This window comes from Escherichia sp. WS1451, from assembly GCF_046487365.1.
GTDB classification, from domain to species: domain Bacteria; phylum Pseudomonadota; class Gammaproteobacteria; order Enterobacterales; family Enterobacteriaceae; genus Escherichia; species Escherichia coli.
Genome location: NZ_JBJQJP010000002.1, coordinates 402,689 through 460,359 on the forward strand (window position 1 = coordinate 402,689; position 57,671 = coordinate 460,359).

The 57,671-nt window shown below is 48.0% G+C and carries 54 protein-coding genes and 2 pseudogenes (1 of these 56 cut by a window edge); 30 read left to right on the plus strand and 26 right to left on the minus strand.

Annotated features, from left to right (window positions below; all coding sequences use genetic code 11):
- The 3 genes from ynfF to ACJHX7_RS04830 all read right to left on the minus strand — a co-directional run.
- Window positions 1–196, minus strand: partial view of a selenate/tellurate reductase subunit YnfF gene (gene ynfF / locus ACJHX7_RS04820; RefSeq protein ID WP_077773446.1) — the beginning only. Its footprint begins 2,228 nt before the window's first position; only the first 196 of its 2,424 coding nucleotides appear in the window; the start codon lies at window positions 194–196; its stop codon lies beyond the left edge, outside the window.
- 60 nt (window positions 197–256) lie between these two features.
- Entirely contained in the window at window positions 257–2,683 is a 2,427-nt protein-coding gene (gene ynfE / locus ACJHX7_RS04825; RefSeq protein WP_410231532.1) for a selenate/tellurate reductase subunit YnfE, read from the minus strand.
- Window positions 2,684–2,881: 198 nt separating this feature from the next.
- Window positions 2,882–3,187: a DUF1161 domain-containing protein gene (locus ACJHX7_RS04830; protein ID WP_001295396.1), complete on the minus strand. Its 306-nt coding sequence runs from the start codon at window positions 3,185–3,187 to the stop codon at window positions 2,882–2,884.
- Between the two features lie 107 nt (window positions 3,188–3,294).
- Here ACJHX7_RS04830 and ACJHX7_RS04835 point away from each other — a divergent pair, with 107 nt between their 5' ends.
- Entirely contained in the window at window positions 3,295–4,005 is a 711-nt protein-coding gene (locus ACJHX7_RS04835) for a YnfC family lipoprotein (protein ID WP_032142801.1), read from the plus strand.
- A gap of 2 nt (window positions 4,006–4,007) precedes the next feature.
- Here ACJHX7_RS04835 and speG read toward each other — a convergent pair whose 3' ends face one another.
- Window positions 4,008–4,568 (minus strand): spermidine N1-acetyltransferase, encoded by a 561-nt coding sequence (speG, locus tag ACJHX7_RS04840; RefSeq protein WP_001138584.1) that lies wholly within the window; start codon window positions 4,566–4,568, stop codon window positions 4,008–4,010.
- A gap of 34 nt (window positions 4,569–4,602) precedes the next feature.
- Window positions 4,603–4,944 carry a DUF1283 family protein gene (locus ACJHX7_RS04845; RefSeq protein ID WP_000705207.1) on the minus strand — a complete coding sequence of 114 codons (342 nt, stop codon included), beginning with the start codon at window positions 4,942–4,944 and terminating at the stop codon, window positions 4,603–4,605.
- Window positions 4,945–5,078: 134 nt separating this feature from the next.
- Here ACJHX7_RS04845 and ACJHX7_RS04850 point away from each other — a divergent pair, with 134 nt between their 5' ends.
- From ACJHX7_RS04850 to ACJHX7_RS04870, 5 genes are all read left to right on the plus strand, one after another.
- Window positions 5,079–5,405: a YnfA family protein gene (locus ACJHX7_RS04850; RefSeq protein WP_001304355.1), complete on the plus strand. Its 327-nt coding sequence runs from the start codon at window positions 5,079–5,081 to the stop codon at window positions 5,403–5,405.
- Between the two features lie 205 nt (window positions 5,406–5,610).
- Window positions 5,611–6,825 (plus strand): starvation-sensing protein RspA, encoded by a 1,215-nt coding sequence (gene rspA, locus ACJHX7_RS04855; RefSeq protein WP_001295394.1) that lies wholly within the window; start codon window positions 5,611–5,613, stop codon window positions 6,823–6,825.
- An 11-nt stretch (window positions 6,826–6,836) separates the two neighbouring features.
- On the plus strand, window positions 6,837–7,856 hold the full coding sequence (locus tag ACJHX7_RS04860; RefSeq protein WP_094029657.1) for a Zn-dependent oxidoreductase: 1,020 nt from the start codon (window positions 6,837–6,839) through the stop codon (window positions 7,854–7,856).
- Window positions 7,857–7,913: 57 nt separating this feature from the next.
- A complete protein-coding gene (ydfJ, locus tag ACJHX7_RS04865; protein WP_000151245.1) occupies window positions 7,914–9,281 on the plus strand; it encodes an MHS family MFS transporter YdfJ in 1,368 nt (455 codons plus the stop codon).
- Between the two features lie 88 nt (window positions 9,282–9,369).
- On the plus strand, window positions 9,370–10,830 hold the full coding sequence (locus tag ACJHX7_RS04870; protein WP_410231533.1) for a mannitol dehydrogenase family protein: 1,461 nt from the start codon (window positions 9,370–9,372) through the stop codon (window positions 10,828–10,830).
- Between the two features lie 35 nt (window positions 10,831–10,865).
- On the opposite strand, the gene ydfZ is transcribed toward ACJHX7_RS04870, so the two are convergent.
- The 3 genes from ydfZ to ydfG all read right to left on the minus strand — a co-directional run bounded on the left by ydfZ (window position 10,866) and on the right by ydfG (window position 12,767).
- The gene (gene ydfZ / locus ACJHX7_RS04875) at window positions 10,866–11,069 is read right to left on the minus strand and encodes a putative selenium delivery protein YdfZ (RefSeq protein ID WP_000214712.1); all 204 of its coding nucleotides are present in this window, start codon (window positions 11,067–11,069) and stop codon (window positions 10,866–10,868) included.
- Between the two features lie 176 nt (window positions 11,070–11,245).
- On the minus strand, window positions 11,246–11,932 hold the full coding sequence (gene rspR / locus ACJHX7_RS04880) for a DNA-binding transcriptional regulator rspR (protein ID WP_000215553.1): 687 nt from the start codon (window positions 11,930–11,932) through the stop codon (window positions 11,246–11,248).
- A gap of 88 nt (window positions 11,933–12,020) precedes the next feature.
- Window positions 12,021–12,767, minus strand: a complete 747-nt coding sequence (gene ydfG, locus ACJHX7_RS04885) for a bifunctional NADP-dependent 3-hydroxy acid dehydrogenase/3-hydroxypropionate dehydrogenase YdfG (RefSeq protein ID WP_000636571.1) — start codon at window positions 12,765–12,767, stop codon at window positions 12,021–12,023.
- Between the two features lie 136 nt (window positions 12,768–12,903).
- On the opposite strand from ydfG, the gene dcp reads away from it, so the two are divergent.
- Entirely contained in the window at window positions 12,904–14,949 is a 2,046-nt protein-coding gene (dcp, locus tag ACJHX7_RS04890; RefSeq protein WP_094030376.1) for a peptidyl-dipeptidase Dcp, read from the plus strand.
- A gap of 44 nt (window positions 14,950–14,993) precedes the next feature.
- Here dcp and ACJHX7_RS04895 read toward each other — a convergent pair.
- Window positions 14,994–15,074: pseudogene (locus ACJHX7_RS04895) on the minus strand (hypothetical protein); the annotation flags it as partial.
- Window positions 15,075–15,314: 240 nt separating this feature from the next.
- Here ACJHX7_RS04895 and ydeI point away from each other — a divergent pair.
- Together ydeI and dgcZ are read left to right on the plus strand one after the other, a co-directional pair.
- The gene (gene ydeI, locus ACJHX7_RS04900; protein WP_000671726.1) at window positions 15,315–15,707 is read left to right on the plus strand and encodes a YdeI family stress tolerance OB fold protein; all 393 of its coding nucleotides are present in this window, start codon (window positions 15,315–15,317) and stop codon (window positions 15,705–15,707) included.
- A 254-nt stretch (window positions 15,708–15,961) separates the two neighbouring features.
- Complete coding sequence (gene dgcZ, locus ACJHX7_RS04905; protein WP_094030361.1) at window positions 15,962–16,852, plus strand: diguanylate cyclase DgcZ; 891 nt, start codon at window positions 15,962–15,964, stop codon at window positions 16,850–16,852.
- A 114-nt stretch (window positions 16,853–16,966) separates the two neighbouring features.
- Here dgcZ and mgtT read toward each other — a convergent pair whose 3' ends face one another.
- The 3 genes from mgtT to ftrA form a co-directional block, all read right to left on the minus strand.
- The gene (gene mgtT / locus ACJHX7_RS04910) at window positions 16,967–17,071 is read right to left on the minus strand and encodes a protein MgtT (protein ID WP_211180496.1); all 105 of its coding nucleotides are present in this window, start codon (window positions 17,069–17,071) and stop codon (window positions 16,967–16,969) included.
- Window positions 17,071–17,166, minus strand: coding sequence for a protein MgtS (gene mgtS / locus ACJHX7_RS04915; protein ID WP_000901367.1), 96 nt, complete (start codon window positions 17,164–17,166; stop codon window positions 17,071–17,073). The genes mgtT and mgtS overlap by 1 nt, the downstream gene beginning before the upstream one ends.
- A gap of 107 nt (window positions 17,167–17,273) precedes the next feature.
- On the minus strand, window positions 17,274–18,245 hold the full coding sequence (gene ftrA / locus ACJHX7_RS04920; RefSeq protein WP_122990223.1) for a transcriptional regulator FtrA: 972 nt from the start codon (window positions 18,243–18,245) through the stop codon (window positions 17,274–17,276).
- 94 nt (window positions 18,246–18,339) lie between these two features.
- On the opposite strand from ftrA, the gene ACJHX7_RS04925 reads away from it, so the two are divergent.
- On the plus strand, window positions 18,340–18,738 hold the full coding sequence (locus ACJHX7_RS04925; RefSeq protein WP_000559548.1) for a rhodanese-like domain-containing protein: 399 nt from the start codon (window positions 18,340–18,342) through the stop codon (window positions 18,736–18,738).
- Between the two features lie 31 nt (window positions 18,739–18,769).
- Here the strand turns inward: ACJHX7_RS04925 and ydeE are convergent, their stop codons facing one another.
- Window positions 18,770–19,957 (minus strand): efflux MFS transporter YdeE, encoded by a 1,188-nt coding sequence (gene ydeE / locus ACJHX7_RS04930; RefSeq protein WP_032171293.1) that lies wholly within the window; start codon window positions 19,955–19,957, stop codon window positions 18,770–18,772.
- 194 nt (window positions 19,958–20,151) lie between these two features.
- On the opposite strand from ydeE, the gene eamA reads away from it, so the two are divergent.
- Window positions 20,152–21,051, plus strand: coding sequence for an O-acetylserine/cysteine exporter (gene eamA / locus ACJHX7_RS04935; RefSeq protein ID WP_032171292.1), 900 nt, complete (start codon window positions 20,152–20,154; stop codon window positions 21,049–21,051).
- Between the two features lie 30 nt (window positions 21,052–21,081).
- On the opposite strand, the gene marB is transcribed toward eamA, so the two are convergent.
- Genes marB through marR form a run of 3 tightly spaced genes read right to left on the minus strand, consistent with a single transcriptional unit; the run spans window position 21,082 to window position 22,170 of the window.
- A complete protein-coding gene (marB, locus tag ACJHX7_RS04940; protein ID WP_000803527.1) occupies window positions 21,082–21,300 on the minus strand; it encodes a multiple antibiotic resistance protein MarB in 219 nt (72 codons plus the stop codon).
- Between the two features lie 31 nt (window positions 21,301–21,331).
- Window positions 21,332–21,715 carry an MDR efflux pump AcrAB transcriptional activator MarA gene (gene marA / locus ACJHX7_RS04945; protein ID WP_000091199.1) on the minus strand — a complete coding sequence of 128 codons (384 nt, stop codon included), beginning with the start codon at window positions 21,713–21,715 and terminating at the stop codon, window positions 21,332–21,334.
- 20 nt (window positions 21,716–21,735) lie between these two features.
- Complete coding sequence (marR, locus tag ACJHX7_RS04950) at window positions 21,736–22,170, minus strand: multiple antibiotic resistance transcriptional regulator MarR (RefSeq protein ID WP_022645711.1); 435 nt, start codon at window positions 22,168–22,170, stop codon at window positions 21,736–21,738.
- Window positions 22,171–22,389: 219 nt separating this feature from the next.
- Here marR and ACJHX7_RS04955 point away from each other — a divergent pair, with 219 nt between their 5' ends.
- The 3 genes from ACJHX7_RS04955 (at window position 22,390) to marC (ending at window position 23,770) form a co-directional block, all read left to right on the plus strand.
- Window positions 22,390–22,710, plus strand: coding sequence for a type II toxin-antitoxin system RelE/ParE family toxin (locus tag ACJHX7_RS04955; protein WP_000273128.1), 321 nt, complete (start codon window positions 22,390–22,392; stop codon window positions 22,708–22,710).
- Window positions 22,700–22,984, plus strand: coding sequence for a helix-turn-helix domain-containing protein (locus ACJHX7_RS04960; protein WP_000268704.1), 285 nt, complete (start codon window positions 22,700–22,702; stop codon window positions 22,982–22,984). The genes ACJHX7_RS04955 and ACJHX7_RS04960 overlap by 11 nt, the downstream gene beginning before the upstream one ends.
- A gap of 120 nt (window positions 22,985–23,104) precedes the next feature.
- A complete protein-coding gene (gene marC / locus ACJHX7_RS04965; RefSeq protein WP_000885033.1) occupies window positions 23,105–23,770 on the plus strand; it encodes an NAAT family transporter MarC in 666 nt (221 codons plus the stop codon).
- Window positions 23,771–23,794: 24 nt separating this feature from the next.
- On the opposite strand, the gene ydeA is transcribed toward marC, so the two are convergent.
- The 3 genes from ydeA to ptrR all read right to left on the minus strand — a co-directional run bounded on the left by ydeA (window position 23,795) and on the right by ptrR (window position 27,209).
- Window positions 23,795–24,985 carry an L-arabinose MFS transporter gene (gene ydeA, locus ACJHX7_RS04970; protein WP_000210799.1) on the minus strand — a complete coding sequence of 397 codons (1,191 nt, stop codon included), beginning with the start codon at window positions 24,983–24,985 and terminating at the stop codon, window positions 23,795–23,797.
- A 149-nt stretch (window positions 24,986–25,134) separates the two neighbouring features.
- Window positions 25,135–26,250: a putative protein YneK gene (gene yneK / locus ACJHX7_RS04975; protein ID WP_094030362.1), complete on the minus strand. Its 1,116-nt coding sequence runs from the start codon at window positions 26,248–26,250 to the stop codon at window positions 25,135–25,137.
- Between the two features lie 83 nt (window positions 26,251–26,333).
- Window positions 26,334–27,209 (minus strand): putrescine utilization regulator PtrR, encoded by an 876-nt coding sequence (ptrR, locus tag ACJHX7_RS04980; protein ID WP_061092696.1) that lies wholly within the window; start codon window positions 27,207–27,209, stop codon window positions 26,334–26,336.
- Between the two features lie 100 nt (window positions 27,210–27,309).
- Between ptrR and sad the strand changes: the two genes are divergently transcribed.
- From sad to ACJHX7_RS05010, 6 genes are all read left to right on the plus strand, one after another.
- Entirely contained in the window at window positions 27,310–28,698 is a 1,389-nt protein-coding gene (sad, locus tag ACJHX7_RS04985) for a succinate-semialdehyde dehydrogenase (protein ID WP_000156617.1), read from the plus strand.
- Between the two features lie 63 nt (window positions 28,699–28,761).
- Window positions 28,762–29,688 carry a glutaminase B gene (glsB, locus tag ACJHX7_RS04990; protein ID WP_000257409.1) on the plus strand — a complete coding sequence of 309 codons (927 nt, stop codon included), beginning with the start codon at window positions 28,762–28,764 and terminating at the stop codon, window positions 29,686–29,688.
- The gene (locus tag ACJHX7_RS04995) at window positions 29,688–30,047 is read left to right on the plus strand and encodes a DUF4186 domain-containing protein (protein WP_001191032.1); all 360 of its coding nucleotides are present in this window, start codon (window positions 29,688–29,690) and stop codon (window positions 30,045–30,047) included. Before glsB ends, ACJHX7_RS04995 begins: the two co-directional genes overlap by 1 nt.
- A gap of 138 nt (window positions 30,048–30,185) precedes the next feature.
- Window positions 30,186–31,604 carry a diguanylate cyclase domain-containing protein gene (locus ACJHX7_RS05000; RefSeq protein ID WP_410231534.1) on the plus strand — a complete coding sequence of 473 codons (1,419 nt, stop codon included), beginning with the start codon at window positions 30,186–30,188 and terminating at the stop codon, window positions 31,602–31,604.
- A gap of 227 nt (window positions 31,605–31,831) precedes the next feature.
- Window positions 31,832–33,283, plus strand: a complete 1,452-nt coding sequence (uxaB, locus tag ACJHX7_RS05005) for a tagaturonate reductase (protein WP_000854633.1) — start codon at window positions 31,832–31,834, stop codon at window positions 33,281–33,283.
- 196 nt (window positions 33,284–33,479) lie between these two features.
- A complete protein-coding gene (locus ACJHX7_RS05010; RefSeq protein WP_001313828.1) occupies window positions 33,480–34,394 on the plus strand; it encodes a bestrophin family protein in 915 nt (304 codons plus the stop codon).
- A gap of 3 nt (window positions 34,395–34,397) precedes the next feature.
- Here the strand turns inward: ACJHX7_RS05010 and tam are convergent, their stop codons facing one another.
- The 7 genes from tam to lsrA are packed head-to-tail and all read right to left on the minus strand — an operon-like array spanning window position 34,398 to window position 41,011.
- On the minus strand, window positions 34,398–35,156 hold the full coding sequence (gene tam, locus ACJHX7_RS05015) for a trans-aconitate 2-methyltransferase (protein ID WP_410231535.1): 759 nt from the start codon (window positions 35,154–35,156) through the stop codon (window positions 34,398–34,400).
- A 56-nt stretch (window positions 35,157–35,212) separates the two neighbouring features.
- The gene (lsrG, locus tag ACJHX7_RS05020; RefSeq protein ID WP_000558527.1) at window positions 35,213–35,503 is read right to left on the minus strand and encodes a (4S)-4-hydroxy-5-phosphonooxypentane-2,3-dione isomerase; all 291 of its coding nucleotides are present in this window, start codon (window positions 35,501–35,503) and stop codon (window positions 35,213–35,215) included.
- Between the two features lie 22 nt (window positions 35,504–35,525).
- A complete protein-coding gene (gene lsrF / locus ACJHX7_RS05025) occupies window positions 35,526–36,401 on the minus strand; it encodes a 3-hydroxy-5-phosphonooxypentane-2,4-dione thiolase (RefSeq protein WP_410231536.1) in 876 nt (291 codons plus the stop codon).
- 26 nt (window positions 36,402–36,427) lie between these two features.
- Window positions 36,428–37,450, minus strand: coding sequence for an autoinducer 2 ABC transporter substrate-binding protein LsrB (lsrB, locus tag ACJHX7_RS05030; protein WP_000172466.1), 1,023 nt, complete (start codon window positions 37,448–37,450; stop codon window positions 36,428–36,430).
- An 11-nt stretch (window positions 37,451–37,461) separates the two neighbouring features.
- Window positions 37,462–38,454: an autoinducer 2 ABC transporter permease LsrD gene (gene lsrD / locus ACJHX7_RS05035; RefSeq protein ID WP_094030364.1), complete on the minus strand. Its 993-nt coding sequence runs from the start codon at window positions 38,452–38,454 to the stop codon at window positions 37,462–37,464.
- Complete coding sequence (gene lsrC, locus ACJHX7_RS05040) at window positions 38,454–39,482, minus strand: autoinducer 2 ABC transporter permease LsrC (protein WP_000911179.1); 1,029 nt, start codon at window positions 39,480–39,482, stop codon at window positions 38,454–38,456. Before lsrC ends, lsrD begins: the two co-directional genes overlap by 1 nt.
- A complete protein-coding gene (gene lsrA / locus ACJHX7_RS05045) occupies window positions 39,476–41,011 on the minus strand; it encodes an autoinducer 2 ABC transporter ATP-binding protein LsrA (protein ID WP_001194893.1) in 1,536 nt (511 codons plus the stop codon). The genes lsrC and lsrA overlap by 7 nt, the downstream gene beginning before the upstream one ends.
- Window positions 41,012–41,259: 248 nt before the next feature.
- Between lsrA and lsrR the strand changes: the two genes are divergently transcribed.
- From lsrR to ACJHX7_RS05095, 10 genes and pseudogenes are all read left to right on the plus strand, one after another.
- Window positions 41,260–42,213 carry a transcriptional regulator LsrR gene (gene lsrR, locus ACJHX7_RS05050; RefSeq protein ID WP_000154347.1) on the plus strand — a complete coding sequence of 318 codons (954 nt, stop codon included), beginning with the start codon at window positions 41,260–41,262 and terminating at the stop codon, window positions 42,211–42,213.
- A gap of 78 nt (window positions 42,214–42,291) precedes the next feature.
- Window positions 42,292–43,884: an autoinducer-2 kinase gene (gene lsrK, locus ACJHX7_RS05055; protein ID WP_410231537.1), complete on the plus strand. Its 1,593-nt coding sequence runs from the start codon at window positions 42,292–42,294 to the stop codon at window positions 43,882–43,884.
- A 523-nt stretch (window positions 43,885–44,407) separates the two neighbouring features.
- Window positions 44,408–49,828: an ECSE_1600 family autotransporter gene (locus tag ACJHX7_RS05060; protein WP_094030367.1), complete on the plus strand. Its 5,421-nt coding sequence runs from the start codon at window positions 44,408–44,410 to the stop codon at window positions 49,826–49,828.
- 457 nt (window positions 49,829–50,285) lie between these two features.
- Window positions 50,286–50,552, plus strand: a pseudogene (locus ACJHX7_RS05065) (helix-turn-helix transcriptional regulator); the annotation flags it as partial.
- Between the two features lie 433 nt (window positions 50,553–50,985).
- Window positions 50,986–51,549 carry a type 1 fimbrial major subunit FimA gene (gene fimA / locus ACJHX7_RS05070; RefSeq protein WP_001296758.1) on the plus strand — a complete coding sequence of 188 codons (564 nt, stop codon included), beginning with the start codon at window positions 50,986–50,988 and terminating at the stop codon, window positions 51,547–51,549.
- Window positions 51,550–51,911: 362 nt separating this feature from the next.
- Window positions 51,912–52,622: a fimbria/pilus periplasmic chaperone gene (locus tag ACJHX7_RS05075; protein WP_158660471.1), complete on the plus strand. Its 711-nt coding sequence runs from the start codon at window positions 51,912–51,914 to the stop codon at window positions 52,620–52,622.
- A gap of 41 nt (window positions 52,623–52,663) precedes the next feature.
- Entirely contained in the window at window positions 52,664–55,315 is a 2,652-nt protein-coding gene (locus ACJHX7_RS05080; RefSeq protein ID WP_104888928.1) for a fimbria/pilus outer membrane usher protein, read from the plus strand.
- Between the two features lie 13 nt (window positions 55,316–55,328).
- On the plus strand, window positions 55,329–55,859 hold the full coding sequence (locus tag ACJHX7_RS05085) for a fimbrial protein (RefSeq protein WP_001682889.1): 531 nt from the start codon (window positions 55,329–55,331) through the stop codon (window positions 55,857–55,859).
- Window positions 55,860–55,871: 12 nt separating this feature from the next.
- A complete protein-coding gene (locus tag ACJHX7_RS05090) occupies window positions 55,872–56,375 on the plus strand; it encodes a fimbrial protein (RefSeq protein ID WP_094030369.1) in 504 nt (167 codons plus the stop codon).
- Between the two features lie 58 nt (window positions 56,376–56,433).
- Entirely contained in the window at window positions 56,434–57,348 is a 915-nt protein-coding gene (locus ACJHX7_RS05095) for a fimbrial protein (RefSeq protein WP_032171277.1), read from the plus strand.
- The last annotated feature ends 323 nt before the right edge of the window (window positions 57,349–57,671 follow it).

Consider the following 57,671-nt stretch of genomic DNA (forward strand, 5'->3'; position numbering starts at 1 on the left):
GGCTCCCGCAGTTAACGGTGCAGGAACTCCAGACCGCTTTCTCTTCTACCGGTGCCTGTGCCGCTCGGACCATTTGGGAAAACGGCAAAGTGAAAGCACTGCTTGCCAGCGCGAGACTGCCAAGTGCGGAGGTTTTCATCAGACTTCTACGACTGATTTCAGCCTTCATGAGCGCCTCTGTGGTATGGATTTTCATCATTACTCACTTATTGCTTTTCAAACAAAATGCCATGTCAAAATTTATGGTCGTAGTGGGTTATATTTTTTCGATCTCGACCAGATTAGTGTGCTGCGGGTTTCCCTTCGCCAGTGGTGAAGGGCGCAGAGTGGTTAGCGTATTCACACAGCCGCCGTGGTCGATTTTATCGCCAGACATATTGGCCTCGTGCCAGGCTCCCTGGCCCATAGCACTAACTCCAGGGAGAATGCGTGGTGTCACTTTGGCTGGTAGCCGAACTTCGCCACGATGGTTAAACACCCGCACCATATCGCCGTTGGCAATCCCACGTTTCTGTGCGTCTATAGGGTTGATCCACACCTCCTGACGGCAGGCAGCCTTCAGGACATCAATGTTGCCGTAGGTCGAGTGAGTACGGGATTTGTAATGGAAACCAAACAGTTGCAGTGGAAAGGTACTCCGTTCAGGGGAGTCCCAGCCTTCAAAGGTTGAGGCATAAACCGGCAGTGGGCTTATCACTTCATCTTTTTCCAGTTCCCAGGTACGGGCAATTTCCGCCAGCTTGCTGGAATAAATTTCAATCTTACCGGAAGGCGTTTTAAGTGGATTTGCCTCGGGGTCGTCACGAAATGCTTTGTAGGCGACAAAATGACCATTGGGATCTTTACGCTTGTAGATACCCATTTTTTTTAATTCGTCGTATGACGGTAACGCCGGATCTTTGGCAAGCATTTTGGCGTACAGATGTTGTAACCATTGTTCCTGAGTGCGACCTTCAGTGAACTTTTGATAGACGTCAGGTCCAAGACGTTTCGCGACTTCACTCAGGATCCAGTAAATCGGTTTGCGTTCGAATTTTTCGCTGGTGACAGGCTGGAGGAAAATGAGATATCCCATGTTACCGGCGTAGTCGTTAGGAATAATATCTTCCTGCTCAACGGTCATCAGGTCTGGCAGCAGAATGTCGGCATATTTTGCCGATGAGGTCATAAAGTTTTCGATGACTACAATCATTTCGCATTTCGATTCGTCCTGCAGAATTTCATGCGTTTTGTTGATGTCAGAATGCTGATTAACGAGGGTATTTCCCGCGTAGTTCCAGATGAACATAATGGGCACATCCAGTTTATCTTTGCCCCGGACGCCGTCGCGGATTGCCGTCATTTGCGGGCCATGATCGATAGCATCCGTCCAGCTGAAGCAGGAGATTGACGTTTTGACCGGATTATCCAGCACCGGCAGGCGTTCTATGGTAATGGTATAGGTCGATTCACGCGCGCCACTATTTCCGCCGCTGATGCCGACATTGCCCGTCAAAATAGGCAACATAGCAATAGCGCGTGCGGTCAGCTCACCGTTTGCCTGGCGTTGCGGCCCCCAGCCCTGGCAGATATAAGCGGGTTTTGCTGTGCCAATTTCACGCGCCAGTTTGATGATACGGTCTACCGGGATACCTGTAATTTGCGAAGCCCACTGCGGCGTTTTCGCTGTTTTATCATCACCTTCACCAAGAATATAGGCTTTATAGTGACCATTTTTGGGTGCATCTGCGGGTAAGGTTTTTTCGTCATAGCCGACGCAGTATTTATCGAGAAAAGGTTGATCAACGAGATTTTCGTTAATCAATACCCAGGCAATACCCGCAACCAGCGCGGCATCGGTGCCCGGGCGAATAGGAAGCCATTCGTCTTCACGACCGGCAGCCGTATCGGTATATCGCGGATCGATAACAATCATTTTTGCGTTCGATTTTTCGCGCGCTTTTTCAAGAAGATAAGTGATGCCACCACCGCTCATGCGGGTTTCTGCCGGGTTGTTACCAAACATCACGACCAGCTTGCTGTTTTCAATATCCGTGGTGCTGTTGCCATCATTACTGCCGTAGGTGTAGGGCATGGCACAGGAAATTTGCGCGGTGCTGTAGGAGCCATACTGATTGAGTGAACCGCCGTAGCAGTTCATCAGGCGTTTGACCGCCGAGGCTGATGGTGAAGAGCGGGTCATATTGCCGCCAACAATCCCCGAAGAGTACTGAATATATACAGCCTCATTGCCATATTGTTCGACGGTTTTTTTCAGGCTACTGGCGATAGTATCCAGGGCTTCATCCCAGCTAATCCGTTCGAATTTGCCTTCGCCACGTTTGCCCACGCGTTTCATTGGGTAATTCAAGCGATCGGGATGATTAATACGTCGACGGATGGACCGACCGCGCAAACAGGCGCGTACTTGATGATTGCCATACTCGTCGTTGCCGGTGTTGTCAGTTTCCACCCAAGTGACTTCATTATCTTTAACATGTAGACGAAGTGCACAGCGGCTACCACAGTTGACGGAACAGGCACCCCAGACCACTTTCTCGCTGGCCTGTTGTACCGCTGCCGCTGCACTGCGCAGGGTGAACGGTAAAGAAAAACCGCCTGCAGCCAGCGCCAGAGAACCTATCGCGGTAGATTTAACGAGTGTTCTGCGGCTGATGCCCACCATTTGTTCATTTTTGGACATAACTCACTCCCTGTTCTTTATCGTTATATAAAAGTTTATATATTGAATATTTAGCGCGCTAACAATAGAGGGAGTCTACCTATTTTGGGTTAAGAATTATTAATCCATATCAATAGAAGGGTATGAGTAATAAGGTGGGATTATGTTGTATGTTCAAATCGCCGGATGTGTCGTATCCGGCGTTCAGTCGATAATGTGTTACTGCGGTTCGGCAGGCGCGCCATCCTGGGTAGACTGCGCGGGAGCAGAGACGTTACCGCTGGTGGTACGGGTGTAGAGAATTTTATGCGTATCATTAGCGCAATGCCCGACGACCTGGGAATCAGGCTGATCAACCTGGTCATTGGGTACAATACTTAACGTGAAGCTGCTTTCGGGTACGCCATTATTGATAATGCGCTGTGATATATCGCTCTGTATGCGCTCGCAGGATCCCGGCGCGGCGAGTACCGCGGGTGAGGCGAGGGCGAGCAGAAGCGCGGCACAGCAGGTTGAGAGTTTCATCATAAGCTCCTTACGCGAAGATAACTTCTTTAAGCATAGCATTTAACGTGTAAAGTACTGTATTTGCTACTATGATTGAGAATCATCTCTACTCTCAGGTGACTGTTGTGAAATACAAATTACTGCCATGCTTACTCGCGATATTCCTCACAGGATGTGACCGCACAGAGGTAACACTTTCATTTACCCCGGAGATGGCCAGTTTCTCTAATGAATTCGATTTTGATCCGCTGCGTGGTCCCGTAAAAGATTTCACTCAGACATTAATGGATGAGCAAGGTGAAGTGACGAAACGTGTTTCGGGGACTTTGTCGGAAGAAGGCTGTTTTGATTCTCTCGAATTACTGGATCTGGAAAATAATACCGTGGTTGCCCTGGTACTGGACGCCAATTATTACCGTGATGCCCAGACACTGGAGAAAAGAGTTCGTTTGCAGGGAAAATGCCAGCTAGCAGAATTACCTTCTGCCGGGGTGAGTTGGGAAACCGATGATAATGGCTTTGTGATTAAAGCCAGCAGCAAACAGATGCAGATGGAATATCGCTATGATGATCAGGGTTATCCGCTGGGTAAAACCACGAAAAGTAACGACAAAACATTATCTGTTAGCGCTACGCCATCAACGGATCCGATCAAAAAATTAGATTACACAGCGGTTACTTTACTGAATAATCAACGGGTTGGTAATGTAAAACAGAGCTGTGAATATGACAGTTACGCCAATCCGGTAGACTGTCAGCTAATCATTGTTGATGAAGGAGTAAAACCCGCCGTCGAACGGGTTTACACCATCAAAAATACTATCGATTATTATTAATGCTATTGTGCGGTCGGCTTCAGGAGAGTCTGACCCGGTGTTTTGTGCTCTGCCAGATACTGATGCTGGAATATGCACATGCGAATGGCATTCCGATATTGACCATTAATAAAGAACTCATGCATCAATTCACCTTCAACCGTAAAGCCAAGCTTGCGGTAAATGTGAATCGCTTTTTCATTCTCTTTATCGACGATCAGATACAGCTTATAGAGATTGAGAACGGTGAAGCCATAGTCCATTGCTAATTTTGCGGCACGCGTTGCCAGACCTTTCCCCTGATATTCCGGGGAGATAATTATCTGAAATTCTGCGCGGCGATGAACATGGTTAATTTCCACCAGTTCCACCAGACCGGCTTTTTCGCCGTCACATTCCACCACAAAGCGCCGTTCGCTCTGATCGTGAATATGCTTATCGTACAGATCAGAGAGTTCAACAAAGGCTTCGTAGGGTTCCTCAAACCAGTAACGCATCACACTGGCGTTATTGTCGAGTTGATGTACATAGCGTAAATCTTCACGCTCCAGCGGGCGTAGCTTAACACTGTGGGCGCTTGGCATAACGTGTCCTTACATTCCTTAAATCAATAACAGGTTAGGGGGTAATAACGCGGCCAGTTCGACGGTCCAGGCAGCGCAAAGTATTTGGCTCCCAGTAGGCATTGATGTTGGCGCTTTGCTCACATTTATCGCGGTTATCAAAAGCGGCGTCGGCTTTATCCCACTCTTTTTCAGTGCGTTTATTCACTTTCTGGCGCAGATTGCGCGTGTCATTCCATTGCTCTTTTTCCATAGCGGCGTGCTGGCGGCTTTGTGCACTGTCGCCAGACTCAATCACCAGTTTGTTAGTTTCGGCATGAACAGTTGTGCTCAATGCCAGTGTGCAAGGCAGCAGAAAAGCGAGCAGGCCGATTCGTTTGCTGAGAGTGATTTTCATAATTCATTCCCTGTATGAATGATTAAAGCTGATTCTACACCATCCACTGCGAACGCAAAACGTTCAAGGAGGGTGTTTATATTGATGATATTATGTCGTCCTATAACTATACATGATGTCAATAAGTGACAAAGATGATTAAAACAACGTTACTATTTTTTGCTACTGCGCTGTGTGAAATTATTGGGTGCTTTTTGCCCTGGCTGTGGTTGAAGCGAAACGCCAGTATCTGGCTGTTGCTTCCGGCAGGGATTTCACTGGCGCTGTTTGTCTGGTTGTTAACGTTGCATCCTGCGGCGAGTGGGCGTGTTTACGCGGCTTATGGTGGCGTTTATGTCTGCACGGCGTTGATTTGGCTGCGCGTTGTGGATGGCGTGAAACTGACTCTTTATGACTGGACGGGGGCGTTGATTGCGCTATGCGGCATGTTGATCATTGTTGCGGGCTGGGGGCGCACGTAGGAACATAAATCCATTTTATCAATAAGATACGAGGAAGTGTCAGCTGACAAAAGGTATTCTATTTCATCTTTTGTCAACCATTCACGGCGCAAATATACGCCTTTTTTTGTGATCACTCCGGCTTTTTTTGATCTTCATACTTGTATGGTAGTAGCTCGGTTGCGTAAATTTCATGCATCACGACAAGCGATGCAAGGAATCGAACATGAAGATCGTAAAGGCTGAAGTTTTTGTTACCTGTCCGGGGCGTAATTTCGTCACATTAAAAATCACCACTGAGGACGGTATTACGGGCCTTGGGGATGCCACCCTAAATGGACGTGAGCTTTCCGTGGCCTCTTATTTGCAGGATCACCTTTGTCCGCAGCTTATTGGTCGCGATGCACACCGTATCGAAGATATCTGGCAGTTTTTCTATAAAGGTGCTTACTGGCGTCGCGGTCCGGTTACGATGTCGGCCATTTCAGCGGTTGATATGGCGCTGTGGGATATTAAAGCCAAAGCAGCCAACATGCCGCTTTACCAGTTACTCGGCGGCGCGTCTCGTGAAGGGGTGATGGTTTATTGCCATACCACCGGTCACAGTATTGATGAAGCTCTGGATGATTATGCCCGTCATCAGGAGCTGGGATTCAAAGCCATCCGCGTGCAGTGCGGAATCCCTGGTATGAAAACCACCTATGGCATGTCGAAAGGTAAAGGTCTGGCTTATGAACCCGCAACCAAAGGACAGTGGCCGGAAGAGCAGCTGTGGTCGACGGAGAAATACCTCGATTTCATGCCGAAATTGTTTGACGCGGTACGTAACAAGTTTGGTTTTAATGAACATTTGCTGCATGACATGCACCATCGCTTAACGCCTATTGAAGCGGCGCGCTTTGGTAAAAGCATTGAAGATTATCGCATGTTCTGGATGGAAGACCCGACGCCTGCGGAAAACCAGGAGTGTTTCCGCCTGATTCGCCAACACACCGTCACGCCAATTGCAGTGGGTGAAGTCTTCAACAGCATCTGGGACTGCAAACAGCTGATTGAAGAACAACTTATCGACTATATCCGCACCACGCTGACTCACGCGGGGGGGATTACCGGTATGCGCCGGATTGCCGATTTTGCTTCGTTGTATCAGGTACGTACTGGCTCACACGGTCCTTCCGATTTGTCACCAGTCTGCATGGCTGCGGCGCTGCACTTTGATCTGTGGGTCCCCAATTTCGGTGTCCAGGAGTACATGGGTTATTCCGAACAAATGCTTGAAGTCTTCCCGCACAACTGGACTTTCGATAACGGCTATATGCATCCGGGAGACAAACCGGGTCTTGGCATCGAATTCGATGAAAAGCTGGCGGCGAAATATCCCTATGAACCTGCTTATCTGCCAGTCGCACGTCTGGAAGATGGCACGCTGTGGAACTGGTAAGGAGTAAGATAATGAAAAGCATTTTAATTGAAAAACCGAATCAACTGGCAATTATCGAACGCGAAATACCCACCCCGTCAGCGGGTGAAGTACGAGTAAAAGTGAAACTTGCCGGAATTTGTGGTTCAGATAGCCATATTTATCGTGGGCATAATCCTTTTGCGAAATATCCGCGCGTCATTGGTCATGAATTCTTTGGCGTCATTGATGCAGTGGGTGAAGGCGTGGAAAGCGCCAGAGTCGGTGAACGCGTTGCTGTCGATCCGGTGGTCAGCTGTGGGCATTGCTATCCGTGCTCTATAGGTAAGCCGAACGTTTGTACGACACTGGCTGTATTAGGTGTGCACGCTGACGGTGGTTTCAGTGAATATGCCGTGGTGCCGGCAAAAAATGCGTGGAAAATTCCTGAAGCAGTGGCCGATCAATATGCGGTGATGATTGAACCTTTTACCATTGCGGCTAACGTTACCGGTCATGGTCAACCGACTGAAAATGATACCGTTCTGGTTTACGGTGCAGGTCCAATCGGCCTGACGATCGTTCAGGTATTAAAAGGCGTCTATAACGTTAAGAATGTGATTGTTGCCGATCGCATTGATGAACGACTGGAAAAAGCGAAAGAGAGCGGGGCAGACTGGGCGATTAATAACAGCCAGACACCGCTTAGCGAGAGTTTCGCTGAAAAAGGCATCAAGCCGACATTAATTATCGATGCGGCTTGTCATCCTTCAATCCTGAAAGAAGCCGTAACGCTGGCTTCTCCAGCGGCACGTATTGTATTGATGGGCTTCTCCAGTGAACCGTCTGAAGTGATTCAGCAAGGAATTACCGGAAAAGAACTCTCTATTTTCTCTTCACGCTTAAATGCAAATAAATTCCCGGTCGTTATCGACTGGTTAAGTAAAGGGTTAATTAAACCAGAAAAACTAATTACCCATACGTTTGATTTCCAGCATGTTGCTGATGCCATTAGTTTATTTGAACAGGATCAAAAGCATTGCTGCAAAGTCTTACTCACTTTTTCTGAATAATACCAATAACGGCGAGTAAGTAGTACGCATCTTACCTCTTTTTTAGAGATAACCATTATGACAATAGAAAAACACGAAAGAAGCACTAAGGATTTGGTGAAAGCAGCAGTATCGGGATGGCTGGGCACTGCGCTTGAATTTATGGATTTCCAGTTATATTCGCTCGGCGCAGCGTTAGTGTTTCATGAAATATTTTTTCCTGAATCATCAACGGCAATGGCGTTAATTCTGGCAATGGGAACCTACGGTGCAGGTTATGTGGCGCGTATTGTCGGAGCATTTATTTTCGGCAAAATGGGCGACAGAATCGGGCGTAAAAAAGTGCTCTTTATTACCATCACCATGATGGGGATCTGTACCACCTTAATTGGTGTGCTGCCGACCTATGCACAAATTGGTGTGTTTGCGCCAATTTTGCTGGTGACGCTGCGTATTATTCAGGGGCTGGGGGCAGGCGCGGAAATTTCCGGTGCTGGTACGATGCTGGCGGAATATGCGCCAAAAGGTAAGCGCGGAATTATCTCCTCATTTGTTGCTATGGGGACTAACTGCGGAACCTTGAGCGCAACGGCAATCTGGGCCTTTATGTTCTTCATTCTCAGTAAAGAGGAACTGCTGGCGTGGGGATGGCGTATACCGTTCCTGGCGAGCGTTGTCGTGATGGTCTTTGCTATCTGGTTGCGTATGAATCTGAAAGAAAGCCCGGTCTTTGAGAAGGTTAACGACAGCAACCAACCGACAGCAAAACCTGCACCTGCTGGTAGCATGTTCCAGAGCAAATCCTTCTGGCTGGCAACAGGGCTGCGTTTTGGTCAGGCTGGTAACTCCGGTTTAATTCAGACTTTCCTTGCAGGCTATTTAGTGCAGACGTTATTGTTTAACAAAGCAATTCCAACAGATGCATTGATGATCAGTTCGATTCTCGGCTTTATGACCATTCCGTTCCTTGGTTGGTTATCCGATAAAATAGGTCGCCGGATCCCGTATATTATTATGAATACCTCTGCGATTGTGCTGGCGTGGCCAATGCTTTCTATCATCGTAGATAAAAGCTATGCCCCGAGCACCATTATGGTTGCACTGATTGTGATTCATAACTGTGCGGTGCTGGGATTATTTGCTCTGGAAAACATTACCATGGCAGAAATGTTCGGCTGTAAAAACCGCTTTACCCGGATGGCTATTTCTAAAGAAATTGGTGGTCTTATCGCTTCCGGTTTTGGTCCTATCCTGGCGGGTATTTTCTGCACCATGACGGAATCCTGGTATCCGATCGCCATTATGATCATGGCATATTCAGTGATTGGTTTAATCTCTGCGCTGAAAATGCCAGAAGTGAAAGACCGTGATTTAAGTGCGCTGGAAGACGCTGCGGAAGATCAACCGCGTGTTGTAACAGCAGCGCAACCTTCCAGAAGTCTTTAAATCCTCAATCCCTTCTCTTACCGGAGAGGGGATTTTTATTCATATAACAAAACATGCAGCTTGCCATATTTAAATTTAAGGAATTGTTATGGGAAATAATTTGTTATCAGCAAAAGCGACGCTCCCTGTTTATGATCGTAATAACCTGGCCCCAAGAATTGTTCATTTAGGCTTTGGTGCATTTCACCGTGCGCATCAGGGTGTGTATGCCGATATTCTTGCTACGGAACATTTCAGTGACTGGGGATATTATGAGGTCAATTTAATCGGCGGCGAACAGCAAATTGCCGATTTACAACAGCAAGATAATCTTTATACCGTTGCGGAAATGTCGGCCGATGCGTGGACGGCTCGCGTCGTTGGCGTCGTTAAAAAAGCCTTGCACGTACAGATTGATGGCTTAGAAACCGTGTTGGCTGCGATGTGTGAACCGCAAATCGCGATTGTCTCTCTGACAATCACCGAAAAAGGGTATTTCCACTCTCCGGCGACCGGACAGTTAATGCCCGATCACCCGATGGTCGTTGCCGACGTACAAAATCCCCACCAGCCGAAAACTGCAATAGGGGTGATTGTCGAGGCGCTGGCTCGCCGTAAAGCGGCAGGACTTCCCGCATTTACCGTCATGTCATGTGACAACATGCCAGAAAACGGTCATGTTATGCGTGACGTTGTCACTTCCTACTCGCAAGCTGTTGATGTAAAACTGGCACAATGGATCGAAGAAAACGTGACTTTCCCATCAACAATGGTGGACCGTATTGTGCCCGCAGTGACAGAGGATACGCTGGCGAAAATCGAACAACTTACCGGTGTGCGCGATCCTGCTGGCGTTGCCTGTGAACCTTTCCGCCAGTGGGTAATAGAAGATAACTTTGTTGCCGGACGTCCGGAATGGGAAAAAGCGGGAGCCGAACTGGTTAGTGATGTGCTGCCTTATGAAGAGATGAAGTTGCGCATGCTCAACGGCAGTCATTCATTCCTGGCGTATCTGGGTTATCTTGCCGGATATCAGCACATTAATGACTGCATGGAAGATGAACATTATCGTCATGCAGCGTATGCCTTGATGTTGCAGGAACAAGCGCCGACGTTGAAAGTGCAGGGCGTTGATTTGCAAGATTACGCTAACCGATTAATTGAACGCTATAGCAACCCGGCGCTACGTCACCGAACCTGGCAGATTGCGATGGATGGCAGCCAGAAATTGCCACAGCGGATGTTGGATTCTGTTCGCTGGCATCTGGCGCATGACAGCAAGTTCGATCTGCTGGCGCTGGGCGTCGCGGGTTGGATGCGCTATGTCGGTGGTGTTGATGAACAGGGAAATCCGATTGAAATCAGTGATCCACTGTTACCTGTTATTCAGAAGGCTGTACAAAGTAGTGCCGAAGGGAAAGCGCGCGTCCAGTCATTGCTGGCGATTAAGGCGATCTTTGGTGATGATTTGCCAGACAATAGCTTGTTTACTGCAAAAGTGACGGAAGCGTACTTGTCTTTATTAGCGCATGGTGCGAAAGCGACCGTGGCGAAATATTCCGTGAAGTAAAAAAAGCAATGCCGCCATCGGCGGCATTCACACGCTTAGTTCATGCCGAGACGAATCAGGTCCAGAGGTGCCAGTTTCTCTTCACAACCTTCAACAACTACGGTTTTTCCGCGACGGATTTGCTCAGCGGTCAGACCTTCAGTATCAATCGACAGGATCTTGCCAGTGTGACCGGTGCCGCTAACCATAACACGGCTGCCAGTGGTGATTGCGTTACGGTTACGATCGTAGGTCGTCATAGGTGTTTTCTCCTTTCTGATTTACAGTCGAAGCCCACGTAACGGGCGCAATATAAATACTCCTGTCGAGTGAAATATTTTTTGTTTTTGATCAAGCTCACATCTTTTTTGATGCATGCATGAGCCATATGACGGAGGGAAAAACTCTCACCCCGGATGGGATGAGAGGAAATGAATTACTCTTCGCTAAACCAGTCGCTGTTTTCCTGACGGATCTGGCGCACGGATTCGCTGATTTCCTGCAAATGTTGCGTCATTGCACGTTCTACCGCATCGCCATCACGTTTTTGCAGGGCAGAGAAAATCTCAAGATGCTGGCGTAACAGCATTTCTGGTGGAGAAACGTGGTCGAAACTCATATAGCGCACGCGATCAACGGTCGCTTTCAGGTTCTCAATGGTATCCCACGCCAGTTGACAGTCGGCAATCTGGGTCAGGAGTTGATGGAAGTTGTCATCAAGTTCAAAAAAATCATCCAGTTGCTTGCGCTCAATGGCAATGCGTTGCTGGTGAAGATTTTGTTCCAGTTGGTAGCACTGGCTTTCGGTAATCATGCTCGCCGCCCGACGCGCCACCGCGCACTCAATGGCCTGACGGATAAAACTGCCGTTGCGCACCTGGGCCATGGAAATTTTGTTGACGTAGCTGCCACGCTGCGGACGAATTTGAATCAGGCCGTTTTCCGCCAGTTTAATAAAGGCTTCACGAACCGGCTGGCGTGACACATTGAAACGAACAGAAACTTCTTTTTCCGACAACGGTGTGCCTGGAGCAATCAGGCAATGGACAATGTCGCGACGAAGAATACGATAAATCTGCTGATTGACAGGCTGTGTGGGATTAAGTTGCGTTTCGACGGTCATTCGTTCTTGCTTGTGAGTGAGTTAACTGCATGAGTCTACCACTTTTTTGTGACAAGCAATAACCCGGCAGTTACGCCGGGTATAAAAATTACTGACGGTGGACATTCAGTCCGGCATAGCTTTGGGTAACCGGCATCATTTCCAGGGTATTGATATTGACGTGAGCAGGCAGCGTTGACACCCACCAGACGGCTTCGCTGACATCTTCTGGCGTCAATGCAACGGTATTTTGATAGGTTTTTTCCGCTTTACCGTCATCGCCTTTAAAGCGGACATTGGAAAACTCGGTGCCACCCACCAGACCCGGTTCGATGTCGGTGACGCGCACCGCCGTACCATGCAGGTCCGTACGCAGATTCAGGCTAAACTGACGAACAAACGCTTTCGTCGCACCGTAAACGTTACCACCGGCATACGGCCAGCTGCCTGCCGTTGAGCCAATGTTAATAATATGACCATGATTACGTTCAACCATACCCGGTAAGACGGCGCGCGTCATATATACCAGGCCTTTGTTGTTGGTATCAATCATCGTTTCCCAGTCTTCAACGCTGGCTTTATGCGCAGGCTCCATGCCCAACGCCAGACCGGCATTATTTACCAGGATATCAATATTGCACCACTCGGCAGGAAGCGATGCCAGCATCTCTTCAATAGCGGCGCGGTTGCGAACGTCCAGTTGGGCGATATACAGATTATCTCCCAGTTCGTCTTTTAACTCCTGCAACCGCTCCTGGCGACGGCCAGTGGCGATAACTTTATGCCCTTGTTGAATAAAACGACGAGTAATGCATTCACCAAAACCTGCCGTTGCTCCAGTTACTAAAACGATCATCTCACTGTTCCTCAACGCTTTTGTGTGTCAATAACATAGCACGTGATGCTTAAGAGCGGGTAATACTGGTTTGCAAGATTGCACTCCGTTATCAGTAAGCCTACGCTATGGAACACCTCGCGTTCAGGAGAAGAAAATGACAACAATGAATCCTTTCCTTGTGCAAAGCACACTGCCGTATCTGGCTCCCCATTTTGATCAAATTGCCAATCATCACTATCGCCCGGCATTCGATGAGGGAATGCAGCAAAAGCGGGCAGAAATTGCTGCCATCGCGCTTAACCCGCAAACACCTGATTTCAACAATACTATTCTGGCACTGGAACAAAGCGGAGAATTACTTACCCGCGTTACCAGCGTCTTTTTTGCGATGACTGCAGCGCATACCAATGATGAATTACAGCGTCTTGATGAACAGTTTTCCGCTGAACTGGCGGAACTTGCGAATGATATCTATCTGAACGGGGAATTATTCGCGCGGGTAGATGCTGTCTGGCAGCGCCGTGAATCCCTGGGGCTTGATAGTGAATCCATCCGCCTGGTGGAGGTGATTCATCAACGTTTTGTCCTTGCCGGAGCCAAACTTAAGCAAGCTGATAAAGCAAAATTAAAAGTACTGAATACAGAAGCTGCGACCCTGACCAGCCAGTTTAACCAGCGGTTACTGGCAGCAAATAAATCCGGCGGTCTGGTTGTGAACGATATCGCGCAGCTGGCAGGAATGAGTGAGCAAGAGATTGCGCTGGCGGCAGAGGCGGCTCGCGAGAAAGGTCTGTATAACAAATGGCTGATTCCGCTGCTGAATACCACCCAACAACCAGCGCTTGCTGAACTGTGCGATCGCGCGACGCGTGAAAAACTGTTTACTGCGGGCTGGATGCGAGCGGAAAAAAATGATGCCAATGACACCCGCGCTATCATTCAACGTCTGGTGGAGATCCGCGCGCAGCAGGCGAAACTGCTTGGTTTTCCTCATTATGCCGCATGGAAAATCGCCGATCAGATGGCAAAAACGCCAGAAGCAGCGCTCAACTTTATGCGGGAAATTGTTCCAGCGGCGCGTCAACGTGCGAGCGATGAGTTAGCCTCCATACAGGCGATTATTGATAAGCAGCAGGGCGGGTTTAGCGCGCAGCCGTGGGACTGGGCATTTTATGCCGAGCAGGTAAGACGTGAGAAATTCGATCTCGATGAAGCGCAGCTCAAGCCTTATTTCGAATTAAACACGGTGTTGAATGAAGGCGTATTCTGGACTGCGAATCAGCTCTTCGGTATTAAGTTTGTCGAACGTTTTGATATTCCTGTCTACCATCCTGACGTTCGTGTGTGGGAAATTTTTGATCATAATGGCGTGGGGCTGGCGTTATTTTACGGTGATTTCTTCGCCCGTGATTCAAAAAGCGGCGGCGCATGGATGGGCAATTTTGTTGAGCAATCAACGCTTAATGAAACGCATCCGGTAATTTATAACGTCTGCAATTATCAGAAACCCGCAGCTGGGGAGCCTGCGTTGTTACTCTGGGATGATGTAATAACCTTATTCCATGAATTTGGTCATACGCTGCACGGCCTTTTTGCCTGCCAGCGTTATGCCACGCTTTCCGGCACCAACACGCCGCGTGATTTTGTCGAATTTCCGTCGCAAATCAACGAACACTGGGCAACGCATCCGCAGGTATTCGCTCGCTACGCCCGGCATTATCAGAGCGGGGCAGCGATGCCTGACGAACTGCAACAGAAAATGCGTAATGCCAGCCTGTTCAATAAAGGGTATGAGATGAGCGAACTGCTTAGCGCCGCACTTCTCGATATGCGCTGGCATTGCCTGGAAGAAAACGAAGCAATGCAGGATGTCGATGATTTCGAATTGCGGGCGCTGGTGGCGGAAAATATGGATCTTCCCGCTATACCGCCACGCTATCGCAGCAGTTATTTCGCCCATATTTTTGGTGGCGGATATGCCGCGGGTTATTACGCTTATCTGTGGACGCAAATGTTGGCCGATGATGGTTATCAGTGGTTTGTTGAGCAGGGCGGATTAACGCGTGAAAATGGGCTGCGTTTTCGCGAGGCGATCCTTTCCAGAGGTAACAGCGAGGATCTGGAACGCCTGTATCGACAATGGCGCGGTAAGGCACCTCAGATTATGCCGATGCTGCAACATCGTGGCTTGAACGTATAAACACCACCAATGGCTGGCCTGGATTTATCGCCAGACCAGCCTCGTTATAGCAGTAATTGCAGCAGCTGGGCGAGGGCAAACTTCACCGCTAATGCGAATGCCGTTTCGCAGTCGCCAGCAAAATTACTTTTTTTGTATACCCTTCCGTTATAATAATTTTCAAATTTATAAATCTGATTATTCTGAAATATGTTTAAGACTCTTTAATCTTCTTCTTAACCTTAGTGAGTTAAATTCTCTGAATATTTGACAGCTAGTTACCTGATTTTAAATGCCTTATAACAATTGGCAGTAATCTTAATTGTCAATTATAAAAATAGCAACCAGACTTAATAAGTCAAACCAAACGCAATTAAGGAGTCAGTATGAAATTTCAGGCCATTGTATTAGCAAGTTTTCTTGTCATGCCTTATGCGTTGGCAGATGACCCGGGCGGTTTAAAACAGGATGCAGCGCCACCGCCGCCTCATGCAATAGAAGATGGCTATCGCGGAACCGACGATGCAAAAAAAATGACCGTTGATTTCGCAAAAACCATGCACGATGGCGCTTCGGTTTCACTACGCGGTAATTTGATTTCTCACAAAGGAGAGGACCGTTACGTTTTTCGCGATAAGAGCGGTGAAATTAATGTTGTTATTCCTGCGGCCGTCTTTGATGGACGAGAAGTTCAGCCGGACCAGATGATCAACATTAGCGGAAGTCTGGATAAGAAAAGCGCTCCGGCCGTCGTTCGGGTCACTCATTTGCAGAAATAAAAATAAATTAGCCTGATGGCCTGAACTACGGGGCCATTAGGTTATTGGGTTATGTTATTTGTCATCCTTTTAATTGCGATAATGCAGGGTTAATTTACAGAATTAAACACTTTTTTATCTGCTGATTTTGTTTCAAATCACAATGTTATCTCAGAGATGACTCATAACTTCGGATTTCTATGAAAATATTGACGTAATTTTGCTTTTCTCCCGTTAGAATAGCGCGCACAAGGAACTGTGAAAAAGGAGTGGCAATGATCAAGAAGACAACGGAAATTGATGCCATCTTGTTAAATCTCAATAAGGCTATCGATGCCCACTACCAGTGGCTGGTAAGTATGTTTCACAGCGTGGTCGCGAGAGATGCCAGTAAGCCAGAAATAACGGATAACCATTCTTATGGACTGTGCCAGTTTGGTCGGTGGATTGATCATCTGGGGCCACTCGATAACGATGAATTACCTTACGTTCGGCTAATGGATTCTGCCCATCAACATATGCATAACTGTGGTCGGGAATTAATGCTGGCTATTGTTGAAAATCACTGGCAGGACGCGCATTTCGACGCTTTTCAGGAAGGGTTGCTTTCTTTTACTGCGGCATTAACCGATTACAAAATTTATTTGCTGACGATCCGTAGCAATATGGATGTTCTGACGGGATTACCGGGTCGTCGGGTTCTTGATGAATCCTTCGATCATCAGTTACGCAATGCTGAACCTCTGAATCTTTATTTAATGTTGTTGGATATTGACCGATTTAAATTGGTTAATGATACCTACGGGCATTTAATCGGCGATGTAGTATTACGCACCCTGGCAACTTACTTAGCCAGTTGGACGCGTGATTACGAAACGGTTTATCGCTACGGTGGCGAAGAATTTATCATTATTGTCAAAGCGGTTAATGATGAAGAAGCATGTCGTGCAGGTGTCAGAATTTGCCAGTTAGTCGATAACCATGCCATCACACATTCTGAAGGGCATATCAACATTACCGTGACTGCTGGTGTGAGTCGCGCATTTCCTGAAGAGCCTCTGGATGTGGTCATTGGAAGAGCGGACCGGGCAATGTATGAGGGTAAGCAAACCGGAAGAAATCGCTGTATGTTTATTGACGAACAAAACGTGATTCACCGAGTTTAAGCTCCGTTTAACATTCATTGAGAAAACTGATGCTACTGTGTCAACGATCCGTTATCAGTGCAGGAAAATGCCTGTTAGCGTAAAAGCAAAACACAAATCTATCCATGCAAGCATTCACCGCCGGTTTACTGGCGGTTTTTTTTCGCCGTCATAAAAATCAGGCCCCTTGTACACAACTGTAACAAGGGGCCGGTTAGGTGAGGGATTATCTCCGTTCATTAGTCATCCCATTTGTGGCTGAAATACGCGGCCAGAAAACCAGAAAATAAAATTATTCCCAGTACGGCCATAAAAACATTCATATTACCCAGCATTATTTGCCTCCGTTTATGGTGTGGTGTGTTTCCTCGCTTACCTTAATTTTCATCTCAATGAGAAAGATATTAGCAGAGGTAACCTAAACGAAGGCTGAATTAGGTGATTAATGTGAAGGAGGACGGCTGTTTTTTCTGTATTGCGAAGGAGATAATAAAAAACGCTGTAGAAAATGATGCCTTAGTAAGGCTGAATTGCCAAACCCCGTCAGCTCGGCAATTTTATCGATGCTGAAAGCCGAATTTTGCAGATAATCCTGCACGCGAATTAACCGCTCATTAAGCAGCCAGCGGGCAGGTGTCATACCCGTTAAGGCGGCAAAACGTCTTAAAAAAGTGCGTTGGCTCATGTTCACTCGCCCGGCAAGAGAGGCAACGGTATGCGTTTGCGCCAGATTTTGCTGTAAAAAGTCGAATAATGCGCCAAACGTCTGGCTTTCTCGCGACGAAGCCATCGGACGCGTCATGTTTTGTGGTTGTTCTCCGTGGCGATGCGGCTGGATGACTAGCCGTTGGGCGACATTGTTTGCAATTTCGTGACCATAATCTTTACGCACGATATGTAAGCACAGATCGATCCCTGCAGCACTCCCTGCGGAAGTCATGACTTGTCCTTCATCCTGATATAAAACATTGTCACATACATGAATAGAAGGGTAACGATGTTGGAGTTGTTCAGTGTAGCGCCAGTGGGTGGTCGCTTTACGCTGGTGAAGAAGGCCTGCGGCGGCAAGAACAAATACACCAGAACATATCGATACCAGACGAGTTCCTCGCTGGTGAGTTTCGCGTAACGCCTCACATAGCATCTCTGGCACCGGTTCATCTACTCCACGCCAACCGGGAATAATAATCATATCGGCGTCGGCAAGTAACTCCAGCCCTCCATCCGCAACCACCCGGATCCCACCAGTGGCTTGCAACGCACCGGCTTCTACCGCAGCGACAGCAAACCGATACCAGTTATCACCCATTTCCGGGCGTGGAAGGCCGAATATTTCAACTGCGACGCCAAATTCAAAAGTACATAGCCCATCATAGGCCAAGACAACGACCAGGGGGCGTTGTGAAATTGTCATCATTTTGCGCTTTTCTGGCATATCGAGAGGCGGTAAGTGCAAGGTTTGTCGGTTACATTATTGTTAACACAATAAACCAATAGGAAAAAGCACTATGCATTATGTCACTGAATTTACAGCCGCGACGCCGGACATTGCCGAAGCGCATTTTCTCATACGCCTGAGTCTTGAAACAGATTGTGCCGATGTTCATGACTCTCTGGCGTACGTTGGTGATGACTTCGTTTTATTGCATGTGGTTGGGTGTGAAGAAAACTTCGCCCGCAGGCATATTCCCGGCGCGATTCATTTGCCCCATAAGCAAATGACCTCAGAGAGAATGGCTCAATGGTCGAAAGATACTCTGTTTGTGGTGTATTGCGCGGGACCACATTGTAATGGAGCAGACCGGGCGGCACTCAAACTGGCCCAGCTAGGAAGGCCAGTTAAAATCATGCTCGGCGGGATCACCGGCTGGGAAGATGAAGGCTACGCCTTTGCAACAGGAAAATAATGAGTAAAGTCGTGGCAGTGAGGCACGCCCATCAACATGCCACAGGCGGCCCCCAGGATTTTGCACGAATGCCTTTCAGCATTAACACCCACGCGGCAATGATTACCATCGCCAGGATGATAAACAACGTGGAAGGGGGCATGTTCGTGAGCACCACTCCGCTGACTAATGGATTAACTGCTGCGCCAAGCCAGCCCAGTGACTGGGCGGAAAAATAGCTGGCTTTCATTCCTGGCGGCGCAATATGGTCAATCAACATATACTCGCCCGGCGCATAAATGATTTCACCGACAGTAAATACCGCAGCTGACATACCCCACAATAGCAGGCTGTTGCCGGAAAAAATAAAACCGACCAGCCCAATGACGAAACAGAGGGTGCCTGCTGTCATCAGCGCGCGGATGTTAGCCGGGTTAAGGCGGCGGCCCACGGAATATTGCAACGTAACTACCATGGCAGCATTTACCGGAAGAACAACCGCGACCACCTTTTCGGCAAAATCACCATCAGCAATCACCATCACATATTGTGAAATGCACGAGGCAAATGCGCCGCTAACAAAGGAAGCCAGAAAACCAGAGCAGGTAAACCACAACAGTGCTTTATCTTGTAATAAAACTTTCGGCGACCAGGCACTGCCTGTTTCCGTGGCGATGATTTTCTCGCTGCGCTTTACCCAAATTTGAATGAAAAGCATGGGAAACGCGGAACAGATAGCTGCCAGCCAAAAGGGCAGATTGATGCTCTGCATCACAAACAGCGTGCCGAGCGGCGGACCGATGGTCCAGCCAATGTTGAGCATGGTGTAGTTGATTGAGAAGATTTTCGTTTTGCTGGTGGACGAAAGATTGTCGGCAAACCAGGCTTTCAACACGGTAGCAAAAACGGAATAGGCGCAGTTAATGAGGGCAAAAAAGAGCACCACCAGCGTCACGTTATTCACTAAAGGAATGGCAATAAAACCGCTGGCGAAGGCGGTAATTGCCAGTAACATATAGCGTTTCTTGTCGAACTTATCCGCCAGGATACCAAAACCGAGGCTAAAAACGACGCCAATAGTGAGCGCAATTGTCATCGCATAACCGATTAGATCGACACTCAGGCTGTACTGGCGACTCAAGTAAATGGTCATAAACGGCAGCGTAGCGCCGCGTCCGATGGTTAATAACAACGACGAGGCAAGAAGGGCGCTGGTAGAGCGTCGTAGGGATAAGTTCATTTGTCTGTCCGGCAGTGCGTTTCGTTATGTTTTGTTTTAGAGATGTAAAGAAATAGCATGGCAAAAATCCGAAGTATAGCGACTTATTTGCGCATTAATGCCGTCGTAATCGGCGACTAACGAATCAACTGTTAAAGAAAAGTAAATTCAGCTAAGTTGATTGCTTACAAAAGATGAAATTCAGAGGCGGTAGAATGTCGCGAAAAGATGGGGTGTTGGCGCTACTGGTAGTGGTCGTATGGGGGCTAAATTTTGTGGTCATCAAAGTGGGGCTTCATAACATGCCACCGCTGATGTTGGCCGGTTTGCGCTTTATGCTGGTTGCTTTTCCGGCTATCTTTTTTGTCGCACGACCGAAAGTACCACTGAATTTGCTGCTGGGGTATGGATTAACCATCAGTTTTGCGCAGTTTGCTTTTCTTTTTTGTGCCATTAACTTCGGTATGCCTGCTGGACTGGCTTCGCTGGTGTTACAGGCACAGGCGTTTTTTACTATCGTGCTTGGCGCGTTTACTTTCGGTGAGCGACTGCATGGCAAACAATTGGCGGGGATCGCCTTAGCGATTTTTGGCGTACTGGTGTTAATCGAAGATAGTCTGAACGGTCAGCATGTGGCGATGTTCGGCTTTATGTTGACCCTGGCGGCAGCATTTAGTTGGGCGTGTGGCAACATCTTCAATAAAAAGATCATGTCGCACGCAACGCGTCCGGCGGTGATGTCGCTGGTAATCTGGAGCGCATTAATCCCAATCATTCCCTTCTTTGTTGCCTCGCTGATTCTCGATGGTTCCGCAACCATGATTCACAGTCTGGTTACTATCGATATGACCACCATCTTGTCTCTGATGTATCTGGCGTTTGTGGCGACAATTGTTGGTTATGGGATCTGGGGGACGTTACTGGGACGCTATGAAACCTGGCGGGTTGCACCGTTATCGTTACTGGTGCCTGTAGTTGGACTGGCAAGTGCGGCACTATTGCTGGATGAACGCTTAACGGGTCTGCAATTTTTCGGTGCGGTGCTCATTATGACCGGGCTGTATATCAATGTATTTGGCTTGCGGTGGCGTAAAGCGGTAAAAGTGGGAAGTTAATAAGCCCCGATATGTCGGGGCCAGAACAAACTACATAGCGTGTTGATTATAATAGGGCACGCCGAGCGCATCCGACTTATCACTGCCAGTACCCATGTGATTTAAATCAAACGGTGGTTGTTCCTGCGATGGGGGAACAACCACGACATTGGCACAGGAAGTAACAAACTGCTGCGTGGTTTGTTCCGCAACGCCCTGCGCGGAAAAGAGAATAAGCGCAGCTGCTATTGCGGATAAAAGTGGTTTCATGATTGCCTCAGTGACGTTGTCACGTTTTCAACTAGCTGTTGTAATGATTTAATGGATGTAAAAAGCGCGATTCGCCCTGCATATTGGTCATCCGGTATTTATGCGGCGGAACATCAAAGTAATTTTTGAAGGTTCGGGTCAGAGTTTGTTGCGACTCGAAGCCATATCGTTCTGCCAGATAGAGTATCGGCTCGTTACTTTCCTTCAGCTTTTGCGCGATTTCCGTCATCTTACGGCTGCGGATGTATTGGCCTAATGAATGACCGGTTTCTTTTTTAAACATCCGTTGCAGGTGCCATTTGGAGTAACCCGAACGCTCTGACACTTTCTCCAGTGACAGTGGCGATTCCAGGTTGTCCTCGATCCAGTCCAAAATGCTATGAATGGTAATAGCGTCAGTATTGCGTCTGGACATCGTCATACCTCTTTTTTTGTTTACGGCAGGACTTTCTTAAGCAAATGCTCAAGTGTTGCCACTTCGTCCGCCGTCAGGTTTTTTGTTAATTCTTGATGCAGGTCCTGGCCAACTAATTGATGGCATTGTTCACATATTGCCGCGCCGCTGGTGGTAAGTTTTACCAGTACGCCGCGCTTGTCATTCGGGTTCGGCAACCTTTCCACCCAGCCTTTACAGACCAGGCGATCCAGCATACGGGTCAGCGCCCCCAGGTCGACCGACAATACCTTTTTCAGTTCAACCGGAGTAATACACTCCGCGCAGCGGATAGAGCAGAGCACCTTAAACTGTGCCGCGGTAATATCCAGCGGAGACAGATACTCGTTAAGCAGGCGATCTTTCTTCTGATTAACCATATGGATTAAGCGACCCAATGGAATAATTTCATTGAACAGATCGCTGGTACTTTTCACATTAGTTGCCCTGGCAAGTAATTAGTTGCAGGGGATAATATTGCCCAGGCAAGTATAAGTCAAATGAATGAATTGACCGATGCCACGTTTTGCTAAATCGGTTCAAGTTTTGGTCAGTGCGATGCAAGGTGATGATGCTGATCTGTATGGGAACGCAAAATATAACCTTTGCGTTATTATAACGGGTAAGTTATATTTAAGCGTAAACAGGGGGAAGCTATGTATGAGCTACTATTTCACCCCGAAGCGGAAAGCGAAATTTATGACCTCGAACCTATTATGCAAGCAAAGGTACTTAAGGGACTAGAAAAGCTGGAAGCGAAAGGGCCGGAACTCCGCTATCCAGATACAGGCATTATCCAGGATGGTTTGTTTGAGTTGCGCGTAGGAAGAAAAGACATTTCAAGAACATTTTTTGCTTACGCTAAAGGTCGAAAGATCTATATTTTAAGAACGTTTATTAAGAAGACCCCTAAGACTCCGAAGGCCGAAATTGCTCTGGCGACGTCAAGATGGGAGGAACTGAAAGATGGCTGTTAAAGGTATCAAGTTTTCTGAAGTCAAAGCAAAAGCACTTGCCAATCCTGACGTTAAAAAGGCTTACGATGAAGCCACGCAGGAAGAAGAACTCCGTGCAGTCCTCATTGAAATGAAGAAGAGAGCCGGATTAACCAGCACCGAGATTGCAGCACGCATGGGAGTTAGCCAACCAGCTGTCAGCCGTCTTGAGAGGAATGTATCAAGTGCCAGCCTTACAACGTTACAACGTTATGCTGCAGCTTGTGGTATGCACATTAAGTTGTCTCTTCAATAAAATCGACACACTCGGATAGCTACCAGCCACAGGTCTGGATTCGACTCTCAGCGAACCCAGACCTTTTCATTTCGAACAACACAATTGCCTTAGTTGAGGCATACAGGATAACAACCACCAATGTTAGATTTATTTAAAGCAATAGGCCTGGGGCTGGTGGTGTTACTACCGTTAGCTAACCCATTAACAACTGTCGCGTTATTTCTTGGCCTGGCAGGCAACATGAACAGTGCTGAACGTAATCGTCAGTCGTTGATGGCCTCGGTGTACGTATTTGCCATCATGATGGTGGCGTATTACGCCGGGCAACTGGTGATGGATACATTTGGCATTTCGATTCCCGGTCTGCGAATTGCAGGCGGCTTAATCGTCGCGTTTATCGGTTTTCGGATGCTCTTTCCGCAACAGAAAGCGATTGATTCACCGGAAGCGAAAAGCAAGTCGGAAGAGCTGGAAGATGAACCCAGCGCTAATATTGCTTTTGTACCACTGGCAATGCCAAGTACCGCCGGTCCGGGAACCATAGCGATGATTATTAGCTCGGCGTCCACAGTGCGTCAGAGTTCAACCTTTGCTGATTGGGTACTGATGGTTGCGCCGCCGCTGATCTTTTTCCTGGTGGCGGTTATTTTGTGGGGAAGTCTACGCAGCTCTGGCGCAATTATGCGGCTGGTGGGTAAGGGGGGCATTGAAGCGATCTCCCGTCTGATGGGATTCCTGCTGGTATGTATGGGGGTGCAGTTTATTATTAACGGCATCCTGGAAATCATTAAAACGTACCACTAAAAAAGGCCCAAATGGGCCTTTCAACTATTGCGTCTGTTCTTCGAGTGTCACTGGCCAGCGGCGGAAAATGATGATTGACCATATTAACGCGGCAAAGGCAGGCACCGCGCCCACATAACCAATCATCGACATTGACCAGTGCAGACTGACCTGATTACCTACCAACGCACCCGCGCCGATTCCAATATTAAATATCCCGGAGAATAGCGCCATCGCGACGTCGGTAGCATCTGGTGCCAGCGCCAGCACTTTAACCTGCATACCAAGCCCGATGATCATCATCGCGATCCCCCAGAAAATACTCAGCACCCCGAGGTGTATTTCACTGTTCGCCGCAGGTAGCAGCAGTGCCAGGCACACCAGCAACAACGCAATCGCCGTACTCACCAACGCAGACGCATACTGATTACCCAGTTTACCGAAAATCACGCTGCCAATAATGCCCGCACCACCGAGTAATAACAGTAATGCCGTGGCAAAGTTGGCGCTGAATCCCGCAATGTTTTGCACAAAAGGCTCGATATAGCTGTATGCCGTGTAATGGGCGGTGACAACCACCACAGTTAACAAATAAATGCTCATCAATGCCGGGCGGCGGAATAATAGCGGGAGGCTTTTCAGCGAACCGGAATGCTCACTGGGCAGTAAGGGAAGTAACTTAATCAGGCACAAAAGGGTGATAAGCGCCCCGATACCAATCGCGAAGAAGGTCATTCGCCAACCGAAATACTGCCCCACAATGCGCCCGAGAGGTAAACCTAATACCATTGCCAGTGCTGTACCGGTGGCTATTAAACTCAAAGCCTGCGCTCGCTTCCCGGCCGGAGCCATACGGATCGCCAGAGACGCCGTAATCGACCAGAAAATCGCATGTGCAAAAGCCACACCAATGCGACTGATCACCAGAACGGTAAAACTCCACGATAAAAACGACAGTACGTGGCTGGCAATAAACACCACAAACAGGCAGATCAGTAATTTGCGCCGTTCAACCTGGCTGGTCATTAACATAAAAGGCAATGACATTAGCGCTACTACCCATGCGTAAATGGTCAACATAATGCCGACCTGAGCGGTTTGCATGTGAAAACTTTGCGCAATGTCAGAGAGCAGGCCAACTGGGACAAATTCGGTGGTGTTGAAGATGAAGGCGGCGACTGCCAGCGTAACGACCCGTAGCCACGCCACTTTGCGGGAAACAGTGTTTGTTGTCATAACAGATTATCGGGTGAGTTGCGAAAAAGTGATGAAATGATCTTAAAACGGTTAATGATGTGAATACAATGCATTTGTGATCTGGATCGCGTTTTCCGTTTCTCTGACGCTGATTCTTTCACGCGTCAGAGAGTCGGTCACATCACGGTTTAATGACGTTCAGGGAGGTCTGGCGTTTTGGAGGTTGCGGGTATAGGTGGTCTGACAGGGGAGCGAGGCCTGTTTTTCACCAGGTCTTCATGAGTAACTTTTGGCGGCGTTTCATTTTTTACAAAAAGTTTGAGGGTCTTGCGCGCCATATGTTTGATAATTTTATCATCACTTAATGATGCTGGCATCAACACGTCAATCAAATCACTTTCATTGGGTTTCATAAATTGGTGATAGTGCAATAACATATTGGCGAAAAATAAAAACAACTCCTGAAAATGTGGAAAATCTTGTTCTGCTAAAAGGGATAAAAAGCAGATGCAGACTTCGGGTAGTACATGTTTGTTAGAACCTAGTGAATCCATCAGACTTTGCAATAAATCCTCTTTTAATTCGCTGTCCGTTATGTCGAGAATAGCGGTGAGCAAGTTAGGTTCTTTATTCCCGAACCATCTGTGAACCTCAGAGTTATTCCATAATCGGGGGAGTATGACAAAATTACCGCGAGAGATAAAATTCAGGACAAGCAAATCAAACTGGCGTAAGTAATCTGCAGCGGTATGGTGATCCGGATGCAGGGGTTCAATATGTGGCGTATGCGCTCTTTTGATAGGAACGCCAGGGTTGATTATTGGAAATTGTTCTATAAAGTCATTCAGAAACAGAAAGAGCACACGCTCGACGCCGGTCTGAAATACGCGCCCCATAGTGACAGGCTTTGGGTTGGGAGCGCAAAAAATATTAATTTCCCCATCATGGCGGAAATTATCTAAATAAATAGGGCTTAAATTTATTACTACCTGAAATTCAATATTTTCTTTGTGTCTTCCATTCTTGACGGGATAAGTGAGTTTAAACTGAACCTTTTCATTGTATAGCGTGTCGTTACCCCGAAAAGAAGTCCTCTGAATATATGATAAGTTGTCAAGGTTATTAAATATCTTTTTTGTGGCTGAGTTGATGTTTAAAGACGTGCGCCATTCCTCATCACATATTATTGTACTGAGTGCATCAATGAAATCCTTTAAAACTTCTTTTACCTGCGGTGCAATATTACGTACGGGAAAATCATCAGGAAGAGATATGTAATTGCTGATGCTTACTGGCGTAACCATATTTGCCCCATATAGTCATAAGTCATCGGAACATCACTATATAGAGCATATTAGCCGAAAGAACTATCAAAAATAGCTCATTGCTAACTCTGTTTTGCCGAGTCAGACACATCCAGTAGTTGAATAAATGCCTCAAGCGGACGCGTTTTTGCACCGCGACGCCAGACCAGCCAGGTTGTTAACCAACGCCATTGCTCAGCTAACGGCCACGCTTCAACCTGGTGATGCCCCGGCATACTTTCCAGCATAGAGCGCGGAATAAGCGCAATACCTGCTCCTGCGACCACACAGGCCAACATCCCGTGATACGACTCCATCTCGTGAATAGTTCCCGGAGCGGCACCATCAGCATGAAACCAGCTCTCGAAGTGGCGACGATACGAACAATTGGCGCGGAAGGCATAAATGTTACTGCCATTTACCTGACTGGCGCGGGTTACTGGCGCATGTCCTTGTGGCGTGACGATCATCAGCTCCTCGCGGTACACCGGTATCCCGTCAATGGCAGTATGGTTAATGGGCCCATCAATAAACGCTGCATTCAGTTTTCCCTCCAGCACACCTTCCAGCATAGTGCCGGAAGGGCCGGTGGAAAGTGAAAACTGAATTTTGGGATAACGACGGTTAAATTCCGCCAGCGTGGCCGGAATGCGCACCGCAGCGGTGCTTTCCAGCGAACCAAGAGAAAATAAACCTTGCGGCTCATCGCCAGCGACAACGCTCCGCGCTTCATCCACTAACGCGAGAATTTGTTGGCTATAGCGTAAAAAGTTATGCCCGGCAGGTGAGAGACGTAAACGCTGATTCTCGCGAATAAACAGATCAATCCCCAGTTCTGTTTCCAGCTGGCGTAGACGGGTAGTGAGATTCGACGGCACGCGATGCACTTTTGCTGCAGCCTGGGTAATGCTGCCAGCTTCGGCAACCGCGTTGAACATCTCCAGTTGGGTCAGATCCATAATATTCTCGATTCGTGAATAAGTGGCTTAATATTATTCATTTTAAAGCAAGAGTAAATCTGCGTATCTTTTTACCATAACTCATAAAGGAGATACCCCGATGACCATTACTCCGGCAACTCATGCAATTTCGATAAATCCTGCCACCGGTGAACAACTTTCTGTGCTGCCGTGGGCTGGCGCTGATGATATCGAAAACGCACTTCAGCTGGCGGCAGCAGGCTTTCGCGACTGGCGCGAGACAAATATAGATTATCGTGCTGAAAAACTGCGTGATATCGGTAAGGCTCTGCGCGCCCGTAGCGAAGAAATGGCGCAAATGATCACCCGTGAAATGGGCAAACCAATCAACCAGGCGCGTGCTGAAGTGGCGAAATCGGCGAATTTGTGTGACTGGTATGCAGAACATGGTCCGGCAATGCTGAAGGCGGAACCTACGCTGGTGGAAAATCAGCAGGCAGTTATTGAGTATCGACCGTTGGGGACAATTCTGGCGATTATGCCGTGGAATTTTCCGTTATGGCAGGTGATGCGTGGCGCGGTTCCCATCATTCTTGCAGGTAACGGCTACTTACTTAAACATGCGCCGAATGTGATGGGCTGTGCACAGCTCATTGCCCAGGTGTTTAAAGATGCGGGTATCCCACAAGGCGTATATGGCTGGCTGAATGCCGACAACGACGGCGTCAGTCAGATGATTAAAGACTCGCGCATTGCTGCTGTCACGGTGACCGGAAGTGTTCGTGCGGGAGCGGCTATTGGCGCACAGGCTGGAGCGGCACTGAAAAAATGCGTACTGGAACTGGGCGGTTCGGATCCATTTATTGTGCTTAACGATGCCGATCTGGAACTGGCGGTTAAAGCGGCGGTAGCCGGACGTTATCAGAATACCGGACAGGTTTGTGCAGCGGCAAAACGCTTTATCATCGAAGAGGGAATTGCTTCGGCATTTACCGAACGTTTTGTGGCAGCTGCGGCAGCCTTGAAAATGGGCGATCCCCGTGACGAAGAGAACACTCTCGGACCAATGGCTCGTTTTGATTTACGTGATGAGCTGCATCATCAGGTGGAGAAAACCCTGGCGCAGGGTGCGCGTTTGTTACTGGGCGGGGAAAAGATGGCTGGGGCAGGTAACTACTATCCGCCAACGGTTCTGGCGAATGTTACCCCAGAAATGACCGCGTTTCGGGAAGAAATGTTTGGCCCCGTTGCGGCAATCACCATTGCGAAAGATGCAGAACATGCACTGGAACTGGCTAATAATAGCGAGTTCGGCCTTTCAGCGACCATTTTCACCACCGACGAAACCCGGGCCAGACAGATGGCGGCACGTCTGGAATGCGGTGGGGTGTTTATCAATGGTTACTGTGCCAGCGACGCGCGAGTCGCCTTTGGTGGCGTGAAGAAGAGTGGCTTTGGTCGTGAGCTTTCCCATTTTGGCTTACACGAATTCTGTAATATCCAGACGGTGTGGAAAGACCGGGTCTGACGCTATATATTCAGCTCTGATATACTCGCAGGTCTTTTCAGACCTGCGGTCCAGGAGTAGAAAGTGGCAGTCGCCATGGATAATGCAATTTTAGAAAACATCTTGCGGCAAGTGCGGCCGCTCATTGGTCAGGGTAAAGTCGCGGATTATATTCCGGCGCTGGCTACGGTAGACGGTTCCCGATTGGGGATTGCTATCTGTACCGTTGACGGACAGCTTTTTCAGGCCGGAGACGCGCAAGAACGTTTTTCCATTCAGTCTATTTCCAAAGTGCTGAGTCTCGTTGTCGCCATGCGTCATTACTCCGAAGAGGAAATCTGGCAACGCGTCGGCAAAGATCCGTCTGGATCACCGTTCAATTCTTTAGTGCAACTGGAAATGGAGCAGGGTATTCCGCGTAATCCGTTTATTAATGCCGGTGCGCTGGTGGTCTGCGATATGTTGCAAGGGCGATTAAGCGCTCCTCGGCAACGTATGCTGGAAGTCGTGCGCGGCTTAAGCGGTGTGTCTGATATTTCCTACGATACGGTGGTAGCGCGTTCCGAATTTGAACACTCCGCGCGAAATGCGGCTATCGCCTGGCTGATGAAGTCGTTTGGCAATTTCCATCATGATGTGACAACTGTTCTGCAAAACTACTTTCATTACTGCGCTCTGAAAATGAGCTGTGTAGAGCTGGCCCGGACGTTTGTCTTTCTGGCTAATCAGGGGAAAGCTATTCATATTGATGAACCTGTGGTGACGCCAATGCAGGCGCGGCAAATTAACGCGCTGATGGCGACCAGTGGTATGTACCAGAACGCGGGGGAGTTTGCCTGGCGGGTGGGACTACCGGCGAAATCTGGCGTTGGTGGCGGTATTGTGGCGATTGTTCCGCATGAAATGGCCATCGCAGTCTGGAGTCCGGAACTGGATGATGCTGGTAACTCGCTTGCGGGCATTGCCGTTCTTGAACAATTAACGAAACAGTTAGGGCGTTCGGTTTATTAATGCAGTCTCTCGATCCACTCTTCGCGCGTTTATCCCGTTCAAAATTTCGCTCTCGCTTTCGTTTGGGTGTGAAAGAGCGTCAGTATTGTCTGGAGAAAGGCGCGCCAGTCATTGAACAACATGCGGCAGATTTTGTCGCTAAACGTCTTGCTCCGGCATTACCGGCTAATGACGGTAAGCAAACCCCCATGCGCGGGCATCCGGTGTTTATCGCTCAGCACGCCACTGCAACCTGTTGTCGCGGTTGTCTGGCTAAGTGGCATAACATTCCGCAGGGTGTTTCGTTAAGCGAAGAACAACAACGTTATATCGTGGCGGTAATCTATCACTGGTTGGTTATACAGATGAATCAGCCATGATAATTACGGAAATCGATAAAATGGCATTCATTAGGTATCTTTAGTTGCCGCCGTTGTCAGCGAACATGCTATCCTTTCTAAGAATTTACTTATTGCGTTGAGATAATTGCCACCCGCAATTGTATGGACAGATAATTAATGCATGTACAGCCCATTTCAACTTTCCGTTTGTTCCAGGAAGGTCATCTGCTACGTAATAGCATCGCTATTTTTGTGCTAACCACGCTGTTCTATTTTATTGGTGCAGAGTTACGGCTGGTTCACGAACTTTCTCTTTTCTGGCCGCTGAATGGCGTAATGGCGGGGGTGTTTGCCCGCTATGTCTGGCTTAATCGACTGCATTACTATGCGATCAGTTATGTGGCGATGCTGGTTTATGATGCCATAACCACCGAATGGGGGCTGGTTTCACTGGCTATCAATTTCTCCAATATGATGTTTATTGTTACCGTCGCCTTACTGGTCGCTCGGGATAAGCGTCTAGGGAAAAATAAGTATGAGCCAGTAAGTGCCTTACGGCTATTTAATTACTGTCTGATTGCCGCATTATTATGCGCTATTGTCGGGGCGATTGGTTCGGTCAGTATTGATAGTCTGGATTTCTGGCCTTTGCTTGCCGACTGGTTCAGTGAGCAATTCTCAACGGGCGTGTTGATCGTGCCTTGTATGCTGACGTTGGCAATTCCTGGAGTACTGCCGCGCTTTAAAGCAGAGCAGATGATGCCTGCTATCGCGCTTATTGTGTCGGTTATTGCCTCGGTAGTCATTGGCGGAGCGGGGAGTCTGGCGTTTCCGCTCCCTGCATTAATCTGGTGTGCAGTGCGCTATACGCCGCAGGTAACATGTCTGTTGACCTTTGTCACCGGTGCGGTGGAAATCGTACTGGTGGCAAATTCGGTGATTGATATCTCGGTCGGTTCGCCATTCTCCATTCCAGAAATGTTCTCCGCACGTCTCGGTATTGCCACGATGGCGATATGCCCAATTATGGTTTCTTTTAGCGTGGCAGCGATCAATTCGCTAATGAAGCAAGTTGCGCTGCGAGCCGACTTTGATTTTCTGACTCAGGTTTACTCACGGTCCGGTCTTTATGAGGCGCTGAAAAGTCCATCGCTGAAACAGACACAACATCTGACTGTCATGCTGCTTGATATCGACTATTTCAAAAGCATTAACGATAACTATGGACATGAATGTGGCGATAAAGTGTTAAGCGTGTTTGCCCAGCATCTTCAGAAGATTGTCGGTGATAAGGGGCTGGTGGCGCGAATGGGCGGCGAGGAATTTGCTGTTGCAGTGCCATCGGTGAATCCTGTCGATGGTCTGCTAATGGCGGAAAAAATCCGTAAAGGCGTTGAACTGCAACCGTTCACCTGGCAACAAAAAACGCTTTATCTCACGGTAAGTATTGGCGTCGGTAGTGGTTGCGCATCGTACCGAACGCTGACCGATGACTTTAATAAATTGATGGTCGAAGCCGATACATGTCTGTATCGCTCGAAGAAAGATGGGCGCAACCGTACCAGCACTATGCGTTACGGTGAGGAAGTTGTCTGACATCTTTATTCATTCACAGCGATTTAAATGGAATGTGTTCTACCACTTTATTGAGCGAATAAAAGGCGTAGTTCCTCGATTAAACCATGATCCGCGCCACACTTTTCTCATAAAACTGCTCATTAATCATCAGGAGTTGATCAAAACAGGGGTTCGGCGTATTAAAGTTTGCTAACCTGTCGTACCAATTCAAACAGGTTGTATGACTAATCAGAAGGGAACCCATTGTGAAAACACTAAATCGTCGCGATTTTCCCGGTGCACAGTATCCAGAACGTATCATTCAGTTTGGTGAAGGTAACTTCCTGCGCGCCTTTGTTGACTGGCAAATCGATCTCCTGAATGAGCACACCGATCTGAATTCTGGCGTGGTCGTTGTTCGTCCGATTGAAACTTCATTCCCGCCGTCACTGAGCACGCAGGATGGTCTGTACACCACCATTATCCGTGGTCTGAACGAGAAGGGGGAAGCGGTCAGCGACGCGCGTCTGATTCGCTCTGTTAATCGTGAAATCAGCGTCTACAGTGAATACGATGAATTCCTGAAACTGGCGCACAACCCGGAAATGCGCTTTGTTTTCTCTAACACCACCGAAGCGGGTATCAGCTACCATGCGGGCGATAAATTCGATGACGCGCCAGCGGTAAGTTATCCGGCAAAACTGACCCGTCTGCTGTTCGAACGTTTTAGCCATTTCAACGGTGCGCTGGATAAAGGTTGGATCATCATCCCGTGTGAGTTGATCGACTACAATGGCGACGCGTTGCGTGAACTGGTGCTGCGCTATGCGCAAGAGTGGGCACTGCCAGAAGCATTTATTCAATGGCTGGATCAGGCTAACAGCTTCTGTTCTACGCTGGTGGACCGTATCGTTACCGGCTATCCGCGTGATGAAGTGGCTAAACTGGAAGAAGAACTGGGTTATCACGATGGTTTCCTCGACACCGCTGAACACTTTTACCTGTTTGTGATTCAGGGGCCGAAATCCTTAGCGACTGAGCTGCGTCTGGACAAATATCCACTCAACGTGCTGATTGTTGACGATATTAAACCGTATAAAGAGCGCAAAGTGGCAATCCTCAACGGTGCACACACGGCGCTGGTGCCGGTGGCGTTCCAGGCAGGGCTGGATACTGTAGGTGAAGCGATGAACGATGCTGAAATTTGTGCATTCGTTGAAAAAGCCATCTACGAAGAGATTATTCCGGTACTGGATTTGCCTCGTGATGAACTGGAATCTTTCGCCAGTGCAGTCACCGGACGTTTCCGTAATCCGTACATCAAGCATCAGCTGCTGTCTATCGCGCTTAACGGTATGACCAAGTTCCGCACCCGTATCCTGCCGCAGCTGCTGGCAGGGCAGAAGGCAAACGGCACACTTCCGGCGCGCCTTACTTTCGCATTAGCGGCATTGATTGCGTTTTATCGCGGTGAGCGTAATGGAGAAACATATCCGGTACAGGACGATGCCCACTGGCTGGAACGTTATCAGCAACTCTGGAGCCAGCATCGTGACCGTGTTATCGGCACCCAGGAACTGGTTGCTATTGTGTTGGCTGAAAAAGACCACTGGGAGCAGGACCTGACGCAAGTGCCTGGTCTGGTCGAGCAGGTGGCTAATGACCTGGATGCGATTCTCGAAAAAGGAATGCGCGAAGCTGTACGTCCGTTGTGCTAATACTCTGAACCCGGTTTCGACCGGGTTTCTTATTTCACTATATTAGTTACAACATCCTATGTACCTTTATCATTAACGGGTGCCATATGCCACACCTGTAAATGTTGTAAGCTTGTAGGTAATTTGTAAGTAGTGTCTTGAGAATGTGATCGTAATCACGTTTAATAGGGCGACTTTTCCACGCCTGAAGATAACCATGATTGTTCGTCCACAACAACACTGGCTGCGCCGTATTTTTGTCTGGCACGGTTCAGTATTATCCAAGATATCCTCGCGCTTACTACTCAATTTTCTCTTTTCGATCGCTGTTATTTTCATGCTGCCCTGGTACACGCATTTGGGCATTAAATTCACCCTCGCACCGTTCAGCATTCTCGGTGTCGCCATCGCCATTTTTCTTGGTTTTCGTAATAATGCCGGTTACGCCCGTTACGTTGAAGCGCGAAAACTTTGGGGGCAGTTGATGATTGCCTCGCGGTCGTTACTGCGCGAGGTAAAAACGACATTACCGGATTCGGCAAGTGTAAGGGAGTTTGCCCGGCTGCAAATCGCCTTCGCCCACTGTTTACGCATGACATTACGCAAACAGCCACAGGCGGAAGTGCTGGCTCATTATCTCAAGACTGAAGATCTTCAGCGTGTACTGGCTTCGAACTCTCCAGCTAACCGCATCTTGTTAATAATGGGGGAGTGGTTGGCGGTTCAGCGCCGCAATGGGCAGCTTTCAGATATCCTGTTTATTAGCCTCAACGATCGGCTTAATGATATTTCAGCGGTTCTGGCAGGCTGCGAGCGCATTGCCTATACGCCAATTCCCTTTGCCTACACCCTGATTTTGCATCGTACCGTGTATCTGTTTTGTATCATGCTGCCGTTCGCGCTGGTCGTGGACCTGCATTACATGACGCCTTTTATCTCTGTGCTGATTTCCTACACTTTTATTTCGCTGGATTGTCTGGCGGAAGAACTGGAAGATCCCTTCGGTACTGAAAACAATGATTTACCGCTGGATGCCATCTGCAACGCTATTGAAATTGACCTGTTACAGATGAACGATGAAGCAGAAATTCCAGCGAAAATTCTTCCCGATCGCCATTACCAGCTGACGTGATAATTACTCCGTACGGCGGGCAACAATAAACAGACGCGGAAATGCCAGCAGTATCTCTCCGTTCTCTTGCAGTGGATACTGCTCTTCCAGCATCTGATGGTAGCGCGTAAGAAAATGCTGCTGTTCGCTCTCGGTCAGATCCTGTAACCACGGACGTAATCCAGTGGCGGTCACCCAATCGATAATCGCCTGGTGCGACGGCATCTGGTGATAGTAAGTGGTTCGCCAGATATCGACCTCACATCCGGCTTCGCACAAAAACTCGTAGTAAGCATGAACGCCAGCCAGCGGCTCACGCCCGCGATCCGGATAATTTTGTTCCCAGGCGACTTCGCGCATGAGCACATGGGTTGGCTCTAGCCAGTTATCTGGCATCTGTACTGCCAACACACCATGCGAATTAAGTAAAGAAACCAGATGAGGGAACAATTCGTAGTGGTCGGGCAGCCATTGCAGTGAGGCATTAGCAAAAATCAGATCGAGTGCCTGTTCCGGTTGCCAGTTGCGGATGTCTGCTTCCACGAACTGGCAGTCTGGCAAAGCACTGCGCGCTTCAGCAATCATCGCCGGAGATGAGTCGACGCCTGTTATCCTGGCCGCAGGCCAACGTTGATGCAGCAGGGCGGTGCTGTTACCTGGGCCACAGCCAAGATCGGCAACGTATTTGATATTCTCCAGCGGCACTCTGGCAAGCAGCTCCACCGCCGGACGCGATCGTTCAGCGGCAAAGTGCAGATATAAAGAGGGGTTCCAGTCAGACATTTTTTTACTCCCGTCAGCGCGTTACCCCAATTGTAGATAAAATTGATAAATTCGCCTCACGGCATCAACCCATTGAACAGACGTTTTTTACGCGGCCCGGTCATTAAAGATTCCAGTTTCGCGACACAGGTTTTGTAGTGGGGCGTGGTTTTATGGAACGCCACTGCGTCTTCATCTTTATAGGCTTCGTAGATATAAAAGCGCGAATTCACTTCCGGGTCCTGTAAGACATCGAAGCGCAAATTGCCTTCTTCCTGTACCGAGCCCAGGTGGTTCTGGCGAAAAACTTCGATAAACTCGTCAACCTTGTCTTCATGAACGTTAATTTCAACCAGTGTGACGTGCATGTTTCTTCTCCTTAATCCGCAGTTACTGTTTTTCACTCAGATAGAGTTCATATGCCCGATCAGCCGTTTCGTTATGGTGTACTACCGCCTGTACGGCTTTCATCATCGCCGCCGGATGGTCAGACTGGAAAATATTACGCCCCATATCCACACCAGAAGCGCCCTGATCGATAGCCTGCCAGCACATTTCCAGCGCCTCGCGCTCCGGTAATTTTTTACCGCCAGCAATAACAATGGGTACCGGACATCCGGCAACAATCCGTTCAAAACCTTTATCGACATAATAGGTTTTGATAATTTGCGCCCCCATTTCAGCGGCGATTCGAGTCGCGAGTGAGAAATAACGCTGATCGCGCACCATATCTTTGCCCACGCCTGTCACGGCCATGGTCGGCATTCCCACTTTCATTCCGGCATCGACCAGCTGAATAATATTTTTGATCGACTGATGTTCATATTCGCTGCCGATATAAACCTGCGCCGCCACCGCGCAACTGTTCAGGCGCACGGCGTCATCCATCGATAACGCCACGGCTTCATTACTTAATTCCGCCAGAATAGAGTTCGCACCTGACGCCCGCAGTACCACCGGCTTATTGGTCGCAGGGGGGACTACGCTGCGCAAAATACCGCGCGTACACATTAATACATCGGCATGTTCAAACAGCGGGGCGATATTTATATCAATGCGTTCAAGTCCGGTAGTCGGCCCCTGAAAATAACCATGATCAAAGGCCAGCATCACGGTTTTACCCGTTTTCGGATTAAATATCCGCGATAAGCGTGACTGCATTCCCCAATCCAGTGCACCGCAACCTTTCAGGGTAAAAGGGATATTTTTTTGCGGTTGATCGGTAAGAAAATCTTTACCATCTTTAATATCGTCTAAATCTGCCATAACGTACTCCGGTTAAGTAATGCACATCAGAAATCGTATTTGCCGATATTCTCTTTGTTGAATATCACGCGCTCCGGTAACAGTACGATGCCATTACCATCCGCTTCGTAGTCATAGCCCTGAACGCTGTTTGGCGAGACTTCCACCTGACCTACGCCCTGAATATCCAGCTTGTCGCCCGTTTTCATTGATCCTTTTTTCAATAATGCATCCGCGACATAAACTGATATTTTGCCTTGCTGAACCACATCCCACAGGCCAAATTCTTTCACCGTGCCGCGTTCCACATATGGACGCATCACGTTTGGCGTACTGAATCCGACAATCGCAACTTTGTCATTTTTCAGGTTTTCTGCGGCTTGTGCGGCAGCGGGCAGGGCATTGGCATCGGGGGCGATAATGGCGTCGAGATCGCTATAGGCTTTTAATATTCCTTCTGCGGTTTGTAACGATTTAGTGGCATCGTTATAGCCAAACTGCGTAGTGACAATTTCCCAGCCTGGATGCTCTTTGGCGATTTTCGCTTTCGCTTCTTTCACCCACTGGTTTTGGTCCGTAACGGTGGGGCTTGAGTAGAAAAACGCGACTTTGGCTTTGTCTTTATTCACCTGACGCGCCGCCATATCCACCAACATACCTCCCAACTGGGCGGGCGTTCCCTGATTAATGTAGTAAGAGCGGCACTCCGGTTTAGTATCAGAGTCCCAGGTCAGCACTCTCACACCACGTTGCATGGCGCGTTTCAGTGCCGGACACAAGCCATCAGGCGAAACCGCAGAAACGATAATGGCGTTATAACCCTGATTGACGAAGTTATTAATCAACTGTACCTGACCAGAAACACTGGGTTCTGTCGGCCCGTCGTAGGTCACATCAACGCCCAGCTCTTTACCCGCTTGTTGTGCACCGTTGCCACCGCTGGTAAAAAATCCCACGCCAACCAGTTTGGGAATAAATGCAATACGCTCTGCGGCCTGCACATTCATAGAGATTGCGGCAATGCCAAGAGCGCTAAGTAAGGCGATTTTCTTAAAGCGATGAAGTGTCATGAAGATATCCTTTATGGCAATGGGTTATTGGCCCGACGCGCCAGCCACTCTTTAATTTGCTGGCGATGCAGGCTAACGGAACGACCTACGACAACGACGATAAGTAGCGCACCGGAAAGGGCGCTGGACACCTGATTTGGCACTCCTGCCATTTGCAAACCTTGTTGCAAATATCCCACTAATAAAACCGCTATGGCGGTGCCGATAATGGAACCAGAACCACCATAAATATTGGCACCGCCGAGCACTACGGCGGTGATGGCGGGCATCAGAAACGACGCACCGAGATCGGAACGTGCTGAACCAAAATACGATACCAGCAGCACAGCGGCGACCGCAGACGCCAGCCCCGTCATGGCATAGAGCGCACACAAGGTGCGGTTTACCGGAATCGCGCTATAAACCGCCACACGCGGGCTTTGCCCAATTAAAAACACGTTACGTCCGGCATGGGTTTTATGCAGCCAGAGCCAGAAAACGAGGAGACATATCAGGAAGATAATCAGCGGAACGGGGAGTCCCAGCACATCCAGGTTAGCGAAATCTGTAAACGCCATCGGGAATCCACCAATACCTTCGTACCCCGTCGCTCCGGCCATCCCGGAAAGCAGCAGGGCGCTTCCGGCAAACAGATACAGCGTGCCAAGCGTAATCACCAGCGGGTTAACTTTGGTATAGATAATTAATCCGGCGTTGATCAACCCGCACAATGCGCCGAGCAGTAAGGTCAGAAGAATCGCCAGCGGCATCGGCACACCACTTTGAAACAGTACGCCCAATGCAATGGCGCAGAGGCCGATGGTCGAACCAAACGAAATATCGATCCCACCACTGACAATCACCATCGTCAGCGGTAGGGCGACAATGCCAATGCAGATAAAGTCACTGGTGCTGAACAGCAACATATTGAGATCTAACATCCGCGGGTTAATTGTACCAAATGCAACAATCTCAATAACGAGCAGTGCGGCAAGAGCCAGTTCCCAACCGTAGCGAATACGCATTACGCGGCCTCCCGTTTTTTACCTGACGAAGCGGGTTTAACGGATGGCGGTGGCATCATAAAGCGGGCATATTTTTGCCGCCGCAGATTACGTTCCAGCGCACAACGCAGGCGTCCATCAAACACCAGCACCGCCAGCAGAACCATGCCCGCGATAAAATCATTCCACCATGCCGGAATGCGCAACAGCACCAGTACACTATCGATCTGCGTCAGGAACCATGCGCCGAGTACCGCACCGATGATCGCGCCGGAACCGCCGAGCAAACTAATGCCGCCCAGCACGCAGGCTGCAATTGCTTTCATCTCCAGCCCGGTACCGGTCTGGTTGGGGATAAAACCAATCTGCGAAGCAAACACAATTCCCGCCAGTGCCGCCATGCAGCCGTTCAACGAAAATGCCACAATGCGAATGGCTTCCGTACGAACGCCCAGTTGACGAGCGCCCTGTAAATTATCGCCCGTGACATAAAAACTGCGTCCAAACGCCGTCTTTGCCAGCAGCCAGGCCATAAATGCCACCAGAATTATCGTCAACCAACCAATCGCGGAAACGCCAAATAGCAGCGGGGCGGAGAGTTGTTTCAGTTCGGCGGGTAATCCCTCAATCCATTTACCGCCAGTCCACAGCAACATGATGCCTCTGTACAACCCTAACGTGCCAAGGGTGGCGACAATGGCAGGGATCTTTAGCCACGCGACCAGGACACCATTGAAAAATCCCGCGAGCAAACCAAGCAGTAAAGTCGCGACACAAGCAACAGGTAGTGAATACCCCGCGTTCAGTAACATCCCCAACAGCACCGCGCACATTCCGGTAATCGAACCCACTGAAACATCAATATTGCGCGTAAGCATTACCAGCGTCGCGCCCATTGCCAGCAGGATCAGGATTTGCGCGCTGCTATAAACCATGGTCAGCGTTTGCACACTTAAATACTGACGGTCGAGAAAACCGGGTAATACAAACAGCAGCACCACCGCCAGCAGTGCCGTGATTTCACGGTTGTTCTGAATAAATTTCAGCATGACGCCTCCTGACGCTGACTATCTCCGAAGGCAACGCGCATAATGGTCTCGACATTAATATCGCGTCCGGTCAGTGCAGAGTGGGCAATTTCGCCCTGATGCATCACATACACGCGATCTGCCATCAGTTCGATCTCTTCCAGATCAGAGGAGATAAGCAGCACAGCCACATTCTGTGCGGCGATGCTGCGCAACAGTTGGTAGATATCATTACGCGCCGAGACATCCACGCCGCGCGTCGGCTCATCGACAATCAATACTTGCGGCGAGGCTTCCAGGCATTTGGCAATCAGGATTTTTTGCTGGTTGCCACCGGATAATGTCCGTGCAGCTTGTTCCGGTTGGTTAAATTTAATATTCAGCGCCCGACGATATCGTTCCAGGGTGGCATTATCTTTCGCAGTTTTCGCCCAGAATCCACGAAGGTTATGAGTAAGGGCGCAGACGTTCCACGCCAGTGAAGCATCGAGATTAAGTCCGGATGACTGGCGATCTTCCGGCAGATAAACCAGACCGCGCAGTAAACGTTCTCCGGTGGATAATCTATTGATCTCTTTACCATTCAGCATAATGCGTCCGCCACGCAAAGTACGCAGACCATAGAGCGTCTCGGCCAGTTCTGTGCGTCCGGCTCCCACCAGCCCAGCCAGGCCCAGAATTTCTCCGGCATTGAGCGTCAGGCTGACATTCCTGAAACCTTCGCCGGTCAGATTTTCCAGTGTCAGCACCGGCGTTCCGGCGGCATGTTGTGGGCGGTTGCCAGGTAATTCCAGCCATAATTTTTGGCTGGCAGAGAGCGATTTTTCCCGTAGCGCTGGCGTAATGGCCTGAATAATGTCGTCGGTAGACAGTTCGCTGGTTTTGCCGCTTAAGGCGATGGTTCCGTCGCGCATCACGCTAATTCGGTCGGCAATCTGGCGAATTTCCGGCAGCTTATGCGAGATAAAAACAATACCCACGCCAGTAGCAAGCAGCTCCCGCAAGCGAATAAACAAACGTTCGGTTTCGGCGGGAGTAAGCGAGGCGGTAGGTTCATCGAGGATCAGAATTCGCGAATCGCGCATCAGCCCGCGGAGGATTTCCACCATTTGGCGATCGGCGACATCCAGCGATCCTGCCAGACTATGCAGATCAAACTGGCAGCCCAGCGCCGCCAGCAAGTTATTCATTTTCTGTATGGAGAGTTGTTTTTTTGCCAGCCCAAACAGAATGTTTTCTTTTATCGACAGGCTTGGAAAAAGCAGCGGTTCCTGGGGAACGAGATAAATGCCCAACTGATGAGCATGAACTGGCGTTAATCTGGTGTAATTATTGCCCCCAATCTCCAGCGTACCGCTATCAGCAGGGGTAATACCGGCAATAATCTTCATTAACGTCGATTTACCGGCACCATTGCCGCCGAGCAGGGCGTGGACCTCCCCCTGATGCAACGTAAAATCGATGCCTTTCAGGACATTAACCCCTGAATACTGTTTATAAACCGAGCGGGCGCAAAGTAGCGGTAACGCACGGGTATCACTCGTTTGCATATTTCCCCCGTTCAGTTTTGCAGGTGAGTTTTGAACAAATGTATTTCTGCTTTTAATTTGTTCATAACCTTAGGTGGACATTGCACATATTTCCGACGAATAGATCACAATTTATGCTATTTTGATTTTCACGGTTGCGTTTGTTCATGCTCGAAGAGTCAAACTGTGGTTGCCATCACAGATATAAATGCGCAAGAACTGAACAATTGCATTAAAGATTTAAGTATGTTCAAAGTGAAGAATGAATTATGACAATCAACGATTCGGTAATTTCAGAACAGGGAATGTGTGAAGAAGAACAGGTCGCACGGATTGCGTGGTTTTACTACCACGACGGGCTGACCCAGAGTGAGATCAGCGATCGTCTCGGCCTGACCCGTTTGAAAGTGTCGCGATTACTGGAGAAAGGGCATCAATCCGGCATTATTCGCGTACAGATTAATTCACGCTTTGAAGGCTGTCTGGAATATGAAACACAATTATGTCGTCAGTTTTCGCTGCAACATGTCCGGGTGATCCCAGGGCTTGCGGATGCTGATGTCGGCGGGCGACTAGGGATAGGCGCGGCGCATATGTTGATGAGTTTACTTCAACCACAACAGATGCTGGCGATTGGTTTTGGCGAGGCAACCATGAATACGCTGCAACGCTTAAGTGGTTTTATTTCGTCACAGCAAATTCGCCTGGTCACGCTCTCCGGTGGAGTCGGTTCTTATATGACGGGTATCGGGCAGCTTAACGCGGCGTGCAGTGTGAATATTATTCCGGCTCCGTTGCGGGCATCCTCCGCTGACATTGCCCATACGCTAAAAAATGAAAATTGCGTCAAAGATGTTCTGTTAGCCGCACAAGCTGCGGATGTGGCGATTGTCGGCATTGGGGCCGTGAGTCAACAAGACGACGCGACGATCATTCGCTCCGGTTATATCAGCCAGGGCGAACAGTTAATGATTGGTCGAAAAGGGGCGGTTGGCGACATTTTAGGCTACTTTTTTGATGCAAAAGGTGACGTTGTCACGGATATTAAAATACATAACGAACTGATTGGCTTACCTTTAAGCGCGCTGAAGACCATACCCGTCCGGGTTGGCGTGGCAGGGGGAGAAAATAAAGCCGAAGCAATTGCCGCTGCAATGAAAGGCGGTTATATCAACGCACTGGTTACCGATCAGGATACAGCAGCGGCGATTTTACGTAGTTAAATTTGCATGACCTTATTACCGGGAATGATGGAGAACGTATAGAGGAACAGACAGAACGCATAAGCCGAGGATAATCTAATGGCTCGACTCTTTACCCCTTCAGAATCAAAGTATTACCTGATGGCGCTGGATGCAGGTACCGGAAGTATTCGGGCTGTGATATTCGACCTGGAAGGCAATCAAATAGCCGTGGGACAGGCGGAGTGGCGGCACCTGGCAGTACCGGACGTTCCTGGTTCTATGGAATTTGATCTCAACAAAAACTGGCAACTGGCGTGTGAGTGTATGCGCCAGGCGCTGCACAACGCCGGCATAGCCCCGGAGTATATCGCTGCCGTTTCGGCATGTTCGATGCGTGAAGGCATTGTTTTATATAACAATGATGGAACACCGATCTGGGCCTGCGCCAATGTGGATGCCAGAGCGGCGCACGAAGTTAGCGAACTTAAAGAACTACACAACAATACCTTTGAAAACAAAGTTTATCGATCGACCGGGCAAACGCTGGCTTTAAGCGCCATCCCCAGATTACTTTGGCTGGCGCACCATCGTTCCGATATCTACCGACAGGCGTCGACCATCACCATGATCAGCGACTGGCTGGCCTATATGCTCAGCGGCGAACTGGCGGTGGATCCCTCTAACGCTGGCACCACGGGACTTCTTGATCTAACCACCCGTGACTGGAAACCTGCATTGCTGGATATGGCCGGACTGCGGGCCGATATTCTTTCTCCTGTCAAAGAAACCGGCACATTGCTGGGCGTGGTAAGTTCACAAGCGGCGGAACTCTGCGGTCTGAAGGCGGGCACTCCGGTGGTCGTTGGAGGAGGTGACGTGCAGCTTGGTTGCCTGGGGTTAGGCGTTGTCCGTCCGGCACAAACCGCGGTTCTTGGCGGTACATTCTGGCAGCAAGTTGTAAACTTAGCCCCGCCGGTGACAGACCCAGAAATGAACATGCGCGTTAATCCCCATGTTATTCCTGGCATGGTACAAGCTGAATCTATAAGCTTTTTTACCGGACTCACCATGCGCTGGTTCCGCGATGCTTTCTGTGCCGAAGAAAAACTGATTGCCGAACGTTTAGGCATCGACACCTATACGCTGCTTGAAGAGATGGCAAGTCGTGTGCCGCCTGGGTCGTGGGGCGTAATGCCGATATTCTCCGACAGAATGCGCTTTAAAACCTGGTATCACGCTGCGCCTTCCTTTATTAACTTGTCCATTGACCCGGATAAATGTAACAAAGCGACATTGTTCCGTGCGCTGGAAGAAAATGCGGCGATTGTATCAGCGTGTAACTTGCAGCAAATTGCTGATTTTTCGAATATTCATCCCACCTCTCTGGTCTTTGCAGGCGGAGGTTCAAAAGGGAAATTATGGAGTCAAATTCTCGCTGATGTCTCGGGATTACCCGTCAATATTCCGGTGGTCAAAGAAGCCACTGCATTAGGATGTGCCATTGCAGCTGGCGTCGGTGCCGGAATTTTTTCATCAATGGCAGAAACCGGAGAACGCCTGGTTCGCTGGGAACGGACGCACACACCAGACCCAGAAAAGCATGAACTTTATCAGGATTCACGCGATAAGTGGCAGGCAGTTTATCAGGATCAGCTGGGGCTGGTTGATCATGGACTGACGACGTCGTTATGGAAAGCGCCTGGGTTATAGTTTCATTGACAGCCACATCATGATGACCGTGGCTGTTAGTTTTTGAGTATTCTTATTTCCCTTCTTTTAGAGCTGGCTTGTTAAATGCCAGCTTGCAGATTCATCGTTCCATCGCCAGTAATATATTCAAGGGGAAATTGCTATTTTTCTTAAAACATTAAGCATAACCCTTATTTTATAGCGAATATTCCTAAAGGCATAAATGAATGAAAAAGAGTTTTAATAGAGTTCTTTTTTAGCAATTGGTGCTATTCTTTGTTAAATATGATGATGGTAATTTTCTTATTGAAAGAAACATTTTTCTTATTAAGCAACAATAACTCATGGTTCATTTTTAAATAAAATAAGAACTATGCGATTTTTAATCTATCAATTCGAAAGCATTAGCAAATTAGCCAAATTGACACCTTCCCACCTCCAACCAACACTCAATACAGACCTCTGACAATTTAATAAGTTTCATTTTTAATGTCTGACGACTCATCTCTTTCGTGGCTGTATTGTTTGTATATGGAGCGTTTATATGAATAGAATCTATCGCGTGATATGGAATTGCACCCTACAGGTATTTCAGGTCTGCTCGGAATTGACTCGCAGGGTAGGTAAAACATCGACGGTTAATTTGCGTAAATCCTCTGGACTGACAACGAAATTCAGTAGATTGACGCTGGGTGTTTTGCTGGCACTAAGCGGTTCAGCGTCTGGTGCAAGTCTGGAAGTTGATAATGATCAGATTTCCAATATTGATACTAATGTTGCTTATGATGCCTACCTGGTTGGCTGGTATGGCACTGGAGTGCTTAATATTTTGGCTGGCGGTAATGCCTCCTTAACCACTATTACTACCAGCGTCATTGGCGCTAATGAGGACTCAGAGGGCACCGTTAATGTTTTGGGTGGCACCTGGCGATTGTATGATAGCGGAAATAATGCAAGGCCTTTAAATGTGGGTCAATCCGGAACGGGGACGCTGAATATTAAACAGAAGGGTCACGTCGATGGAGGCTATTTAAGATTAGGTTCTCAAGCTGCAGGCGTCGGGACGGTTAATGTTGAGGGAGAGGACTCGGTTCTGACGACCGAATTATTCGAAATAGGGAGTTACGGTACGGGCTCATTAAATATTACGGATAAGGGTTATGTCACGAGTTCAATCGTCGCCATTTTAGGCTATCAGGCGGGCAGTAATGGTCAGGTTGTCGTTGAAAAGGGTGGCGAGTGGCTAATAAAAAATAATGATTCCTCAATTGAATTTCAAATTGGCAATCAAGGGACGGGGGAAGCGACTATTCGCGAGGGGGGACTGATTACGGCTGAAAATACGATTATCGGAGGCAATCCCACCGGTATCGGAACCCTGAATGTGCAGGATCAAGACTCTGTCATCACGGTACGCAGACTCTATAATGGATATTTCGGTAATGGCACAGTCAATATTTCCAATAATGGACTGATTAATAACAAAGAATATTCATTGGTGGGCGTTCAGGATGGTTCCCACGGTGTCGTCAACGTGACCGATAAAGGGCATTGGAATTTCCTCGGAACGGGCGAAGCTTTCCGCTATATCTATATCGGTGATGCTGGCGACGGTGAACTTAATGTCTCTAGTGAAGGCAAAGTAGATTCGGGAATTATCACTGCGGGGATGAAAGAAACAGGCACAGGCAACATTACTGTTAAGGATAAGAACTCCGTTATCACTAATCTCGGAACTAATCTTGGTTATGACGGCCACGGTGAAATGAATATCAGTAATGAGGGGCTTGTTGTCAGCAACGGAGGAAGTTCACTCGGTTATGGAGAAACCGGCGTCGGGAAGGTTAGCATCACCACGGGGGGGATATGGGAGGTCAATAAGAATGTCTACACCACCATTGGTGTTGCGGGCGTCGGAAACCTCAATATCAGCGATGGCGGTAAGTTCGTATCGCAAAATATTACTTTTTTGGGCGATAAAGCAAGCGGTATCGGCACACTGAACCTGATGGATGCGACATCATCGTTCGATACTGTAGGTATCAATGTCGGTAATTTTGGTAGCGGCATCGTAAATGTCAGTAATGGTGCCACCCTTAATTCAACGGGCTATGGATTTATCGGAGGAAATGCCTCCGGTAAGGGGATAGTTAATATTTCAACGGATAGTCTCTGGAATTTAAAAACGTCATCTACTAACGCCCAATTGCTACAGGTCGGTGTATTAGGTACGGGTGAACTGAATATTACCACCGGAGGTATAGTTAAAGCGCGTGATACACAGATAGCTCTGAATGACAAAAGTAAGGGCGACGTGCGGGTGGATGGGCAGAACTCTCTTCTTGAAACATTCAATATGAATGTAGGGACGTCTGGTACGGGTACGTTAACCCTGACGAATAACGGCACGCTGAATGTCGAAGGTGGCGAAGTTTACTTAGGTCTTTTTGAACCTGCTGTAGGAACGCTAAACATTGGTGCTGCTCACGGTGAGGCGGCGGCAGATGCCGGGTTTATCGCCAACGCGACGAAAGTAGAGTTTGGTTCTGGCGAAGGTGTTTTTGTCTTTAATCATACCAATAACAGTGATGCCGGCTACCAGGTCGATATGCTGATTACGGGTGACGATAAAGACGGAAAAGTGATACATGATGCAGGCCATACGGTGTTCAATGCAGGGAATACTTATAGCGGTAAAACGCTGGTCAATGACGGCCTCCTGACCATTGCGTCACATACGGCAGATGGGGTAACGGGCATGGGTTCGAGTGAAGTCACCATTGCAAGCCCCGGTACGCTCGACATTCTCGCATCAACGAACAGCGCAGGAGATTACACGCTGACCAATGCGCTCAAAGGCGATGGCTTGATGCGAGTGCAGCTGTCATCCTCCGACAAAATGTTTGGCTTTACCCATGCAACAGGAACTGAATTCGCCGGTGTTGTCCAACTGAAAGACAGTACCTTCACACTGGAACGCGACAACACCGCTGCGCTTACTCACGCGATGCTTCAGTCTGACAGTGAAAATACCACATCGGTAAACGTGGGAGAGCAATCCATTGGTGGACTAGCCATGAATGGCGGTACGCTCACTTTCGATACGGATATACCTGCTGCGACGCTTGCGGAGGGATATATCAGCGTCGATACGCTGGCTGTCGGCGCGGGTGACTACACCTGGAAAGGCCGTAACTATCAGGTAAACGGGACGGGCGACGTGCTTATCGACGTGCCTAAACCGTGGAATGATCCCATGGCGAATAACCCTCTGACGACGCTCAATTTGCTGGAACACGATGATAACCATGTCGGCGTTCAACTGGTGAAGGCGCAAACGGTTATTGGGTCGGGTGGCTCATTAACGTTACGTGATTTACAGGGCGACGAGGTGGAAGCGGACAAAACGTTACACATTGCGCAAAACGGAACGGTGGTCGCCGAGGGTGATTATGGATTCCGCCTCACGACCGCACCAGGTGATGGTTTGTACGTTAACTATGGGCTGAAAGCGCTGAACATCCATGGTGGGCAAAAGCTGACATTAGCCGAACATGGCGGAGCCTATGGCGCAACGGCCGATATGTCGGCAAAAATCGGTGGTGAAGGGGATCTGGCAATCAATACGGTGCGACAGGTTTCGCTTTCCAACGGTCAGAACGACTATCAGGGGGCAACCTACGTTCAGATGGGGACATTACGTACCGATGCGGATGGCGCGCTGGGCAACACCCGGGAACTGAACATCAGCAACGCGGCCATCGTCGATCTTAATGGATCGACGCAGACGGTAGAGACATTCACCGGGCAGATGGGTTCGACTGTTTTGTTCAAAGAAGGGTCGCTGACGGTGAATAAAGGTGGGATCAGTCAGGGTGAACTGACAGGTGGCGGAAACCTGAATGTTACAGGGGGAACGCTGGCTATCGAGGGGCTTAATGCACGCTACAATGCGTTAACCAGCGTTAGCCCAAATGCGGAAGTCAGCCTCGATAATACGCAGGGGTTAGGCAGAGGAAATATTGCCAATGACGGTCTGTTAACGCTAAAAAACGTGACCGGCGAACTGCGTAATAGCATAAGCGGGAAGGGTATCGTGAGCGCAACCGCCAGGACAGACGTAGAGCTGGATGGCGATAATAGCCGCTTTGTGGGGCAATTCAACATTGATACAGGCAGCGCGCTCAGCGTCAACGAGCAGAAAAACCTGGGTGATGCTTCCGTTATCAATAATGGCCTGCTCACCATCTCCACTGAGCGTAGCTGGGCGATGACGCACAGTATCACCGGTAGCGGCGGTGTGACAAAACTGGGGTCCGGGATCCTGACTCTTAACAACGATTCCGCGGCGTACCAGGGTACGACGGATATCGTGGGTGGTGAAATTGCTTTCGGTTCCGACTCTGCCATTAATATGGCAAGTCAGCACATTAATATCCATAACAGCGGTGTGATGTCGGGAAATGTCACCACTGCAGGTGATGTGAACGTTATGCCTGGGGGGACACTGCGTGTCGCTAAAACCACTGTCGGCGGTAACCTGGAGAATGGTGGCACGGTTCAAATGAACAGCGAAGGGGGGAAACCGGGGAATGTACTGACCGTTAACGGTAACTATACCGGAAACAATGGCCTGATGACGTTCAACGCGACGCTGGGTAGCGATAATTCCCCCACGGATAAAATGAACGTAAAAGGTGATACGCAGGGCAATACCCGCGTTCGGGTTAATAACATTGGCGGCGTCGGTGCACAAACGGTCAACGGTATTGAACTCATTGAGGTTGGCGGTAATTCTGCAGGTAACTTCGCGCTGACCACCGGAACTGTCGAAGCTGGGGCTTACGTCTACACGCTGGCTAAAGGGAAGGGGAATGACGAGAAAAACTGGTATCTGACCAGTAAATGGGACGACGTAACGCCAGCGGATACACCCGATCCCATCAATAATCCCCCTGTTGTGGATCCGGAAGGCCCATCAGTTTATCGCCCGGAGGCCGGAAGCTATATCAGCAACATTGCCGCAGCCAACTCGCTGTTTAGCCATCGCTTACACGACCGTCTGGGTGAGCCGCAGTATACAGATTCACTGCGAGTTCAGGATTCGGCAACCAGTATATGGATGCGTCATGTCGGAGGGCACGAACGTTTCAGGACCGGTGATGGTCAGCTAAATACTCAGGCTAACCGCTATGTATTGCAGCTAGGCGGCGATTTGGCGCAGTGGAGTAGCAACGCGCAGGATCGCTGGCATCTCGGCGTGATGGCAGGCTATGCCAATCAGCACAGTAATACTCAGAGTAATCATGTGGGTTATAAATCGGATGGGCGCATCAGCGGTTACAGCGCAGGACTGTACGCGACCTGGTATCAGAACGATGCGAATAAGACCGGCGCTTATGTTGACAGCTGGGCGCTGTATAACTGGTTTGATAACAGCGTCAGTTCCGATAACCGTTCTGCTGACGACTATGATTCTCGCGGTGTGACGGCCTCTGTTGAGGGTGGGTATACCTTTGAAGCGGGAACATTTAGCGGCAGCGAAGGGACGCTGAATACCTGGTACGTCCAGCCACAGGTACAAATCACCTGGATGGGTGTGAAAGATTCTGACCATACCCGGAAAGACGGAACACGCATTGAAACGGAAGGAGACGGAAACGTGCAAACACGACTTGGGGTGAAAACCTACCAGAACAGTCATCACCAGCGTGACAATGGTAAACAGCGTGAGTTCCAGCCTTACATTGAAGCGAACTGGATCAACAACAGCAAAGTCTACGCCGTGAAGATGAATGGTCAAAACGTAAGCCGTGATGGTGCGCGTAATCTCGGTGAAGTACGTACCGGGGTTGAGGCGAAAGTAAATAACAACCTTAGCCTGTGGGGGAATGTCGGTGTGCAACTAGGTGATAAAGGCTATAGCGATACTCAGGGCATGCTGGGTGTGAAATATAGCTGGTAAACCGTATAAGCCGCATGTCGAAGATGCATGCGGCTTAATATTGCCGACTTCAAACGACTTTTAAATCCTACTTTTTATCCGCGATCGCGGATATCACAGTGTTTATCCCGTAGAGCGGATAAGATGTAGTTGAAACCAATGTGTTGAGGTTGCACGACCGGTTAAGCCGAGAATACGGTATTAAGTAAGATATGGGGTTTTGGTCGTTGTTAATGAGCAGGACAATCATGACCGTCAACGACTGGATTCTCCCTTGGGTTATGTTGGTGCGCATAATGTATATTATGTTAAATGGAATTTGAGTGATGCGAAGCGATTTTCCGGTCGTCGTTATTACTTCAGGGTTCCAGAACATAAAGCCTCTCCTCTTTCATGATTGGCCTGTGCATACCGGATATAGGCTGGCTGGTATGCAGGTTTGCCGTTTGCCGCATCTTCCCTGCGTTGAAGAGTCAGGCTGGCAAACCGCGTGCAAATGAACACCCCCTCTTTCCATCAACACTTCAGACAGCTTGCGGGAATGAGTCCACTCCGGTATCAGAAATGGCTACGCCTCAATGAAGCCAGGCGACTGATGCTGAATGAACATTACGATGTCACCACTGCAGCCTATGCTGTCGGTTACGAAAGCTTATCCCATTTCTGTCGGGAATATTCGCGGATGTTTGGAGAGTCACCTAAGAGAGATATTACCAGGTTAAGAAAGTCTGTCGGTCAGCTTTAATAAACCCTGCACTTATCTGTTTAGAGCAATTCCGTGTTAGTTACACCAGGCAAACATTAACTATAGCTAATGATTTATAGCCATATAAGCCATTGGTCGCTCTTGACCTTTCCTGACACTTCCCTTGTTCGCAATAATATTCTGTTTAGTCACGGTTTATAAATAACATGCATAATGAAATTGTCATGTTATTTAGCGACATAAAATGTCTTTGCAAATACTCTCTACAACAAGTGCTGCAATAAACTTGTTGTGATTAGGTGTCCTTGTAATTTAAAGATATTATCGTTCTTCGTGAAATGTAATAACCCCGGAAACTATATTCTCAGGGCAATATCCCATCAAGAATGATTCTTGTTTTATAAGCAATAACAGAATGACTTGATTGTTAACTTTCTTTATTCAGCTACTTAAATATAAATTTTGGAGAATTATGAAACTCAAACATGTCGGTATGATTGTCGTTTCTGTGTTGGCGATGTCGTCTGCTGCGGTAAGCGCAGCCGAGGGTGATGAATCAGTAACGACCACTGTTAATGGCGGTGTTATTCATTTTAAAGGTGAAGTGGTAAATGCCGCTTGTGCGATTGATTCAGAATCAATGAACCAAACGGTTGAGCTGGGTCAGGTCCGTTCTTCTCGCCTGGCTAAAGCGGGTGACCTCAGCTCTGCCGTTGGCTTCAATATCAAGTTGAATGATTGTGATACCAATGTTTCCAGTAATGCAGCTGTTGCATTCCTGGGTACTACTGTCACCAGTAATGACGATACGTTAGCGCTGCAGAGTTCAGCGGCAGGCTCTGCCCAAAATGTTGGTATTCAAATTTTGGACCGTACGGGGGAGGTATTAATACTTGATGGTGCCACTTTTAGCGCTAAAACTGACTTGATTGATGGCACGAATATATTGCCGTTCCAGGCTCGATATATTGCTCTCGGGCAGTCAGTAGCTGGTACTGCAAACGCAGATGCGACCTTCAAAGTTCAATATCTATAATTCAATCTTAAGGTGGCTATACGTCATCTGAAATTGAAACAGGGTGTGTGTGGCATGGCTACGCACACCCGAGCAATTCACCAATGTTCATCTCATTATTAATGAGGAATAGTTTGTGTTTTGGAGCGGTATGAAAAAATCACATAATATCTAAACGATCAATAAACAACAGTAGTTAAACTTACTGTTATTTAAAATATTTACTTTGTAGCAAGGTTTTCCTATTAAAAGAGAACCAACATTTATTACAAACGCATTAAGTCTGGAAACCCGGCAAGTCGCCAATGTATTAGCAACATTTACTGATTGTCTGATGTAACGGTTTTCCCGCTTATCCTCTTAACACATGGAGAATGCATCAGATGCAAATTACGCGTACCCCCTACTCTGTTTCCTTTATGGCGACAGTGTTACTTTTATTGCTCTTTGCTTGCCATAGCACCATTGCCAACGCAGCTGTCGCACTTGGTGCGACGCGGGTAATTTATCCGGCAAACCAGAAACAGGTTTTATTGCCTGTCACGAATAATGATCCTGCCAGTGTCTATCTCATTCAGTCATGGATAGAAAATGCAGGTGACCAAAAAGACACCCAGTTTGTCATTACCCCACCGCTTTTTTCCATGCAAGGTAAAAAAGAGAATACGCTGCGGATAATCAACGCCACTAATCATCAGTTACCAGGCGACCGTGAAAGCCTGTTTTGGGTTAATGTTAAAGCTATTCCTGCTATGGAAAAAGACCAGAAGAATGAGAATACATTACAGCTGGCAATTATTAGCCGCATAAAAATGTTTTATCGCCCGACGAACCTGGCAATGGCACCTGAAGAAGCGCCAGCAATGCTTCGGTTTCGTCGCAGCGGTAGCAAACTCACTCTTATTAATCCAACGCCCTACTTCATTACCGTAACAAATATGAAAGCAGGAAATAGCAATCTCCCAAACACCATGGTGCCGCCAAAAGGTGAAGTATCGGTGGATATCCCGCATGCTGCAACCGGGGATATCAGTTTTCAGACGATCAATGATTACGGTGCATTAACTCCGCGTATTAAGGCAACCATGCAGTAAGCCAGTGACCTAATTAATAATAAACTCAATCGGAATTAATAATGACAGCCTTTCGTGCCGCATTTAAGGCATATCGTATGCATCAGGTGTTACTACTGCCTCGCTTTGCACGGCTTACCATTGCCCTTGGCTTAGCAACTGCGGTATTTCCCGTTGACGCAGAGTATTATTTTAATCCACGATTTTTAAGCAATGATCTTGCTGAATCTGTCGATTTATCCGCCTTTACTAAGGGACGCGAGGCACCACCTGGTACATATCGGGTCGACATTTATTTGAACGACGAATTTATGACTAGTCGGGATATTACTTTTATTGCAGATGATAATAATGCAGATCTCATCCCATGCCTGAGTACAGACCTTCTTGTCAGTCTTGGCATAAAAAAATCAGCATTATTAGACAATAAGGAACATTCGGCAGAAAAACATGTGTCGGACAACAGCGCATGCACACCACTTCGGGATCGTTTGGCTGACGCATCATCTGAGTTTAATGTTGGTCAGCAACATCTGTCACTCTCCGTTCCGCAAATTTATGTTGGCAGAATGGCTCGCGGCTATGTTTCTCCGGATCTGTGGGAAGAAGGAATAAATGCTGGGCTACTAAACTATAGTTTTAATGGTAATTCTATTAATAATCGTGGCAACCATAATGCAGGAAAATCCAACTATGCATATTTGAATTTACAGAGTGGCATCAACATTGGTAGTTGGCGACTGCGCGATAACTCAACGTGGAGTTATAACAGTGGGAGTAGCAATTCATCTGACAGCAATAAATGGCAGCATATCAATACGTCGGTTGAACGTGACATTATTCCGTTACGCTCACGGTTAACAGTGGGTGATAGTTATACCGATGGCGATATTTTTGACAGTGTGAACTTTCGTGGCCTTAAAATAAATTCAACAGAAGCGATGTTGCCCGATAGCCAACATGGTTTCGCTCCGGTGATTCATGGTATTGCCCGTGGCACCGCACAAGTGAGTGTAAAACAGAACGGATACGATGTTTATCAGACTACTGTTCCACCCGGCCCTTTTACTATTGATGATATCAACTCTGCGGCCAATGGTGGTGATCTGCAAGTAACCATAAAAGAGGCAGACGGCAGTATTCAGACATTATATGTTCCTTATTCGTCTGTTCCGGTTCTCCAACGTGCTGGATATACGCGTTATGCGCTTGCCATGGGGGAATATCGTAGTGGAAATAACCTGCAAAGCTCTCCCAAGTTCATACAAGGTAGCTTGATGCATGGACTGGAAGGAAACTGGACACCTTATGGCGGAATGCAAATTGCAGAAGAATATCAGGCCTTCAACCTTGGTATTGGTAAAGATTTAGGACTTTTTGGTGCCTTTTCTTTCGATATCACGCAGGCCAATACGACGCTTGCAGATGACACCCGTCACAGCGGACAATCGGTTAAATCCGTCTACAGCAAATCCTTCTACCAGACGGGAACCAATATCCAGGTCGCAGGATATCGCTATTCTACGCAAGGTTTTTATAACTTATCCGACAGTGCATACAGTCGAATGAGTGGTTACACCGTCAAGCCTCCTACCGGAGACAGCAATGAGCAGACACTATTTATTGATTATTTTAATCTGTTCTACAGTAAGCGTGGTCAGGAACAAATAAGCATCTCTCAGCAGCTTGGACATTACGGTACGACATTTTTCAGTGCCAGTCGCCAAAGTTACTGGAACACGTCACGCAGCGACCAGCAAATATCATTTGGATTAAATGTGCCGTTTGGTGATATTACGACTTCGCTGAATTACAGCTATTCCAATAATATATGGCAAAACGATCGGGATCATTTACTTGCTTTTACGCTTAATGTTCCCTTCAGTCATTGGATGCGTACAGACAGTCAGTCGGCATTTCGTAATTCAAACGCCAGTTACAGTATGTCAAACGATTTGAAAGGCGGCATGACCAACCTATCAGGGGTTTATGGCACTCTGCTGCCGGATAATAACCTGAATTATAGCGTTCAGGTCGGTAACACCCAAGGGGGTAATACATCGTCTGGCACCAGTGGTTACAGTTCTCTTAATTATCGTGGAGCTTACGGTAATACGAATGTCGGTTACAGTCGGAGTGGTGACAGCAGCCAGATTTATTACGGAATGAGTGGTGGCATTATTGCTCATGCTGATGGCATCACCTTTGGACAGCCACTGGGCGACACAATGGTTCTGGTTAAGGCCCCTGGCGCTGATAATGTCAAAATAGAGAACCAGACCGGAATTCATACCGACTGGCGTGGCTATGCCATATTACCATTTGCGACAGAATATAGAGAAAATCGTGTCGCTCTTAACGCGAATTCCCTTGCAGATAATGTTGAACTGGATGAAACCGTTCTCACTGTCATCCCAACTCACGGTGCTATTGCCAGAGCAACATTTAATGCACAAATCGGCGGGAAAGTATTAATGACGTTGAAGTACGGTAATAAGAGCGTTCCATTCGGTGCAATTGTCACACATGGAGAGAATAAAAATGGCAGCATTGTCGCGGAAAACGGTCAGGTTTATCTGACTGGACTTCCACAGTCAGGGAAATTACAGGTTTCATGGGGCAAAGATAAAAACTCAAACTGTATTGTCGAGTACAAGCTTCCTGAAGTTTCTCCTGGTACCTTACTGAACCAGCAGACAGCAATCTGTCGCTAAGGAACAATAGATTATGAAATACAATAACATTATTTTCCTCGGTTTATGTCTGGGGTTAACCACCTATTCTGCTTTATCTGCAGATAGCGTTATTAAAATTAGCGGGCGCGTCCTCGATTATGGCTGCACAGTCTCATCGGATTCGCTTAATTTTACCGTAGATCTCCAAAAAAACAGTGCCAGACAATTTCCAACGACCGGTAGCACAAGTCCAGCCGTCCCTTTTCAGATTACATTAAGTGAATGCAGCAAAGGGACAACGGGAGTTCGGGTTGCATTTAACGGTATTGAGGATGCAGAAAATAATACTCTGTTGAAACTGGATGAAGGAAGCAATACGGCCTCCGGTTTGGGTATAGAAATACTGGACGGAAATATGCGTCCGGTGAAATTGAATGACCTTCATGCCGGGATGCAGTGGATCCCATTGGTACCAGAACAGAACAATATTTTGCCTTACTCCGCTCGTTTGAAGTCAACTCAGAAGTCCGTCAATCCTGGACTGGTGAGCGCTTCGGCAACCTTTACCCTTGAATTTCAATAATCAGAGTCAGATATGAAAAGACTTCACAAGAGGTTCCTGTTAGCTACGTTTTGCACATTATTCACAGCAACTCTCCAGGCCGCCGATGTCACTATCACTGTTAATGGTCGGGTAGTCGCTAAACCATGCACTATTCAAACCAAAGAAGCTAACGTTAATCTCGGGGATCTTTATACACGCAATCTGCAACAACCTGGTTCTGCATCTGGCTGGCACAATATTACTTTGTCATTAACCGATTGTCCGATTGAAACAAGTGCAGTGACGGCAATCGTGACAGGTTCAACTGACAATACGGGTTATTACAAAAATGAAGGTACTGCCGAAAATATTCAGATAGAGCTAAGGGATGACCAGGATGCGACGTTAAAAAATGGCGATAGCAAAACGGTTATTGTTGATGAGATCACTCGTAATGCACAGTTTCCACTTAAGGCAAGAGCTATCACGGTGAATGGAAACGCAAGCCAGGGAACGATCGAGTCGCTAATCAATGTGATCTATACCTGGCAATAACATCAATTTGATTTTTTTTGCCTCTATTTAAATCAATTTTTTAACCTTAGGATATATCATGGGTAAAACATTCAGTATAAAGGTTCTGTTCAGTATTTATCTTCTATTAATGGCAGGCAAAGTTTTTGCCTTCAGTTGTAATGTCGATGGCGGGTCAAGTATTGGAGCAGGTACAACCTCTGTTTATGTTAATCTCGACCCTGTAATACAACCGGGCCAGAATCTGGTTGTAGACTTGTCTCAGCATATAAGTTGCTGGAATGATTACGGCGGCTGGTACGACACTGATCATATAAACCTGGTACAAGGCTCAGCTTTCGCAGGCTCCCTACAGTCATATAAAGGATCGCTGTACTGGAATAATGTGACCTACCCCTTCCCGTTGACGACAAATACTAATGTATTAGATATTGGTGATAAGACACCGATGCCATTACCGTTAAAACTCTATATTACCCCAGTCGGTGCGGCCGGTGGAGTTGTCATAAAAGCTGGGGAAGTTATTGCCCGTATTCATATGTATAAAATTGCTACGTTAGGAAGCGGAAATCCGCGTAATTTTACGTGGAATATTATTTCAAATAACAGTGTTGTTATGCCAACAGGCGGCTGCACCGTTGATAGTCGTAATGTCACCGTGAATCTCCCTGACTTTCCTGGAAGCGCAGAAATACCCCTTGGCGTATATTGCTCAAGTGAACAAAAGCTCTCATTTTATCTTTCGGGTGCTACCACTGACAGTGCCAGACAAGTGTTTGCTAACACAGCACCAGATGCAACAAAAGCATCGGGAGTGGGTGTCTCTCTGATGCGTAATGGAAAAATACTGGCTACGGGAGAAAACGTCTCCCTGGGGACAGTAAATAAAAGCAAAGTACCTCTGGGTTTAAGCGCAACCTATGGACAAACAGGAAACAAGGTTGCAGCCGGAACCGTCCAGTCAGTCATTGGTGTCACTTTTATCTATGAATAATTGTGATTTTGACCTTAGTCTATGCGCTCCATTCACGAAAATTGCGCGGATAATTATTTTGTGAAGGCTATTATCCTACATCTGTAAGAAAATCCGCGCACAATTGAAGCCAGAGTCTTATTTTTTATATTGAAAAATATGTTAATTTAAACACTATGAGAGATGATGCTTAACTTATCGTATTTATACCATTCTATTATTTAACGATAATAGATTAAAAATAGAAAGAGAGTAGTCCCCTACTCTTATATATCCACATTGACGATAATCCCTTTGTATATACTGTGCATCATCGCTATTTCAAATCCTAATAATTCATTTCC

Bases quoted from the DNA above. Each gene is read 5' to 3' on its own strand.
- ynfE (WP_410231532.1), bottom strand. From the start codon at position 2,683: ATGTCCAAAAATGAACAAATGGTGGGCATCAGCCGCAGAACACTCGTT.
- ACJHX7_RS04830 (WP_001295396.1), bottom strand. From the start codon at position 3,187: ATGAAACTCTCAACCTGCTGTGCCGCGCTTCTGCTCGCCCTCGCCTCA.
- speG (WP_001138584.1), bottom strand. From the start codon at position 4,568: ATGCCAAGCGCCCACAGTGTTAAGCTACGCCCGCTGGAGCGTGAAGAT.
- ACJHX7_RS04845 (WP_000705207.1), bottom strand. From the start codon at position 4,944: ATGAAAATCACTCTCAGCAAACGAATCGGCCTGCTCGCTTTTCTGCTG.
- ACJHX7_RS04850 (WP_001304355.1), top strand. From the start codon at position 5,079: ATGATTAAAACAACGTTACTATTTTTTGCTACTGCGCTGTGTGAAATT.
- rspA (WP_001295394.1), top strand. From the start codon at position 5,611: ATGAAGATCGTAAAGGCTGAAGTTTTTGTTACCTGTCCGGGGCGTAAT.
- ACJHX7_RS04860 (WP_094029657.1), top strand. From the start codon at position 6,837: ATGAAAAGCATTTTAATTGAAAAACCGAATCAACTGGCAATTATCGAA.
- ydfJ (WP_000151245.1), top strand. From the start codon at position 7,914: ATGACAATAGAAAAACACGAAAGAAGCACTAAGGATTTGGTGAAAGCA.
- ACJHX7_RS04870 (WP_410231533.1), top strand. From the start codon at position 9,370: ATGGGAAATAATTTGTTATCAGCAAAAGCGACGCTCCCTGTTTATGAT.
- ydfZ (WP_000214712.1), bottom strand. From the start codon at position 11,069: ATGACGACCTACGATCGTAACCGTAACGCAATCACCACTGGCAGCCGT.
- rspR (WP_000215553.1), bottom strand. From the start codon at position 11,932: ATGACCGTCGAAACGCAACTTAATCCCACACAGCCTGTCAATCAGCAG.
- ydfG (WP_000636571.1), bottom strand. From the start codon at position 12,767: ATGATCGTTTTAGTAACTGGAGCAACGGCAGGTTTTGGTGAATGCATT.
- dcp (WP_094030376.1), top strand. From the start codon at position 12,904: ATGACAACAATGAATCCTTTCCTTGTGCAAAGCACACTGCCGTATCTG.
- ydeI (WP_000671726.1), top strand. From the start codon at position 15,315: ATGAAATTTCAGGCCATTGTATTAGCAAGTTTTCTTGTCATGCCTTAT.
- dgcZ (WP_094030361.1), top strand. From the start codon at position 15,962: ATGATCAAGAAGACAACGGAAATTGATGCCATCTTGTTAAATCTCAAT.
- mgtT (WP_211180496.1), bottom strand. From the start codon at position 17,071: ATGAACGGAGATAATCCCTCACCTAACCGGCCCCTTGTTACAGTTGTG.
- mgtS (WP_000901367.1), bottom strand. From the start codon at position 17,166: ATGCTGGGTAATATGAATGTTTTTATGGCCGTACTGGGAATAATTTTA.
- ftrA (WP_122990223.1), bottom strand. From the start codon at position 18,245: ATGACAATTTCACAACGCCCCCTGGTCGTTGTCTTGGCCTATGATGGG.
- ACJHX7_RS04925 (WP_000559548.1), top strand. From the start codon at position 18,340: ATGCATTATGTCACTGAATTTACAGCCGCGACGCCGGACATTGCCGAA.
- ydeE (WP_032171293.1), bottom strand. From the start codon at position 19,957: ATGAACTTATCCCTACGACGCTCTACCAGCGCCCTTCTTGCCTCGTCG.
- eamA (WP_032171292.1), top strand. From the start codon at position 20,152: ATGTCGCGAAAAGATGGGGTGTTGGCGCTACTGGTAGTGGTCGTATGG.
- marB (WP_000803527.1), bottom strand. From the start codon at position 21,300: ATGAAACCACTTTTATCCGCAATAGCAGCTGCGCTTATTCTCTTTTCC.
- marA (WP_000091199.1), bottom strand. From the start codon at position 21,715: ATGTCCAGACGCAATACTGACGCTATTACCATTCATAGCATTTTGGAC.
- ACJHX7_RS04955 (WP_000273128.1), top strand. From the start codon at position 22,390: ATGTATGAGCTACTATTTCACCCCGAAGCGGAAAGCGAAATTTATGAC.
- ACJHX7_RS04960 (WP_000268704.1), top strand. From the start codon at position 22,700: ATGGCTGTTAAAGGTATCAAGTTTTCTGAAGTCAAAGCAAAAGCACTT.
- marC (WP_000885033.1), top strand. From the start codon at position 23,105: ATGTTAGATTTATTTAAAGCAATAGGCCTGGGGCTGGTGGTGTTACTA.
- ydeA (WP_000210799.1), bottom strand. From the start codon at position 24,985: ATGACAACAAACACTGTTTCCCGCAAAGTGGCGTGGCTACGGGTCGTT.
- yneK (WP_094030362.1), bottom strand. From the start codon at position 26,250: ATGGTTACGCCAGTAAGCATCAGCAATTACATATCTCTTCCTGATGAT.
- ptrR (WP_061092696.1), bottom strand. From the start codon at position 27,209: ATGGATCTGACCCAACTGGAGATGTTCAACGCGGTTGCCGAAGCTGGC.
- sad (WP_000156617.1), top strand. From the start codon at position 27,310: ATGACCATTACTCCGGCAACTCATGCAATTTCGATAAATCCTGCCACC.
- ACJHX7_RS04995 (WP_001191032.1), top strand. From the start codon at position 29,688: ATGCAGTCTCTCGATCCACTCTTCGCGCGTTTATCCCGTTCAAAATTT.
- ACJHX7_RS05000 (WP_410231534.1), top strand. From the start codon at position 30,186: ATGCATGTACAGCCCATTTCAACTTTCCGTTTGTTCCAGGAAGGTCAT.
- ACJHX7_RS05010 (WP_001313828.1), top strand. From the start codon at position 33,480: ATGATTGTTCGTCCACAACAACACTGGCTGCGCCGTATTTTTGTCTGG.
- tam (WP_410231535.1), bottom strand. From the start codon at position 35,156: ATGTCTGACTGGAACCCCTCTTTATATCTGCACTTTGCCGCTGAACGA.
- lsrG (WP_000558527.1), bottom strand. From the start codon at position 35,503: ATGCACGTCACACTGGTTGAAATTAACGTTCATGAAGACAAGGTTGAC.
- lsrF (WP_410231536.1), bottom strand. From the start codon at position 36,401: ATGGCAGATTTAGACGATATTAAAGATGGTAAAGATTTTCTTACCGAT.
- lsrB (WP_000172466.1), bottom strand. From the start codon at position 37,450: ATGACACTTCATCGCTTTAAGAAAATCGCCTTACTTAGCGCTCTTGGC.
- lsrD (WP_094030364.1), bottom strand. From the start codon at position 38,454: ATGCGTATTCGCTACGGTTGGGAACTGGCTCTTGCCGCACTGCTCGTT.
- lsrC (WP_000911179.1), bottom strand. From the start codon at position 39,482: ATGCTGAAATTTATTCAGAACAACCGTGAAATCACGGCACTGCTGGCG.
- lsrA (WP_001194893.1), bottom strand. From the start codon at position 41,011: ATGCAAACGAGTGATACCCGTGCGTTACCGCTACTTTGCGCCCGCTCG.
- lsrR (WP_000154347.1), top strand. From the start codon at position 41,260: ATGACAATCAACGATTCGGTAATTTCAGAACAGGGAATGTGTGAAGAA.
- lsrK (WP_410231537.1), top strand. From the start codon at position 42,292: ATGGCTCGACTCTTTACCCCTTCAGAATCAAAGTATTACCTGATGGCG.
- ACJHX7_RS05060 (WP_094030367.1), top strand. From the start codon at position 44,408: ATGAATAGAATCTATCGCGTGATATGGAATTGCACCCTACAGGTATTT.
- fimA (WP_001296758.1), top strand. From the start codon at position 50,986: ATGAAACTCAAACATGTCGGTATGATTGTCGTTTCTGTGTTGGCGATG.
- ACJHX7_RS05075 (WP_158660471.1), top strand. From the start codon at position 51,912: ATGCAAATTACGCGTACCCCCTACTCTGTTTCCTTTATGGCGACAGTG.
- ACJHX7_RS05080 (WP_104888928.1), top strand. From the start codon at position 52,664: ATGACAGCCTTTCGTGCCGCATTTAAGGCATATCGTATGCATCAGGTG.
- ACJHX7_RS05085 (WP_001682889.1), top strand. From the start codon at position 55,329: ATGAAATACAATAACATTATTTTCCTCGGTTTATGTCTGGGGTTAACC.
- ACJHX7_RS05090 (WP_094030369.1), top strand. From the start codon at position 55,872: ATGAAAAGACTTCACAAGAGGTTCCTGTTAGCTACGTTTTGCACATTA.
- ACJHX7_RS05095 (WP_032171277.1), top strand. From the start codon at position 56,434: ATGGGTAAAACATTCAGTATAAAGGTTCTGTTCAGTATTTATCTTCTA.